The sequence below is a fragment of the Paenibacillus baimaensis genome (assembly GCF_025567575.1).
Window position 1 is genome coordinate 1 of sequence record NZ_JAOQIO010000103.1, and the last position, 57,671, is coordinate 57,671.

At 47.7% G+C, this 57,671-nt stretch carries 49 protein-coding genes, 2 pseudogenes and 1 riboswitch (1 of these 52 running past the window's edge); of the genes and pseudogenes, 45 read left to right on the top strand and 6 right to left on the bottom strand.

The window, feature by feature from the left end:
- Positions 1-1,734, top strand: a pseudogene (locus OB236_RS29395) (hypothetical protein); the annotation flags it as partial.
- Positions 1,735-1,747: 13 nt separating this feature from the next.
- Entirely contained in the window at positions 1,748-2,299 is a 552-nt protein-coding gene (locus tag OB236_RS29400) for a CvpA family protein (RefSeq protein ID WP_076236389.1), read from the top strand.
- Positions 2,300-2,412: 113 nt separating this feature from the next.
- Here the strand turns inward: OB236_RS29400 and OB236_RS29405 are convergent, their stop codons facing one another.
- Both OB236_RS29405 and OB236_RS29410 read right to left on the bottom strand, forming a co-directional pair.
- Positions 2,413-2,814, bottom strand: a complete 402-nt coding sequence (locus OB236_RS29405; protein WP_262687111.1) for a cupredoxin domain-containing protein — start codon at positions 2,812-2,814, stop codon at positions 2,413-2,415.
- A gap of 212 nt (positions 2,815-3,026) precedes the next feature.
- Positions 3,027-3,395 carry a phage holin family protein gene (locus OB236_RS29410; RefSeq protein WP_076236387.1) on the bottom strand — a complete coding sequence of 123 codons (369 nt, stop codon included), beginning with the start codon at positions 3,393-3,395 and terminating at the stop codon, positions 3,027-3,029.
- A 348-nt stretch (positions 3,396-3,743) separates the two neighbouring features.
- On the opposite strand from OB236_RS29410, the gene OB236_RS29415 reads away from it, so the two are divergent.
- From OB236_RS29415 to OB236_RS29465, 11 genes are all read left to right on the top strand, one after another.
- A complete protein-coding gene (locus OB236_RS29415; RefSeq protein WP_262687112.1) occupies positions 3,744-6,122 on the top strand; it encodes an endonuclease MutS2 in 2,379 nt (792 codons plus the stop codon).
- A gap of 126 nt (positions 6,123-6,248) precedes the next feature.
- Positions 6,249-6,926: a PspA/IM30 family protein gene (locus tag OB236_RS29420; RefSeq protein ID WP_076236385.1), complete on the top strand. Its 678-nt coding sequence runs from the start codon at positions 6,249-6,251 to the stop codon at positions 6,924-6,926.
- A gap of 123 nt (positions 6,927-7,049) precedes the next feature.
- On the top strand, positions 7,050-7,469 hold the full coding sequence (locus OB236_RS29425) for a DUF350 domain-containing protein (RefSeq protein ID WP_262687327.1): 420 nt from the start codon (positions 7,050-7,052) through the stop codon (positions 7,467-7,469).
- A gap of 142 nt (positions 7,470-7,611) precedes the next feature.
- The gene (locus tag OB236_RS29430) at positions 7,612-8,151 is read left to right on the top strand and encodes a hypothetical protein (protein WP_262687113.1); all 540 of its coding nucleotides are present in this window, start codon (positions 7,612-7,614) and stop codon (positions 8,149-8,151) included.
- Positions 8,152-8,284: 133 nt separating this feature from the next.
- On the top strand, positions 8,285-9,583 hold the full coding sequence (locus tag OB236_RS29435) for an MFS transporter (RefSeq protein ID WP_262687115.1): 1,299 nt from the start codon (positions 8,285-8,287) through the stop codon (positions 9,581-9,583).
- 256 nt (positions 9,584-9,839) lie between these two features.
- Positions 9,840-10,865: an alpha/beta hydrolase family protein gene (locus tag OB236_RS29440; RefSeq protein WP_262687117.1), complete on the top strand. Its 1,026-nt coding sequence runs from the start codon at positions 9,840-9,842 to the stop codon at positions 10,863-10,865.
- Between the two features lie 222 nt (positions 10,866-11,087).
- The gene (locus OB236_RS29445) at positions 11,088-11,945 is read left to right on the top strand and encodes an ABC transporter permease (RefSeq protein ID WP_262687329.1); all 858 of its coding nucleotides are present in this window, start codon (positions 11,088-11,090) and stop codon (positions 11,943-11,945) included.
- Positions 11,946-11,990: 45 nt separating this feature from the next.
- Positions 11,991-12,866: a carbohydrate ABC transporter permease gene (locus OB236_RS29450; protein WP_262687119.1), complete on the top strand. Its 876-nt coding sequence runs from the start codon at positions 11,991-11,993 to the stop codon at positions 12,864-12,866.
- A gap of 49 nt (positions 12,867-12,915) precedes the next feature.
- Positions 12,916-14,424 carry an extracellular solute-binding protein gene (locus OB236_RS29455; RefSeq protein ID WP_262687121.1) on the top strand — a complete coding sequence of 503 codons (1,509 nt, stop codon included), beginning with the start codon at positions 12,916-12,918 and terminating at the stop codon, positions 14,422-14,424.
- Between the two features lie 155 nt (positions 14,425-14,579).
- Positions 14,580-16,850 (top strand): helix-turn-helix domain-containing protein, encoded by a 2,271-nt coding sequence (locus OB236_RS29460; RefSeq protein WP_262687122.1) that lies wholly within the window; start codon positions 14,580-14,582, stop codon positions 16,848-16,850.
- A 5-nt stretch (positions 16,851-16,855) separates the two neighbouring features.
- Complete coding sequence (locus OB236_RS29465; RefSeq protein WP_262687123.1) at positions 16,856-21,958, top strand: chitobiase/beta-hexosaminidase C-terminal domain-containing protein; 5,103 nt, start codon at positions 16,856-16,858, stop codon at positions 21,956-21,958.
- A gap of 90 nt (positions 21,959-22,048) precedes the next feature.
- On the opposite strand, the pseudogene OB236_RS29470 reads toward OB236_RS29465, so the two are convergent.
- A pseudogene (locus tag OB236_RS29470) lies at positions 22,049-22,173 on the bottom strand (DinB family protein); the annotation flags it as partial.
- A 225-nt stretch (positions 22,174-22,398) separates the two neighbouring features.
- On the opposite strand from OB236_RS29470, the gene cysK reads away from it, so the two are divergent.
- The 18 genes from cysK (at position 22,399) to OB236_RS29560 (ending at position 39,911) form a co-directional block, all read left to right on the top strand.
- Positions 22,399-23,322 (top strand): cysteine synthase A, encoded by a 924-nt coding sequence (cysK, locus tag OB236_RS29475; RefSeq protein ID WP_076236378.1) that lies wholly within the window; start codon positions 22,399-22,401, stop codon positions 23,320-23,322.
- 139 nt (positions 23,323-23,461) lie between these two features.
- Positions 23,462-23,767: a hypothetical protein gene (locus OB236_RS29480; protein ID WP_262687126.1), complete on the top strand. Its 306-nt coding sequence runs from the start codon at positions 23,462-23,464 to the stop codon at positions 23,765-23,767.
- A gap of 294 nt (positions 23,768-24,061) precedes the next feature.
- Positions 24,062-24,553, top strand: a complete 492-nt coding sequence (locus OB236_RS29485; protein WP_076236376.1) for an Lrp/AsnC family transcriptional regulator — start codon at positions 24,062-24,064, stop codon at positions 24,551-24,553.
- Between the two features lie 13 nt (positions 24,554-24,566).
- Positions 24,567-25,766 carry an aminotransferase class I/II-fold pyridoxal phosphate-dependent enzyme gene (locus tag OB236_RS29490; protein WP_076236375.1) on the top strand — a complete coding sequence of 400 codons (1,200 nt, stop codon included), beginning with the start codon at positions 24,567-24,569 and terminating at the stop codon, positions 25,764-25,766.
- 104 nt (positions 25,767-25,870) lie between these two features.
- The gene (locus tag OB236_RS29495) at positions 25,871-26,137 is read left to right on the top strand and encodes an aspartyl-phosphate phosphatase Spo0E family protein (protein ID WP_262687128.1); all 267 of its coding nucleotides are present in this window, start codon (positions 25,871-25,873) and stop codon (positions 26,135-26,137) included.
- Positions 26,138-26,179: 42 nt separating this feature from the next.
- Complete coding sequence (locus tag OB236_RS29500) at positions 26,180-27,100, top strand: prenyltransferase (RefSeq protein WP_262687130.1); 921 nt, start codon at positions 26,180-26,182, stop codon at positions 27,098-27,100.
- Between the two features lie 27 nt (positions 27,101-27,127).
- The gene (locus OB236_RS29505) at positions 27,128-27,856 is read left to right on the top strand and encodes a DUF6081 family protein (RefSeq protein ID WP_262687132.1); all 729 of its coding nucleotides are present in this window, start codon (positions 27,128-27,130) and stop codon (positions 27,854-27,856) included.
- Between the two features lie 205 nt (positions 27,857-28,061).
- Positions 28,062-28,592 (top strand): hypothetical protein, encoded by a 531-nt coding sequence (locus tag OB236_RS29510; protein ID WP_076236371.1) that lies wholly within the window; start codon positions 28,062-28,064, stop codon positions 28,590-28,592.
- Between the two features lie 3 nt (positions 28,593-28,595).
- Positions 28,596-28,751, top strand: a riboswitch (cobalamin riboswitch).
- A 155-nt stretch (positions 28,752-28,906) separates the two neighbouring features.
- Positions 28,907-29,950, top strand: a complete 1,044-nt coding sequence (locus tag OB236_RS29515; protein ID WP_408638530.1) for an ABC transporter substrate-binding protein — start codon at positions 28,907-28,909, stop codon at positions 29,948-29,950.
- Positions 29,951-30,985 (top strand): FecCD family ABC transporter permease, encoded by a 1,035-nt coding sequence (locus tag OB236_RS29520; RefSeq protein ID WP_262687133.1) that lies wholly within the window; start codon positions 29,951-29,953, stop codon positions 30,983-30,985.
- A gap of 41 nt (positions 30,986-31,026) precedes the next feature.
- The gene (locus OB236_RS29525; RefSeq protein ID WP_408638531.1) at positions 31,027-31,857 is read left to right on the top strand and encodes an ABC transporter ATP-binding protein; all 831 of its coding nucleotides are present in this window, start codon (positions 31,027-31,029) and stop codon (positions 31,855-31,857) included.
- A gap of 2 nt (positions 31,858-31,859) precedes the next feature.
- The gene (cobT, locus tag OB236_RS29530) at positions 31,860-32,930 is read left to right on the top strand and encodes a nicotinate-nucleotide--dimethylbenzimidazole phosphoribosyltransferase (RefSeq protein ID WP_262687135.1); all 1,071 of its coding nucleotides are present in this window, start codon (positions 31,860-31,862) and stop codon (positions 32,928-32,930) included.
- Between the two features lie 17 nt (positions 32,931-32,947).
- Positions 32,948-33,529 (top strand): bifunctional adenosylcobinamide kinase/adenosylcobinamide-phosphate guanylyltransferase, encoded by a 582-nt coding sequence (gene cobU / locus OB236_RS29535; protein ID WP_262687138.1) that lies wholly within the window; start codon positions 32,948-32,950, stop codon positions 33,527-33,529.
- Between the two features lie 30 nt (positions 33,530-33,559).
- Complete coding sequence (gene cbiB / locus OB236_RS29540; protein ID WP_262687140.1) at positions 33,560-34,546, top strand: adenosylcobinamide-phosphate synthase CbiB; 987 nt, start codon at positions 33,560-33,562, stop codon at positions 34,544-34,546.
- Positions 34,519-35,376 carry an adenosylcobinamide-GDP ribazoletransferase gene (gene cobS / locus OB236_RS29545; RefSeq protein ID WP_262687142.1) on the top strand — a complete coding sequence of 286 codons (858 nt, stop codon included), beginning with the start codon at positions 34,519-34,521 and terminating at the stop codon, positions 35,374-35,376. The genes cbiB and cobS overlap by 28 nt, the downstream gene beginning before the upstream one ends.
- Positions 35,377-35,463: 87 nt before the next feature.
- Positions 35,464-38,256 (top strand): cobyric acid synthase, encoded by a 2,793-nt coding sequence (locus OB236_RS29550; protein WP_262687143.1) that lies wholly within the window; start codon positions 35,464-35,466, stop codon positions 38,254-38,256.
- A 78-nt stretch (positions 38,257-38,334) separates the two neighbouring features.
- A complete protein-coding gene (locus OB236_RS29555; RefSeq protein WP_262687145.1) occupies positions 38,335-38,901 on the top strand; it encodes a cob(I)yrinic acid a,c-diamide adenosyltransferase in 567 nt (188 codons plus the stop codon).
- The gene (locus OB236_RS29560) at positions 38,898-39,911 is read left to right on the top strand and encodes an RluA family pseudouridine synthase (protein WP_262687147.1); all 1,014 of its coding nucleotides are present in this window, start codon (positions 38,898-38,900) and stop codon (positions 39,909-39,911) included. Before OB236_RS29555 ends, OB236_RS29560 begins: the two co-directional genes overlap by 4 nt.
- Here OB236_RS29560 and OB236_RS29565 read toward each other — a convergent pair.
- Positions 39,908-40,291: a PilZ domain-containing protein gene (locus tag OB236_RS29565; RefSeq protein WP_076236362.1), complete on the bottom strand. Its 384-nt coding sequence runs from the start codon at positions 40,289-40,291 to the stop codon at positions 39,908-39,910. The genes OB236_RS29560 and OB236_RS29565 overlap by 4 nt on opposite strands.
- Before the next feature lie 439 nt (positions 40,292-40,730).
- On the opposite strand from OB236_RS29565, the gene OB236_RS29570 reads away from it, so the two are divergent.
- The 8 genes from OB236_RS29570 (at position 40,731) to OB236_RS29605 (ending at position 48,209) form a co-directional block, all read left to right on the top strand.
- Positions 40,731-41,102 (top strand): arsenate reductase family protein, encoded by a 372-nt coding sequence (locus OB236_RS29570; protein WP_262687148.1) that lies wholly within the window; start codon positions 40,731-40,733, stop codon positions 41,100-41,102.
- A 37-nt stretch (positions 41,103-41,139) separates the two neighbouring features.
- A complete protein-coding gene (locus OB236_RS29575; RefSeq protein ID WP_262687149.1) occupies positions 41,140-42,222 on the top strand; it encodes a site-2 protease family protein in 1,083 nt (360 codons plus the stop codon).
- Positions 42,223-42,258: 36 nt separating this feature from the next.
- Complete coding sequence (locus tag OB236_RS29580) at positions 42,259-43,452, top strand: aminotransferase class I/II-fold pyridoxal phosphate-dependent enzyme (RefSeq protein ID WP_262687151.1); 1,194 nt, start codon at positions 42,259-42,261, stop codon at positions 43,450-43,452.
- A gap of 114 nt (positions 43,453-43,566) precedes the next feature.
- Positions 43,567-44,649, top strand: a complete 1,083-nt coding sequence (locus OB236_RS29585) for a Gfo/Idh/MocA family protein (protein ID WP_262687153.1) — start codon at positions 43,567-43,569, stop codon at positions 44,647-44,649.
- A 27-nt stretch (positions 44,650-44,676) separates the two neighbouring features.
- Positions 44,677-45,693: a Gfo/Idh/MocA family protein gene (locus tag OB236_RS29590; protein ID WP_262687154.1), complete on the top strand. Its 1,017-nt coding sequence runs from the start codon at positions 44,677-44,679 to the stop codon at positions 45,691-45,693.
- 189 nt (positions 45,694-45,882) lie between these two features.
- Positions 45,883-46,821: an AraC family transcriptional regulator gene (locus tag OB236_RS29595; protein ID WP_408638532.1), complete on the top strand. Its 939-nt coding sequence runs from the start codon at positions 45,883-45,885 to the stop codon at positions 46,819-46,821.
- 52 nt (positions 46,822-46,873) lie between these two features.
- The gene (locus tag OB236_RS29600; protein WP_262687156.1) at positions 46,874-47,680 is read left to right on the top strand and encodes a ferric iron reductase; all 807 of its coding nucleotides are present in this window, start codon (positions 46,874-46,876) and stop codon (positions 47,678-47,680) included.
- Positions 47,681-47,891: 211 nt separating this feature from the next.
- On the top strand, positions 47,892-48,209 hold the full coding sequence (locus tag OB236_RS29605) for a cupin domain-containing protein (protein ID WP_076236355.1): 318 nt from the start codon (positions 47,892-47,894) through the stop codon (positions 48,207-48,209).
- A 63-nt stretch (positions 48,210-48,272) separates the two neighbouring features.
- On the opposite strand, the gene OB236_RS29610 is transcribed toward OB236_RS29605, so the two are convergent.
- Positions 48,273-48,569 (bottom strand): DUF3055 domain-containing protein, encoded by a 297-nt coding sequence (locus OB236_RS29610; protein ID WP_262687158.1) that lies wholly within the window; start codon positions 48,567-48,569, stop codon positions 48,273-48,275.
- A gap of 186 nt (positions 48,570-48,755) precedes the next feature.
- Here OB236_RS29610 and ilvD point away from each other — a divergent pair, with 186 nt between their 5' ends.
- The gene (ilvD, locus tag OB236_RS29615; protein WP_076236353.1) at positions 48,756-50,441 is read left to right on the top strand and encodes a dihydroxy-acid dehydratase; all 1,686 of its coding nucleotides are present in this window, start codon (positions 48,756-48,758) and stop codon (positions 50,439-50,441) included.
- Between the two features lie 115 nt (positions 50,442-50,556).
- On the opposite strand, the gene OB236_RS29620 is transcribed toward ilvD, so the two are convergent.
- Complete coding sequence (locus OB236_RS29620; protein ID WP_076236352.1) at positions 50,557-50,853, bottom strand: hypothetical protein; 297 nt, start codon at positions 50,851-50,853, stop codon at positions 50,557-50,559.
- 127 nt (positions 50,854-50,980) lie between these two features.
- Here OB236_RS29620 and OB236_RS29625 point away from each other — a divergent pair, with 127 nt between their 5' ends.
- From OB236_RS29625 to OB236_RS29645, 5 genes are all read left to right on the top strand, one after another.
- Positions 50,981-53,284, top strand: coding sequence for a helix-turn-helix domain-containing protein (locus OB236_RS29625; protein WP_262687162.1), 2,304 nt, complete (start codon positions 50,981-50,983; stop codon positions 53,282-53,284).
- A gap of 244 nt (positions 53,285-53,528) precedes the next feature.
- On the top strand, positions 53,529-54,500 hold the full coding sequence (locus tag OB236_RS29630; RefSeq protein ID WP_262687163.1) for an ABC transporter permease: 972 nt from the start codon (positions 53,529-53,531) through the stop codon (positions 54,498-54,500).
- 245 nt (positions 54,501-54,745) lie between these two features.
- A complete protein-coding gene (locus tag OB236_RS29635) occupies positions 54,746-55,621 on the top strand; it encodes a carbohydrate ABC transporter permease (protein ID WP_262687164.1) in 876 nt (291 codons plus the stop codon).
- Between the two features lie 70 nt (positions 55,622-55,691).
- Positions 55,692-57,263 carry an extracellular solute-binding protein gene (locus OB236_RS29640; RefSeq protein ID WP_262687165.1) on the top strand — a complete coding sequence of 524 codons (1,572 nt, stop codon included), beginning with the start codon at positions 55,692-55,694 and terminating at the stop codon, positions 57,261-57,263.
- Positions 57,264-57,277: 14 nt separating this feature from the next.
- On the top strand, positions 57,278-57,671 hold the start of the coding sequence (locus OB236_RS29645; RefSeq protein WP_262687166.1) for an oligogalacturonate lyase family protein. 800 nt of this gene lie beyond the right edge of the window; the window shows 394 of its 1,194 coding nt (coding positions 1-394); it begins with the start codon at positions 57,278-57,280; its stop codon lies beyond the right edge, outside the window.

Sequence of the window (57,671 nt, forward strand, 5' to 3'; positions counted from 1 at the left end):
GAGCAGCAGGAGTGGCACGAGACGGTGCTGCAAGAGCGAGAAGAGCAAAGCGCTGTAGCGATTCGTGAACGCGAAGCGGAGCTGGAGGCACAGAAAGCGCAAGCGCTGCGAGAGCAGCAGGAGCATCACGAAGCGGTGCTGCAAGAGCGAGAAGAGCAAAGCGCTGTAGCGATTCGTGAACGCGAAGCGGAGCTGGAAGCGCACAAAGCACAGGCGCTGAGAGCGCGTGAAGCGGAGCTGGAGGCACAGAAAGCGCAAGCGCTGCGAGAGCAGCAGGAGCATCACGAAGCGGTGCTGCAAGAGCGAGAAGAGCAAAGCGCTGTAGCGATTCGTGAACGTGAGGCGGAACTGGAGGCACAGAAATCTCAAGCGCTGCGTGAGCAGCAGGAGTGGCACGAAACGGTGCTGCAAGAGCGGGAAGAGCAAAGCGCTGTAGCGATTCGTGGGCGTGAAGCGGAACTGGAGGCACAGAAAGCTCAGACGTTGCGTGAGCAGCAGGAGTGGCATGAGACGGTGCTACAAGAGCGGGAAGAGCAAAGCGTTGTAGCGATTCGAGTGCGTGAGGCGGAACTGGAAGCGCAGAAAGCGCAGGCGTTGAGAGATCGTGAGGCCGAGCTGGAAGCGCAGAAAGCGCAGGCACTGAAAGAACGTGAAGCGGAGCTGGAAGCGCAGAAAGAACAGGCACTAAGAGACCGTGAAGCCGAGCTCGAGGCACAGAAAGCGCAAGCGCTGAGAGAGCAGCAGGAGTGGCACGAAGCAGTACTCCAAGAACGTGAAGCAGAGTTGGAAGCGCAGAAAGCACAAGCACTCAGAGAGCGTGAAGTGGAGCTAGAGGAACTTAAAGCACAATCGCTGAGCGAGCAGCAGAAGTACTACATACAAGCGCAGCGTGAGCTGCAAGCCAAATTTGAAGCAGAGCAAAGCCAACTTGAACAGCAACGGTCTCAGCAAATTGCGGAGTATCAGCAGCGAATGGAGCAGCTTCAAATTGAACAGCACAGCTTGAAGAAGCAATTCAACGAGCAGCAGGCTAATCAGCAGCAACTGGAAGAGCGTGCAGGCCAATGGGAGCAGCGGTGTGAAGAATTAACTGAGCAGTTGAATGAACAACGTAAGTCAGCGGCTGAACAGAAAGAAGAACTGGAGCTGCATGAAGAGCTATACAGCGAGCTTGAAGAACAGGTCGCAGCTTTGAAAGAGCGACTCAAGGATGAAAATGTTAGCAGTCGTGAGGCTATGGTGCAATTGGAGGAACGCGGTATTGCTCTTCAAGAACAGCTTCGGGGTAGAGCTGAGGCTGCAGCAGCGCTTGAAGCAGATCTCCAAAAAGGCAGGCAGCAGATGGCTGAGCTTGAAAAACATTATCAACAGCAGCTCGAACAGCAGCAGAAGCTTGAAGAATCATATCTGGAGCAGCAATCGCGTATTGCCGAGTTGGAGCAGCAAAGCCAGCATTGGCAGCACCTTTCAGAGGAATTTTCGGCTCAGACTGAGCAGACTAATCGCCATTTTGCTAGCCAGCAGGAAGAGCTCCGGCTGCAAGTCGAGTTATATAATGAGCTTCAGGAACAATACGACGAGCAATCCAGGGAACAGCTAGCCCTGCAAAATCAATATGACGAGCATAGAGAACGTGCAGAGCTTGTGTTCAGAGAGCTGGAGGAACTGAAGTCGGAATATGAAAAACTGCAGGTCGAATATAATGAATGGATTGAGCTGGTAGAGAAAGAATAAGCGGGGATTAGCTATGAACGGATTGGATTGGGCAGCCGTTGTGCTGATTCTGTCAGGGTTGATATTAGGTTATTACCGAGGTTTTGTTAGCCAATTGGTGTCTATCGTAGGACTTTTTATTGCTTATATGGTTGCATTTACATTTTATAAGGATGTGGCATTATGGCTTGTGGGATGGTTTGCTACACTGAACACCGAGGCCACCACCAAGTATGATTTTTTCATAAAAGGACTGCATTTGGATACATACGTGTCCAATGCAATTGCTTTTGGATTGCTGCTATTTGGTGTAAAAATTGTTTTGAGCATCGTAGGCAAAATTTTGCATTGGATTACATTGACACCAGGGATCAAAACCATCAATCAATTAGCAGGGGCAATACTCGGGCTGGCTGAGGCTGGAATCATTGTCGTGGTTGCCATTCAGGTGATGACGGTGATTCCCAATGATACAACACAGCGTCTGCTCAAAGATTCAACGACTGCCCCTTATTTCTTAAGTGCACTGCCATCCGTCAGTGATAAGCTTCAGGAGTTGTGGAACAGTAAACCCAAATCAACATAGTCACACACAAAGGCCAGCTATTAATCTTTGGTTGACCTTATAAAAGAAAGAGTCTGTCCCTAAGTAGCGTTTGCTACTAATGAGACAGACTCTTTCTTATCTATTGCAAGGTATTATTCTACAATTAACTTGGATTTCATTGTCATATGACCGGAACCGCAAGGAATGCTGCATACGATGTCATAAGTACCGGCTTTGTCTGGTTTGAAAGTTGCTGTTTTTGTAGTTCCATCCAGCTTCACTTTAAAAGCGTCAATAGATACACCGTGCAAGCCTTCTTTGTTTTCCAAAGTGACAGCAACGTCTTGTCCTGCTTTTACTTTGTATTCAGCTTGATCAAATTTAAAGTTGCTTGCTGTTAACTTGACTTGCTGTGCGCCTGAAGCAGCGGGAGCCGAAGCGCTTGGTGTAGAGCCTGTTGTTGCAGCCGGGGTTTTAGCAGCTTCTTTTTGACCGCATGCAGCCAGAGCAAAAATTAAACAAATGGACAATGCCAGTACAGTAATCTTTTTCATAAGAATCCCTCCAAAAAATAGTATAATGTTGTCTTCTGAGCTATCATACCTCATATAGAAAATTATTGCAGTGACGAAACCTTGACAAAGCCTTGTCAGAATCGTGATGATTTTGTATGTATGTTTCAAAATGTGATTCAAATCATAGAAAAGATCAGTCAGGGGCTTTCGCCTTCAAGACTGACCTTTCTATGTGGCTGGTTTCCAAAGTATTATCTACCTTTTTCACGTCCACTGAGACCTTGCTCAAATGGAGTTTTAACAGGAATAAACAAGTCGATAATACCGATAACCAAGGCTGCCAAGATGGCACCGATGATACTTGTTGTAACACCGCTGACGACGAATTGTGCTACCCAGATAATCAGTGCGCTTGTGATAAAACCTACGATCCCGCGGCCAAAGGGAGTGATGGTTTTACCAAATGCACCTTCAATCACCCAAGCAGCAACTGCGATAACCAGCGCTAAGAAAAATGCACTCCAGAAGCCGCCCACTTCAAAAGCCGGAACGATAAAGCTTACCACCATCAGCACCAAAGCAGATACAACGAATCTGACTAGATGTCCAAGCAAATGCATCGATCGTCACCTCCTAAGAGTTTTCGCAGAAAACTGACTACGTAAGCCACACTGAGTTTTCGCAGAAAACTGACTACGTAAGCAATACTGCTGAGTTTTCGCAGACAACTAACTACGTAAGCCACACTGAGTTTTCGAAGAAAACTTGATGCTGACTTCCTGCTCAAGCTTCTCGGTGCAAAACTTATTATTTTCTTTGCACACTCTGTTTATGAGCGGGATTATATGGGCAGCTGAAGGAGAAAGCAGGCAAGATTGGATATAGCTAAAAATTCGCTAATCATAATGGTTTTGGATATACTATAATTAGGAAGTGTATGTAAGGGGAAGGAAAGGCAGGAACACAGATTGAATACCAAAATTTTAAAAACATTGGATTTTTCAGCCATTATACATAAGTGTGCTAACCATGCAGCCACAAGTCTGGGCAAGGCACGATTGGAGGAACTGCTGCCAAGTGGTGACTTCGAAGTGGTCAAGCAGCGTTTGAAGGCAACGGACGAAGCAGTCAATGTGAATCGGCTCAAGGGCAGTGCGCCATTTGGCGGTATTCGCGACATTCATCAATCCGTGCATCGGGCGAGAATTGGTGGTACGCTGAACCCGGCAGAGCTGTTCGATGTGGCCAACACGATCTTTGGAGGGCGGCGCCTGAAGCGTTTTTTGGAGCAGGTACAGGAGGAATATTTGACTCCACTGCTGGTTGCATTAGCTGAAGGAATAGGCGAACTCAAATCAACAGAGGACCGGATCAAGCTCTGTATTGATGATAATGCCCAAGTGATGGATTCGGCGAGTCCAGAGCTTGCTCGTATCCGTCAAGAACTGAGAAGCAGCGAAACCCGTGCCCGTGATCGACTGGAGCAAATGGTTCGTACACCGTCCATCCAAAAAATGCTGCAGGAAAATTTGGTTACGATCCGTAATGATCGTTATGTCATCCCTGTCAAGCAGGAGTATAGAAGTCATTTTGGCGGTATGATTCACGATCAATCGGCGTCTGGAGCCACTTTGTTTATGGAGCCGGAAGCTGTGGTGCAGTTGAATAATCGCGTGCGTGAGCTTAAGCTGAAGGAAACGGCTGAAATTGAAAAGATTTTGCAAATATTGACGGCTCTAGTCGCGGAAGTAGCGGACGAATTGCTGGGCAGTCTGGATGTGCTTGCAGAGCTTGATTTTATTTTTGCCAAAGCAGGTTTGGCCCATGAAATGAAAGCGACACTGCCGATTCTCAATGACCGCGGCTTTATCAAGATCAAGCGTGGGCGTCATCCACTGATTACGGCGGATAAAGTAGTACCTTTGGATATCGAGCTAGGTAATCGCTATACGACCATCATCGTCACAGGGCCGAATACAGGAGGGAAGACCGTATCCCTCAAAACAATCGGACTGCTCTCATTAATGGCCATGTCGGGTCTATTCGTACCTGCGGAGGAAGGCAGCCAGCTATGTGTGTTTGATGCGATTTATGCAGATATCGGTGATGAGCAAAGCATTGAACAGAACCTGAGTACATTCTCCAGTCATATGACCAATATCATCCGTATTTTACGCGACATGACTCCGAAAAGCCTGGTGCTGCTCGATGAGCTGGGAGCTGGGACAGATCCTGCGGAAGGGTCCGCGCTTGCGATTTCACTGCTGGAATATATACATCGGATGGGCTGTCGTATCGTAGCCACAACGCATTATAGTGAATTGAAAGCCTATGCCTTTGATCGTCAGGGCATTATTAACGCGAGTATGGAGTTTGACATTCAGACCCTTAGCCCTACCTATCGACTATTGGTCGGTGTGCCGGGTCGCAGTAACGCATTTGCTATCGCTGAGCGATTGGGATTAGCCAAATCCATTATCGATCACGCCCGAGGGCAGGTGGGCGAAGAAGATCAGCGTGTTGAATCGATGATAGCCACGCTAGAGGAAAATCGGCTGATCACTGAGGCTGAAAAGCAAACCGCCGAGCAGCAGCGCCGCGAGGTTGCCGAGATTCGCGACAAGCTGGCAGCCCAGCAGCAGCGATTTGAAGAGCAGCGTGATAAAATGTTTGAGAAGGCTGAGCGTGAAGCGCAGGATGCAGTAGCCAAGGCCAGACGCGAAGCGGATGAAATCATTACTGAGCTTAGACGCATGCAGCGTGAAGCGGCGTCTGGAGTTAAGGATCATCATCTAAGCGACGCCAAGCGCAAGCTTGATCAAGCCGTTCCCGAGCTCAGGTCCAAGAAAGCGGCAGCACGAAGCGCTGCGAAGAAACCCGATAAGCTGGGAGCTGGCGATGAGGTTATGGTCGTTCATTTGCGCCAGAAGGGACAAATCGTCGAAGTCGTGAACGATCAGGAAGCGACGGTTCAACTGGGCATTATGAAGATGAAGGTGCAGCTTGCTGATCTGGAGCTGGTAAAGTCCGCCTCGAGCGGAGGTTCCGGTTCGCCCAAGCAGCATCAGTTAGCAGCCAGTCTGAAGCGCACGCGCGACGAAAATGTACGGATGGAGCTTGATCTGCGCGGCTCCAATTTGGAGGATGCAATTATTGAGGTTGACCGTTTTCTGGATGAATCCTATTTGGCGAATTTCGGAAATGTCTATATCATTCACGGCAAAGGCACCGGTGTTTTAAGAACTGGGATTTCTGAATTTTTGCGTAAGCATAAGCATGTCAAAAGCTACCGGATCGGAAATTACAACGAGGGCGGTACAGGAGTGACGGTAGCTGAGTTAAAATAGTATAATATTTTTGACAGCAAATGAAACGACTTTCCATTTAATCCGTATGTATAAGAGTGAGCAACAATGAATCTGAGTAACAGCTATACAATTATAAAGAAATGAAACTATGGGAGGAATTTACTAATGGGGATTTTTAAAAGATTTCGTGACATGACAATGGCTTCAATCAATGATTTGTTGGACAAAGCGGAAGACCCGGTTAAAATGCTTACCCAATTTTTGCGCGATATGGAACAGGATATTAATGAGGCCGAGGTTGCTGTAGCCAAGCAGATCGCGGTAGAAAAGAAATTCAAGCAGCAGGTTGAGGAAGCCGAAGAAATGGTAGCCAAACGTGATGCACAGGCAATGAGAGCTCTGGAGCAGGACAATGAGGATTTAGCTCGCCGCGCGCTGCAGGATAAGAAAGAACAGCAAATTCGTTATGACGAAATGAAAAAACAGTTTGACGTGTCTAAAGAAAATGCGGATCGTCTGCGCAGTCAGCTGAGTGAAATGAAAGATGAATTTAATAAAATGAAAAATAAGAAAGACCTGCTCATTGCTCGTGCAGAAGCAGCAAAAGCACAAAAACAAATCAATCAGGCGATGTCAGGTTTTGGTACAGACAATGCTTCCAGAGGTTTTGACCGGATGTCTGAGAAAGTATTGCAGATGGAGGCTGAAGCAGAGGCCAGCAATGAACTTCGCTCCGGTAATCGCAGCCTGGATGATGAACTGAACAAATTGGAAAAAAGCAGTGGTGTTGATGACGATCTCGCAGAATTAAGAGCGAGAATGCAGGCTAAGAAACAATCCTGATCATAGAAACTAAAAAGGAGACTGGGGCGTGTGGCCCCAGTCTCTTCAATGATGGTTAGATACGAGACTCCCTACCTTGCTTAAACCAAAAAGCTGTTCAAGAGGGTGAGGTATTATGTTATGATGAATGAAGAGGTGGATGTTATGTTATCGAATCCGTATATTGAAACGTTGGCTTTTTTTTCTGTGGCGGTTGTCGCCTTAATCGTATTTGTCGCTATATTTGAATTGGTTACCAGATACAACGATTGGGAAGAAATCAAAAAAGGCAATGTCTCTGTAGCGATGGCAACAGGGGGGAAAATATTCGGGATTTGCAATTTATTTCGATTTTCCATTCTCAATAATGACTCGGTGCTTCAATCGTTGATTTGGGCGGGGTACGGCTTTATTCTATTGATGGCTGCATACTTCATTTTTCAATTTTTAACGCCTTATTTTAAGATTGATGAGGAAATCAAGAAGGACAACAAGGCGGTCGGTCTGCTGTCTATGATCATTTCGATTGGAATTTCATATGTGATCGGTGCAAGTGTTTCTTAAGGGTAGGGTAAGGGTTCAGGAGGCTTGACATGAAATATTTATGGGGTACATTGCTTATATTGGCGCTTGTTTTCGTAGGAGCAGGCGTCTATTATTTTATTAATTTTGCTTAACAGCGCTAAGGAAATCGGAGGAATACACGTTGCAAACGCATGATCATATATGTCCGTGGTGCCAAACGGAGATCGTATGGGACCCTGAGATTGGTCCGGAGGAAGCTTGTCCGCACTGCTACAACGATTTGGGCGATTACCGCAGTCTGAAGTTGTCTGCCAGTCAGCCTGGACAAGAATCAGACCTCGAAGAAGACGATGAAGAAGATCACGATGAAGAGCATGATGTAGAAGATGAGGATACGGTAGAGGACACCGATCTGTTGGATGATTATGATGACGAAGAGCCTGAGGGTCCAGATGAATACGAAGAAGGCGTGCAGCGAGTGCTGGATACGCAAATCGAAGTACCTGAATGCTCAAACTGCCATAGCTTTATGCTATTTGCAGGAACTCGCACATTGGAATCAGGTTTCGTACCGGCAGTTCCTGTGGGTCTCAATGAGCCTTTGTTAAAGGCGGTGCACACATCCAAAATGTACGTATGTCCGTCATGCTTTAAAATTGAACATGTGCTGGATGATGAAGACCGTTTAGCGATGATTGAGTTACTAAAGAACAACAAATAAACAAACCGTTTAGCACAAGAGAGACGTCCTGCGCATTGGCTTGCCGCGCAGGACTGTCTTTTTTTTGAGTAAAGACAGCAGGATAGGGAAGAGTAGAAAGGACTTTCTATTCTTATCTTGCAGGTGATGAAACATGCGATCCGGTATTAAACCTTCGTGGGGCTTTACGAGCGATGAACCAACGAACCAATTGGCACCAAATGATGAACAATCGGGTAAATTAGGCAAACAAGTTCGATTGCTGCTGGCTGTTCACGGCTTATTTGCAGCAGGTACTGCGCTGTCAGGAACGTTCGTTAACGTTTATTTATGGAAAGCCAGTCATGATTATACGATAATTGGATGGTATGCCCTGATTAACTACATAGCCATGGCGATCGTATTTTGGGCTGCCGGTGTTTGGGTAAAGGAGCATAATAAAATGAACTGCCTTCGCCTTGGCGTGGCTGTTTCGGCAAGCTTTTATATGCTGGTGCTATGGCTGGGGGATAGGGCAGTCGATTATTATTGGGTGCTGGGAATCATTCTGGGAACCGCCTCTGGCTTATTCTGGCTGGCCTTCAATATCGTCTATTTTGAAGTGACGGATCCTTATAACCGTGACCGTTTTAATGGCTGGACCGGACTACTTGGCTCAGTTGCTGGGATGATCGCTCCGTGGATTGCCGGGTTTATAATCGTGCAAATGAGTCCAAGCAGCGGCTATCGGTTGATTTTTACCATTTCACTCGTTATTTTTTTGATGGGTGTTGTGGTCAGCTTTTTCTTGACTAAAAGAAAATCGGAAGGACATTACGAGTGGCTGTTGCCAGCTCGCTGTCTGTTGAAAAAAGGAACAGTATGGCGCACCGTATCACTTGCTTTAATTGCCCAGGGCATACGCGAAGGCGTATTCGGCTTCTTGATTGCACTTCTAGTTTACTCAAGCACAGGTAGTGAAATGATGCTTGGTAACTTTTCATTGATTACATCGGGAGTCGCCCTGATCAGCTTTATGGTAACGGGTAAGCTGCTTAAACACAAACACAGAGCAGCGGCTATGGGATGGGGAGCTCTGATGATGACCTTGGTCATTGTTCCTATGTTCTGGGGCGTCAACTATACGACACTGCTCATATTTGGCGTAGGAGTCGGCTTGTTTTTTCCGTTGTATTCGATTCCTATGACCTCTTCGGTGTTTGATTTAATCGGTGTTGATCCGGACTGTGTCAAAAAGCGGGAAGAATATATCATTTTCCGTGAGCTGTCATTAAATGTGGGTCGGATCGGTGGATTGGCTGTTTTTATTGGTGTCGTCAGTGTGACGGTCTCTCCGCTCGCGATGAATATTTTGCTGCTCACTATCGGCAGCTCACCGCTTATCGCTTGGCTGATGATGAGAAAAATATATGGATATCGTAAGGTACAACCAGCCGCTGAAGCCATTAAATGAAATTAACAAGTATCGTAAGTATAAATTAGCACTCTTTGTCAGGCAATCGCTTGAAAAGAGTGCTTTTTGCGTTACTCGGGCTAGTTATTCTTTAAACGCGGTAAAGATTATTCGACACTCGTTGAAGATTATCGCGCCGAGTTGCGGGGTGATGTGTAAAGTTCCCTCGCTGAGGATTGTAGACGGATATCTGCTTTTTCGATACGCTCGGAGTACTCGATGAGTGAGGATTGAACAAACAGAGGGAGGACATAACGTGGACTACGAGAGATATGAGGATCGGATCCGACCGGACAACGAGCAGGCAGTATTCCGGGGGAATCGTTACTCACCCTATTGTGACTTAATTTATTACACTTCTTCAAGAAACCCAGCCGTTCGTCTGGCTATGAGAGTGTTAAAGCCAGCCAAGCCTGCGCCCATGCTGGTGACCACCCACGGCTGGCATATGAGTATCCCGGAGTTCGTGTATATGGATGAACCGTATGGTGAAGGGAAATATGTGGTGGTCGAAGTGGATATGCGTGGAAGAGCCTTTTCCACAGGATCGCCGGACTGCAATGGCTGGGAGCTGCTCGATATTATCGATGCGGTCGCTTATGTACGCCAACATTATGAAGCCTGTTTGATAGAGCCGGACGTCGTGTATTTTGAAGCGGGCAGCGGTGGGGGAGGCAATGCTTACGCGCTTATTGGAAAGTTTCCTGATTTTTTTGCTGCAGCAACCGCGATGTGCGGAATAACCGACTATGCGGTCTGGTATGAGCAGGACGAGATCGGCGAGTTTAGGGATGAATTGGATATCTGGATCGGCTGTTCGCCTGATGATGATGCGATGGCTTACCGTTCACGAAGTGGGTTGGAGGTTCTACCCAATTTGCTGACGCCGCTGTTTATCGCTCACGGGCAAACCGATATTCGCGTTCCTGTGGAGCATGCAAGAATGTATAGGGAGCGCGCCCGGATGCTGGGTCTGGAGGAGAAGATCAGCTACCTGGAGCTGGAAGGAGTGGGAACCCGTGAGCATTGGGGTGGAGCGACGCACGAACAGATGCGGGCGATGGCCGAACTGAGCGAACAAAATCGTCAGCGCTTTCATAGTCCGATTACGATTCCTGAGCAAGGTTCGTTCATCGTGGCCGGTTATCTGATGACAAAACGATTCTCAGTCGTGCTGGATTCATTGGATCGAGTAGCAGTGATCGAATATGATCTTCCAGGTAATACGTTTCGCTTGCGCTCGGAGCCCAATTGCGGGTATACGATAACGCGACGTGACTAAAATGCAGCGAACAATAAAGGGAATAGTGGGTATGCGGAAAATCGGATATAACAAGCTGATCAGGGATGCCTTTATATGACTGAATTTTTAACAGAAAGGGGAAATGCTCGCACCATGAATGAGAAACCGATTACTGCCGGTCGTATTTATCCATCCACAGGAAAGTCTGCTACTGGCTCTGACAGATGGAAGCTGGCGCTTCGCGACCGATGGCTTTATGTAATGCTGTTACCCGGGATCCTCTACTTTATTTTATTTAAATATTTGCCGATGTGGGGAGTATTGATCGCCTTCCAGAATTACCAACCGTTCCGAGGCTTCCTGTATAGCGATTGGGTGGGAACGAGACATTTTATACGTTTTTTTAGTGAGCCTGCGTTCTGGATGTTGTTTCGCAATACAGTCATGCTGGCGCTGTACAATCTCATATTTTTTTTCCCGCTGCCCATCGTCATCGCTCTGATGCTTAATGAAATTCGCAAGGAAGTGTTCAAGCGTTTTGTACAGACGATGGTGTATATTCCGCATTTTTTCTCATGGGTAGTCGTAGTTGGTGTTGTCTACATCCTGTTCACCGTAGAAGGGGGAGTTATCAATGAACTGATCATCAGAGCGGGCGGTGAGCCGATCAACTTCCTGATCAGCGGGGAATGGTTCCGTACGATGATTATGGCAGAGGTCATCTGGAAGGAAACCGGTTGGGGGACGATTATTTTTCTTGCCGCCCTGGCAGGGGTCGATCCGCAGCTGTATGAAGCTGCCAAAATGGACGGAGCGGGGCGTGCGCGGCAAATTTGGCATATAACACTGCCTGCGATCCGCAGCACGATTGTTATCCTGTTTATTTTGCGGCTAGGGCATTTCCTTGACACAGGCTTCGAGCAGATCATTCTGATGCTGAACGCGATGAACCGTGAGGTTGGCGAGGTGTTCGATACGTATGTGTATTCGGTTGGTATTAACCAGGCGCAGTTCAGCTACAGTACTGCAGTCGGGCTGTTCAAATCGTTCGTCGGGTTGATCCTGGTACTGTCGGCGAATGCTATTTCCAAGAAATTTGGCGAGGAAGGTATTTATTAAAAGAGATATTCGCTGACTGCGTAAAAAGAAGGAAGGATGTACACGATGAAAGATCGCTCGGTCGGAAGCCGTCTGTTCGATACCGTAAATTATTCGCTTTTATTCGTATTTGCAATGCTGACGGTGTTACCGTTTCTTTATATGATTCTAGGTTCTTTTGCTTCGCCGGAGGAGTTTGCGAAACAAGGTCTTGTATTGATTCCAAGCCAGTTTTCGCTATCGGCGTATGCTTATATATTTTCGGCGGACACGATCATGCGAAGTCTGCTGAATACCGTAATCATCACTTTGGCGGGTACAGCGATCAATATCGTATTTACGGCGCTGATGGCATATCCACTATCGCGAAGGGAACTGCAGGGGCGGAGAACGATTATGCTGATGGTGATTTTCTCCATGCTGTTTAGCGGTGGGATGATCCCGACATTTTTGATCGTCAAGGCGCTTGGCATGACCAATACGCTGTGGTCTTTATTAATTCCAGGAGCGATTAGTGCCTTCAATCTAATTATTCTGAAAAATTTCTTCCAGCAGATGCCGGAAGGCATTGAGGAATCGGCCAAAATCGACGGCTGCAATGATCTTGGCATTCTGGTCCGTATTGTGCTGCCGCTGTCCATGCCTGCTATTGCGACCTTTTCGCTCTTTTATTCGGTGGGGCATTGGAATTCCTTTTTCTCTGCAATCTTGTATATTAATGATACGACCAAGTGGCCGGTACAGGTTATTCTCAGGCAGGTTGTCATTATGGCTGAAGGGGGAATTGGTGATTCCAGTCAAATGAACGAGGCTTTCGCGATTCCGCCGCAGTCGATCAAAATGGCGGTAATTGTTGTCTCGACCCTGCCGATTCTTATCGTATATCCGTTTTTGCAAAAGCATTTCGCCAAAGGCGTGCTGCTCGGTTCGGTGAAAGGCTAACGAGAAGGACTTACAATAAGGACTTACAATAAGGGAGGATTACTTCACGATGAAAACGAACATGATCAAAAACAAGCTTGGCTGTAAACAGGCATTGCTGCTCACACTAACTTGCGTCATCTTATTGTCCGGCTGCGCGAGCAATCCGCAAGTGAAGCCGGAGAAAGCTGATGAGATTCCGAAGCTGACAATGATGAATATGTACTATTCGGCTGAGCCGCCCAAAGCGGATAATGAAGTGATCAGAATCATTGAGGATTATACGGGTAGCAAGCTCGAAATGATGTGGGTGCCCAACTCAGCCTATAACGATAAGGTCAACGCAACGATCGCCGCGGGAGAACTTCCGCAGATTATGATGATCGGCAGCAATAAGAGTCAGGGCATTATCAACGCCGTCCAATCCGGTATGTTCTGGGAGGTCGGGCCTTATTTGAAGGATTATCCGAACCTCGCCAAGCTCAATCCGATGGTGATGAACAATATCGCAGTCGATGGTAAAATCTATGGTATTTACCGCAGTCGTCCGGTTGCGCGTGAAGGCATCATTTTACGAAAGGATTGGTTGGAGGCGGTGGGTTTACCTGAACCGAAAACGATAGACGACGTGTTCAATGTTATCAAGGCATTCGGCAAGAAGGATCCAGACCAGAACGGCAAAGAGGATACGTTCGGCATGTACGAGGGACGCGGAATGAACGGTTTCCAGACCATTCTGGGCTGGTACGGGGGAGCAAACCTATATGCAGTCGAGAATGGCAGGATCATCCCGGATTTTATGACCAAGCCTTATCTAGAAGCGCTTAAGTTTTATAAAAGACTGTACGATGAAAAGCTGATCAATCAAGACTTCGCGGTCGTACCGGGCACCAAAAGGCAGGAGGCGGTCAATCAGGGGAAAACCGGTCTGATTATCTCGACACTTGATGATGTTAACGCGGGTTTTAATGATTTGGCGAAAGCGAATCCGAAAGCTGTTCTGGATGTCGTCAGCCGTATACAAGGACCTCAGGGAGAAAGATTGATGCTGTTTAACGGAGGGTATTTCGGGGCTTATATGTTTCCCAAGACCAGCGTGAAAACGGAGCAGGAGCTCAAGCAGATTCTTGGTGTAATCGATAAGCTAATGGATAAGAAAATTCAAAACCTTTTTGAATGGGGGGTTGAAGGCAAACACTACAAGATCGAGAACGGCAAGCCGGTTAGAACCGACGGTAAAGCTTACGAGAGCGATATTAATGCCGTAAACCAGATCCGGTTGGATGACGGAGGTCTTGCAGATGCAGGTGAGGATGCACCGATCGTCAAGAAGTACAAGCAAATGTTCAAGGATAATGCCGCTATAGCAATTGCCAATCGAGCCGAGCCTTATCAGTCGGCGACACTTGCCGAGAAGGGCTCGGAGATCACCAAAATCATTCAGGATGCCAGGGTTAAATTTATTATGGGCAATATCGATGAAAATGGCTGGAATCAAGCGGTGGAGCAGTGGCGCAAAAGCGGCGGCGATCAAGTGATCGAAGAATACAGCGCGCAGTATAACAAGCAAAAAAAATAGGATAACCTAAGCGGCGCAGCTCCGAATTCAAATGATGCTGGTCTCCTTATGCATGCTGGGTTACACTAGGATTTGCAGAAAATCCGCTTATGCAAGGACACATATGCACAGCGGATTCCTTGTGAAATCCAGCGTAGGATGGAAGGAGTCCCGTTATGAAAATCCGCCAACCCAAATTTCTAGTCAAACTGTTCATATTCAGCGCTCTCTCGGGGACCTTGCCTGTGCTTCTTCTAGGACTGTTTTCTTATAATAAATCGTCTGATATTATCCAGGACAAAGTGGCCAAGGGCAATCAGCTCAACCTGGAGCAGACCCAGCAGCGTGTCGAGCAGATTCTGAAGACGGCGGATAAATCGGTCACACAGTTTATTGCAGCCCCATTGGCCAATTCAGCCATTAATAAGCCATTGACCCCCGAACACTTCGATACGGTCAACGGTCTTCTGCAAGGGCTTCAGCAGCTCCAGAGCTTCGAGCTGGGCATTCATGATATTATGCTGGTCAGCCTGAATCGGGGGTGGGCGCTGAACAATAGCACGGAAGTGTTGTCGTTGGAAGGGTTGCCTCAGAAGGAACTGCTGAGAAGCTATGCGCAAAATATCCGTACTAGCTTCTGGAAGCAAACCGCCGGAGGACTGCTGATCCACCTGGTCAAGAAGCTGCCACTGCATACGCTGAATCCGTCAGGACTGATTGTGGTGGAATTCAATGGTAAGGAGTTGAGCAAGCTGCTGGCAAGCAATCAGGAGCTGGGTGAAGCTATGATTCTGGATGAAGATTATAACGTGTTAGCCCACACTGATCCGTCCAAAATCGGCAGCAGCATGCGCAGTATGGAGGAGCTTCAGCCGATTCAGGCACCCAAGGCATCGCCTGTTGGATTGTATTACAGCTCTGCGGGTACATCCGATGTAGGAATTACGTACAGGAGGTCTTCCTATAACGGCTGGATGTATGTATCTGTTTCAGCTGTAAATGTGATTACGCGCGATTCCAAGGCAATCGCATGGTACACTTTTACCGCTTGCCTGCTCATTTTAATGGTTACGCTGATTTTGTCCTGGCTGGCTTCCAAGAAAATGTACAATCCGATTGGCCGCCTGGTGCGATCACTACAGGCCGAGCCGGAGCTTCCGAAGCAGGTGGAAACCGACGAAATTCAATTTATCGGAAGTCATGTTCAGGGGATTTTGCATGACAAGCAGCGCTTGAGCGGTATCATTGAGGGACAGCGTCAGCAGTTGGAGGAGTTTTTTATGATAAAGCTGCTGCAGGGAGAGGTGCGTACCCGCGATATTTGCGAAAAGCTGGAAGGGTTTGGTTATGACAAAGCGTGGGAACGTATCTGCGTCGCAGCGATTCAGATCGATACGATTGAAGGTACGCGATTTGAGGAAATCGACGAGGACTTGCTGCTATTCGCGATTAATAATATAGTGACGGAAATTATTCCCCAGCCGCTTCGCCTGCCCCCGATGGTCATTGGCCGCACACAGGTAACCCTGCTCGGCTGCCCGGCTCAAACCGATGCGGCGGCGTTCAGGAAAACAGTTGATGAGCTGGCGGCTGAGATCGGACAGATGGTGGAGCGTTTTCTGGAAATTAAGGTCAGTCTGGGGATTAGTCGATTTTACAGCTCTATGATAAACGCCCACAACGCTTATCTGGATGCTACGGAAGCTTTGAAATATACGATCCGTACGGGTCATCGCTCTGTCATTTATATTGAGGATGTGGAACCGGAAGGGACCATTCTGTCGCTCATACCCGACAAGTTGGAGCAAGAGCTGCTGGATGCGGTGAAGTTGGCCGATTTTGAGCGTGCGGACGCGCTGCTGGCCGAATTTCTGCATAGTATTTTTCAGGAAAAGCTCAGCCACCGCGAATATTTCGTGCCGTTGACGGGGTTACTGCTCGACTTGATGAGAATGGCGCAAAGCTCTGGCGAGTCGATCGAGGTCATGTACGGCGGAGAAAAATCGCTGATTGATCAGCTATATAAGCTAAAGTCTGTTTTGGAGATCGAGCAGTGGTTTCGTCAGTCGTTAATGAACCCGCTAATGCAGCGGCTGGAAGGCAAGCGCAAGCACCAATATGCGCGGATATCGGATCAAATGCTAGCTATTATTCATCAGGAGGCCGAGACTGATTTGAATCTGGAGATATGTGCATCCAGGCTCGGCTATCATCCGGATTATATCCGAGGTGTATTCCGTAAAGAAACGGGTGTTAATTTCAGCGATTATTTGTCCAATTACAGATTGCAAAAAGCGAGAGTACTGCTGGTGGAGACAGGCTTAAAAATCTCCGAAATCGCAGAACGGTTGCAGTATAACAACTCACAAAATTTTATTCGTTACTTTCGCAAACAGGAAGGGATGACACCAGGTCAATTTCGTGAAAAGCATATCAAAGGAGAGTGAATATTATGGGAAAGCCAGATGTCTTATCATATAGGAGGACGCACAGGAAACTGCGCGGTGCCGTTTCACGTATGGCGCTGACGGCACTTCTGGGGTCTTGGATAACGGGGGCAGTCTTTCCAGAAGGGTTGTACGCTCAAGAGACTGAGACGACTCACGAAATCAAAGCTCAGGAAGTGAAGGCGGAACAAATCCGCGAGGTAAAGTCGGTTCAAATGGCCAGTAATCCGGCTGTCATCCGCGAGGGTGCGGCATACTTGCTGAACTTTGAAGCAGGAACGCTGCAAAATGGGATTTATAATGACGGCAGCAGCAATGCTTTGAGATTCTCTGGCAATACCGAAAATGTGACGCTTAACAGCGGTCAACTGTCTGTTGGACCAGTAACCGCTTCCACGGTAGGTGCATTCGATTATGGTTTTACGGCTAATCCGACAAGAAAGTTTGAGAATTTCGAAGTATCCTTTGATTTGACCGTGACCCAACGTGAAGCGAGTAAGCAGATGGGCATTCAGTTCCAGAAAAATGCCTGGAACGATGGCTGGGACGCCCAGTTGAAGGCGCACGTTACGTATGACGGAAAGCTGAACCTTTTTGAAGGCCCGGCTTCGATTGCTAATACGGACGGTGGCAAATACCGCGGTATTAAGGAATACGGGGTTCCAGGTCTGAACCGTGACGTCCTGCCCTGGGAGACGTTCCGAATCAAGCTCGTCGCTGATGGACAAAGAGTCCGGATCTATCTCAATGGAGCTTCAAATCCCGTGGTCGATGTCCAGCGAACGGCCGAAGTCAATCCGGGCTTTGTCGGAGTCTTCGCTAACGCGGGAACCGGCTTTAAGATGGATAATCTGCTGTTCAATTCATTGAAGCCCGCAGCAGAACGGGACGATTTCGGATTAACGGGAGATACCGACGGATTTTACGTGTATGTTCCTACAATTATTGAAAGCGTTTACAAATATAATATCAGGTATCAGAATGTGACGGATGGGACCTACGGGCAGCTCCATCCATATACGGGTCTGGCGGATAAATATGTTCATATCAGCGGTTTAACGGCAGGCAAGGATTACCGCGTCGAGTTGTATCCGGTATATACAAGCGACAGGACGCATGTCGATACCGAAATGACGATGTTCAAAAGCAAAACAGTTCATGTCGGGCAGCCGCTTCAAGCCCAGCTAACGCTTACGGAGGGAGGATCGTTTTATACGGCAGCGAAAACCGTAGACCTGTCCGTTATAGGGGCAGACCGCATCCGCTATACGCTGGACGGGAGTGAGCCCGGGCTATCGCACGGAACGGAAATATCCGGCGATTTTATATTCGGCGACTCGATTACGATTCAGCAGTCGGCGACTCTGAAAGCGGCGGCCATTCTGAACGGAAGTGTCGTATCGCGCAGCGAAGCTGTGTACACGGCGGGAGTAAGCCCGGTAACATTGACTGCTTCACGTGTATTTCGTGCCAGCCAGTCCGTGACGATGGGCTCCATTTATGCGGATGCGCTGGTTTATACAACCGATGGCTCGGACCCGGTGTATCAGGCCTCCTCGAATACAGCTGCCAACGGAACGATGGTGAATGGTGCGACGGCTTCATTAAGTGTAACGCAATCGACCTATCTTAAGGCGCTTGCTGTCAGAAGCGGTGTGGCGGGCGCGATAGCCTCTGCCCGATACACCAGAGTTGCGCTCAACAGTAGCCTGATTACCTCATGGGATTTCACCCATGACGGCCTGCTGCACGCTGAGGAGCAGGATGAGCTGTACGGTAAAACTTCGGCCCCTTGGTCGAATCTGCTTGGCTGGGATGTTAATGCGGATAAAGGCGTTTGGGCCAATCATATTGTGACGGCCAACGTTTACAGGGATTTAGAAGGCGTCCATATGTTCACGACTCCCGAGCCGATCCAGGCTGCAACCTCCAATCCGAATGTGTATTTGGATACGTATGATGCCGGACTGCAGCCGATTCCTTCCGAATATCGTTATGTCAGCATCTGGATGAAGGTCAATCATACGGCTAATGCGGCGATATATTACGCTACGGATACCGAGGCCGACACGAATCAGCTGAGCGAGGTACGAAAGGTAGCTTTCCGCAATACGGCCAATGAAACGCCTGAATTTCAGCATTATATTGTGGATATGGGCAGCAGCCCGGGGTGGACCGGCAATATTACCAAGCTGAGAATCGATCCGATGGCAACCTATCCTTCGATGAAGGATGGCATTGAAATGGCGATCCGGGAAATATCACTACTGCGCAAGCAGGATCTTCCTGCCGAGGTGCGACTGACGAAATTTGAGACTTCCGACAAGGAGATTGTTAGACCTGGAGATACGTTCGAGATTCGTGCCGAACTGGAAAATATCGGCCACGATACGGGAACGCTTGCTCTTGAATTACAGGTACCTGATTTTATCGAGCTTACGCCTGTCAGCAGTACATTAAGTGGGGCTATGTCAACCGGTCAAAAAGCGGTAGTTACTTATCATGCGCTAGTTAGGGGGACAGGAGCAGGAGGTATCTCCTTGAGCATAAACAGTGGCGGTATTCCGGCTGTACATGGTCTGTCGCGTATCTTTAGCGTACATGCTTCGCTGCCGGCAAGCGGCCAGCCGGATGATGTGATCATCGGCACAGCCGGTATACGGATCGTATTCCCCGCCCCTGCTCATACTGGTCTGCCCGGTTATGGATTCGGCTGGCTTGAAGCGGACAAAGCTGGCAGTTGGCAGAGGATTGCGGTAATGCCTTCATTGGGAAGTGTCCAGCAGATCGTCTACGGGAAAACGATCCAGATAAAGGAGCTTTATGCCAATGCTCCTGCGCTTGCTACCCCTTCGTCCTTTATGATCGGCTATCAGGACCCGGATGGAGGGGAGTGGACTGGCAGTGTTACGGTTGCTGACAACGTCTACGGCAATCTTGAAATGACACATGCTCTTAGTGCGGACAGGAGGCGCAGCATAGCGGCAATCGCTGGACCTACGCTGCTGGCGGGAGAAGCGGGTATACCTTCTTTGGACCCGCAGCAGAAGGTCATTACCGCCAATTCAAACCCCGCTAATGGTTATATCGATGAGGCACTGTTTCCCGGTCTGGAATGGCTTGACGCGAAACCGCTTAATAACCGATCCTCAGATACGGATGCGGTCATCCAGAATCCGGATGGTTATAGGTACGTACCTCACCCGAGAAAAATTACGGTTCCGCTTATGGCAATGCGCAAAGGAGATACTTTGTTCGGCATGATGTGGGATGCCCGCAAGCCATGGAGCGGCAATCACGATCAGCCCTCCGCTTTCTTCGGTCTCCCGAATCGCCTGGAGCGTGGCGAGGGAACTGTATCTGCCAAGATGAGCCTATTCATTCCCTCCGTGCTGGATGGTGTTAATGAAAATGCTACTTTTGCAACGGGAGTCCCGTCTTTCTTTGCGAATATTTCGGCCAACTCAAATAACGAGAATCCGGTTAGACAGGCCTATGAGCTGCAGTCGGGCGAGGAGATTGAATTGAACTCGCGTATTTTTGTGCGGCAGGGAACGGAACTTTCTCTGTTGATCGATGCGTGGGTTCAGGAATACGGTTTGCCTCAGCCGCTTGAATACGCTCATGGTACGATTGAGCAGGAAAGCGAGGCGATTCTGACCAGCTTTGAAAATCTCTGGCTTCCCGAGCAGGGAAAATGGATGAACCGCATCGGGCCGTCGGCTTCACCGATCATCACCTCCGCTTTTGTGATGCCCTACGCGCTTCTTGGCCCTCACGGAAGCAGGAGTTTTCAAACGTTGGCCGAACAGCGTATTCAAACTGCAAAGCAGGGAATCGGTACGAACTATTCGACTTATGGATATATACTGCCTTTTTATATGGATGGAATTGCCGCTCAAACCATGGAGGCCTTGCAACAGACGAATGTGGATTCTCTGACGGCTATCGCCAAGCGTGTCAACCCGCTAAGTGTAACGGCAGGGGTATATTGGGATTATCAGACCTTTATTGCCCGCAAAGGTTTTCCGACAAGTCCCTACATGGGTCAGTTAACCGATGTGACCGCAGGATCTAATGTGGAGATTCTGTACAAAATGCTGCGGCATGCCCGACTGACCGGAAATACCTCTGCCAGAACGTACGGGCTCGCTGGAATTGATTATATCAACGCGAATTATAAGATGCCGCGCGGCTCGCAATCATGGGAGCTACGTAATATGATACCGGAGTTGGAAACCGCTTCTATGGCCGTGCGGGCCAATGTTGAAGCTTATGCCATAACAGGAAGCACCGGATACTTGGTGCAGGCGAAGCTGTGGGCTAGCAGAGGCATGCCATTCGTATATTTGTGGGATGATGGCAGCTACGGAATCGACAAATCCAATGGCCGCGGGGACTTCTTCGGCAGTCATACCTTTATGCGTTATGGTGCGATTGCCGCTTTCGGGCAATCCATTTACCGGACGGATGGCAAGCCGCTTCCGGGTACGTGGTTTGGACGCCCTGTCCAGTGGTCCGGACATGATTATGGCATTGCTCTTATGGAGCTTGCGTCCGCACTTCAGCGGGAATCCTTATGGGAGCAGCACTTGCTCGCAGGAGGAACAGATTATCTGACGATCGCAAAAGGCTTGTCCGTCAGCGGTTCTCGTCAGACGACATCAGCGGACAACCGTTATCCAACTCACCTGTATGATGCGGCCAGTTTGATCAAATGGGAGACTTCGGACTATCTGCTGCCCAATTATCAAGGCGCAGAGCTGCTCGGAGATCTACTGGGTTCGCTAGCCAATCCGATTACGAAGAAGGTGGAGATTGGTACGAAAGAGGTCCGGATCAGCGCTCCAGCTGAATTCGAGGTAGTCAGTGCACAGTCTACGCATATCAAGCTGCTTGCAAGCTTTAACGGACCAGGCGAATATACGGTTCTCCTGCAGGGTGTGAGCGGGATGAGTAATGTAATAATAGGCAGCCTTGATAATCAGGCAATAAAGATTTCTCACCAGATTCGTCCGACTAGCGGGTTAGCCGAAGTCCATTTGAAGGTAACGGGTGAGGGTACTGTAGAAACGGAGGTCGAGTTCACCGATGTTGTTCTGCAATAACGAGTAACAAAAAAATAAGCTGCGTCCGTGTTTACTGAGGATGCGGCTTATTTTTCAATGTGTAGGGAATATTAACAAATCATGCAGCCGTCAGATCATAGGAGATTCCATGCCCATCTGGGACCATTCTTCGCTAGTAGGCCCGAATACACCGGAACACGAAGTCCGGCCTGGCGGGTTAACACGGTCATTTGACCCCGATGATGAACCTCTTGACCAATTAAATCTGCAGCGCTTGCCCGTGGGTCCACAATTCGCCGTACATATTCACTTTTGTGAGTAAGGTAGCTTGATAATAAGTGGCCGTTCCTTCTGCGAGATAAGGATTCAAATGATTTGCATCTTGACAAAATAATTGTCAGCTATAAAATTAGGTCGGTGGAGTTACATAGCTATGGGGAGCAGGGAGCGTAAGCTATCTTGCAGGAAGGGGTACTACAATGACATCAAGCCGAATGGTAAATAACGTTACAGAGCTTATTGGGGATACGCCGGCTGTACGAATTCGCAGACTCGTGGGTGAACACGATGCAGAGGTTTATGTAAAGCTTGAATACATGAATCCGAGTGGGAGTGTAAAGGATCGGGCAGCTTATAATCTGATTCTGCAGGCAGAGTTGGACGGCTCGCTAAAACCGGGAGCTACGATTATTGAACCGACAAGCGGCAATACCGGTATTGGACTGGCGATGAACGCAGCGGCCAAGGGCTATAAGGCCATTTTAATTATGCCTGATAATATGACTAAGGAACGAATTAATATATTAAAGGCCTACGGTGCGCAGGTGGTCTTAACACCAGCAGCAGAAAGAATGCCGGGCGCCATCCGTAAGGCATTAGAGTTAAGGGATCAAATTAAGGACAGCTTCATTCCGCAGCAATTTGAAAATAAGGCAAATCCTGATATACATCGGACTACAACGGCTGTGGAAATATTAGAGCAAATGGAAGGCAGGCTGGACGCCTTCGTTGCTACCTCAGGGACTGGAGGTACCATTACCGGAACGGGTGAGGTGCTGCGCGAGAAGCTCCCAGCCATCCAAATATACGTAGTCGAACCGAAGGGCTCCCCTGTATTGTCAGGTGGAGAGCCAGGTCCACATAAGCTGGTGGGGACAAGTCCCGGCTTCATTCCAGCAATCTTAAATACGGACGTTTATGATGAGATCGTTCAGGTATCCGATGAAGATGCACTGAATACAACCCGCCAGTTAGCCATTCAGGAGGGAATCCTTGTTGGTCCTTCTGCAGGTGCCTCGGTTTGGACCGCTCTCCAGGTGGCCAAAAAGCTCGGTAAGGGCAAACGGATATTGTGTATTGCACCGGATACGGGAGAACGGTACCTGAGTATGGATATATTTTAAGACAGCTCCTTTCTGAGTAAGAGTTACAGAGTTGATGAAGCACCTCGGAAGAGGTGTTTTTATTTTTTTATATTTGCATAAAAATTCATTTAAATGTATAATTATAATATAAGAATAACAGAAAGGCGGCGTTAGAAAAGTGGCCAATCAAGGGATACAAATCAAATTGGATAATGAGTGCCCGCTGCAAAGTGATTATCAGGATCTGCTTGCTTCGATATTGGAAGAAGACCATGACGCCAATGTCTTACAATATGAAACCTTTTGCCAAAGCTTTAACATTATTGCAGCCTACGATCAAGGCAAACTGGTCGGGCTTGGCAGAGCTGTTGAGCAAACTGACGGCAGTAAGTCAGGGAGTCCAGCCTGTGAACTTACCGTTCTGCAGCAGTACCGTAACCGGGAAGTCGACAGCTATATGCGTAAGCTGCTATCCGTTCGCTAAGTAAGTAAACACTATTCCTCCTGCATCGTTTGCTTTCATAGGTGGACGATCTCCACGAAGCCTCATGTGCGGCAGCCTTTGGGGCTTTTTGCTATGAGCCAAGCCCGGTTAATTTTGTTTTGCAAAAAAGTTGCTGTTGGGTGTAAAATGAAGGAATAAGTTTTTTTAAGCTTACGAAGTGAGTTTTTTCTGAAAACTAGGTTTATGCTTGCGAAGTCAGTTTTGCTTCGCAAAACTAAGTGGAAGCTTACGAAGTAAGTTTTCTTGTGAAAACTATTAGGAGGGTCACCGACAATGGAGCAATTTAAAATTCGCATTATCGAACTGTTGAAGGAAGACGCGAGAAGGTCATCTGCCTTAATAGCGACTATGCTCGGAGCCTCGGAGGCGGAAGTTTCCGTAGCCATTCGTGAGCTGGAGGAAGCGAATGTCATCGTGAAGTACGCGACAGTCGTGAATTGGTCCAAGGTAGATGACGATAAAGTAACAGCTTTAATTGAAGTGCAAATTACTCCGGAACGTGGCCGCGGCTTTGATGCGATTGCGGAACGTATTTATTTATATCCAGAAGTGAAGTCCGTTTATTTGATGTCTGGCGCCTATGATCTGCTTGTTGAAATTGAAGGTAAGACGCTGAAGGAAGTGGCATCATTCGTTTCCAATAAGCTCTCGCCGATTGATCGTGTATTATCAACCAAAACCCATTTTATATTAAAAAAATACAAACAGGACGGCATCATCTTCGAAGATAAGGAAGAGGACCCCCGCCTGCTAATCTCCCCGTGAAGGACGATGAGCTATGATTAAGAATAATGAAATACCTTCAACTTCCGTAAAATCCATGTCAGGGTATTTGGCTCCATTGGTGCGGGATATTCCGCCTTCTGGTATCCGGAAGTTTTTTGATTTGGTTAGCGCTAGCAAAGATATTATTTCACTGGGTGTCGGCGAGCCCGATTTTAGTACACCGTGGCATATAAGAGAAGCTGCTGTGTATTCTCTGGAGCGGGGAAATACGAAGTATACGCCGAACGCTGGTTTATATGAATTAAGAGAAGCTATCTCCGAGTATTTATACGATTCCTTTCAGGTACCCTATGAGCCAAGCGACGAGGTGCTGGTGACGGTTGGTGGCAGTGAGGCTATCGACTTAGCGCTTCGGGCTTTGGTTGTTCCAGGTGATGAAATCCTGATTGCCGAGCCGAGCTATATTTCCTATTCACCGATCGTACGGATCAGCGGAGGCGTCCCGATAGGTATTGAAACCTTTGCCAAAGATGATTTTAAATTAAAGCCGGAAGCGGTAAAAGCTCGCATTACGCCCAAAACCAAAATTTTGATTGTTAGCTATCCCAGCAACCCGACTGGCGGCATCATGAGCTATGAGGATTGGGTGCCGATTGCCAAAATCGCTGAAGAGCATGACTTGATCGTCATATCCGACGAAATTTATGCTGAGCTGACCTTCGAACAAAATCACGTGAGCTTTGCCTCCCTGCCAGGGATGCGGGACCGGACGATTCTGGTTAGCGGATTTTCAAAAGCTTTTGCCATGACGGGCTGGCGTATGGGCTATGCTTGTGGCCATTCCGATATCATCAAGGCTATGCTTAAGATCCATCAGTATACCGTCATGTGCGCTCCAGCAATGGGCCAGGTAGCTGCACTTGAAGCACTGCGCAATGGTATGGAAGAAAAGGATCGGATGGTAGAATCGTATAATCAAAGACGGCGTTTGGTCGTTCATAGCTTTCGGGAAATCGGGGTGCAGTGTCATGAGCCTCAAGGTGCATTTTATGCCTTTCCTTCCATCAGTTCTACAGGCCTAAGTTCGGACGAATTTGCCCAAAGATTGCTGCATGAGGCCAAGGTTGCGGTAGTTCCCGGTGACGTATTCGGGCTGGGTGGAGAAGGCTTTATACGTTGTTCCTATGCCTATTCGGTAAATCAACTGATCGAAGCTATTGATCGTATAGGTAATTTTGTTAGAAAATTATAGTTTCGTCAAAAAATGACAAAATAAGCCCGTTTCCTTCCATCTCAAAAGCTGTTATCTTTATAGTATAGTAGTTTTTGAGAGATGCTAAGGAGGGAGGAATTGACGTGGCTTTTCCAGAGTATCAGCTTGGGCAATATTTCCACATCGGTTGGATACGGGAAAAAGATCAGCGACCAAAGTGGTTATTAAAGACCAAGAAGCATGGCTCTGATTTATTGACGTTAGAAGAAGAAATTAGCAGCTTACGTCAACAGTTGGAGATCCTGGTTATTCTAAGGAAAAGCATGTCATCTCCTGAGGTTGTTGCTTTCAGTACGATTCTTGACGAAAAAATTAATCAGTATATGAACCAGAACAAAAAGGACCGATAGCATTCGGTTCTTTTTATCTTGTAATAGAAAGGAATTGATGAAATGGACAAACTGAAATTATTTATGAAGGCATCCAGATTCCAAGTCATTCCTGTTATGATGATTCCGATTATTCTAGGTGCTTTAGGGGCATATGCGTGGAAGGGTATATTTCATCCGCTGCTTTTTGTTATAACCTTAATTGGCGCCGGAGCTGCCCATCTATTTTCCAATATGATTAACGATTTATGGGACTATCGGAACGGTGTCGATGTTGCTGCAGCAATAAACTCGGGTACGATCTCCACAAATTCGGGATTTTTGGCAAATGGCACGTTATCGGAGAAAACCTTTGCTTTCTTAACCTGGTCCTTATTCTCTGTTGCCCTGATATGCGGTTTGGTGCTTGGGTTGTATGCAGGCTGGTGGGTATTGATCTTCGGCGGTCTGGGAGGCTTGATTGCTTATTTCTATGTGGCACCACCGCTCAAGTTTGGCTATAGAGGTAAAGGCTACAGTGAACTGGCTATTTTGTTGTCCTTCGGGATTTTACCGATTATGGGCAGCTACTTTGTTCAGACGATGGAGCTTGATTATCGCGCACTGCTATTATCGCTGCCGATCGGCCTGTTAACCACATTGATTTTGTTTAATCATCATTTTTTGCATTGGCAATCGGATAAACAAGCGGGTAAACATACTTTAGTCGTGGTATGGGGTGAACAAAGAGCTATTCAGTTTTCACGTTTCCTGCTATTTCTGGCATTCCTTTCGTTATTGGTGTGTGTCATTTTCAACGTGCTGCCTTATTATTCATTGATTGCTTTGGTTACTGTTATTCCTATATACAAGGTATATGGTATGCTGAAGTCAGAGAATCCTTCGGTCGCTTACCTGCCCTTGATGGGAGCTTCACTACGTGTTACAGTCCGCTGTGGGTCGATCATGATTCTGACGCTGCTGGCACATGGGATTTTTCAGTAAATTCAACCAGAGAAAGAGGCGGCTTGGATGAGCAGAGAGCACATATTAGGAGATTTTCATAACATTTTGTCTGGCAAGGATGTCTGGAAAATTGGCGGATTTCCGCTGCAGGACGGTTCCTTCTGGAATTATCGGGAGCCAAACGCTGTAGTTATCGTTCGTAATGGAATTTTATATGTACGAGCACCGCTCAGCCGCAAGCATGATCATGTGCAGTTCCTGGACAATGCGAAGCATATGTATTATTCAGTGGATGCTGTTCAGGTGCCGGAAGCAGGCGAGGTCAGCTTTGAGCTGCAAATCCGTTCGAGAACAACGGGGACAGCGGCCCACGATTTGTATGATGGTTTTGTTTCACTGAATTTGCTGGATTTTACTACAGGCGCAGCGCTTGATTTTTTTGTGGGAAATGATACTTATGCTAGCGTCTATGGAATTCTTCCTTTTCCTGGCGTCGAGGTTCCTGAGTCGGACAAAACCAGATTCTTTTGTATTTTCAAGGAAGAGACGGATTTTCAGCCGCGAGAGTTCAATACGTATCGAATTACGTATCATCGTGGAAATGACGAGGTTATTTTTGCGGTTAATGGTGTCGAAGTTCGGCGAGAACGGCAGGTGCCAATCAAGTTGAATCAATTCACGGTTGCGCTTGGAATTATGACGGAAAAGGATTTGACCCCTGAGGGCAGCGTATCGGTCCATGGCCAGACGGTTATTGCCGAGTGGACGCCAATTAAAGTGACGTATCAGGATTAAAGGCTGCTGCTTTCCTGAAGTTGCCGAAGTATTGTAATGATGTGTTTGTGTATGAGGTTGGATTCGAGATAACCCTTTGAGCCTGAACGGCTTGGAGGGTGTTTGTCATACGCATTAGTTTTTGTGGAATGATGGCTTTTGTGATAAGATGTGAGGTGAGATTTCAGTACGGACGGCTGGTTGGTTGGTCTGGGAGGAGAGACAGATGAAGGCGAAATTTGCATGTTTAGGGTTGATTTTATTGCTGATTTTGACAGGCTGTGGGGGGCCGAAGGCGGATGTGCCGATATTTATGATGTCGAGCAGTGGCATCCCAAGTGAAGTGGGCGATAAGCTGGAGGCTAGTCTGGTAGAAAAGCTTGGACAAGCACCAACGGTTAAAATACAAACAACGCCTATTTTTTCCATGGAAAAGCTGATCGTTGAAATTGCCGCTGGCGATAACGGAATCATTGTCGTACCTAAGGAGCAGTTCAAGGCGCTCGGTCAGCAGGGCGGTTATGTCAGTCTGGATGCGGTAGCCAAAGCCGAGGATTTCCCTGATGGTGTGATGGAGATCCCCGTGGATGGAAAATCCGGAGGCGTCGAGAAGCATCTCTATGGTATACCTCTGGAACAAACGAAGTGGTTGACAGATTTAAAGCTCAATGGTAAAGATCTGATTGCGTTTGTACCGGCTAATGCGAAGAAGCAGGATTTGGTCATGCAGGTTTTAAAAGTAATTGCCCAAAAATAACAACTTAATAAAGTTTGAACAGGTGCCTGTAAGCTGTCGCTTATCGGGTTAAAAGGGAAGCTGGTGCAAATCCGGCGCGGTCCCGCCACTGTAAAGGAGAAATCGTCAATCGGTTACAAACTCTCAAGTCAGGAAACCTGCCTGTTCACTGCAAAGACTGTCCCTTTCGAGGAAAAAGGAGCGTCGCGTTTGAATGATCGCAGGCTCTTCGAGCTTGGTGTAATCGTTTATTTAGCGCATGCCCCTCTTGTTTCTTTGTGAAAAGAAGCGAGAGGTTTTTCTTTTGTTGGGGGAAGCGAGGAAGGAGCTTTAAGATGAAGCTAGGGAATATAAGCAAGATGCAGCGCTACGGTTCGAAGCTGGTTGTGCTGATTGGTATGATTGTGCTGCTGATCATAGCAGGCTGCGGGAACTTAAGCGTATCACCAGGCAAGGGAGAGCTTGTTGAACCACCGAAGACGGGTACTGGCCAGGGTTTGCCTAATGGGGAGACAGCAGCAGCCCCAGCTGCTAAAGCGACAGTCTATCCGCTCAAAGTGAAGGACGCGACAGGGAAGGAATTTATTTTTGACAAAGCGCCTGCCAGACTGGTATCGATTTCTCCAAGTGAGACGGAGACGCTGTTCGCGCTCGGCTTGGGTGAGCAGGTTTATGGAGTATCGGATTTTTGCGATTATCCGGCAGAGGCTTTGAAGAAGCCGAAGATGGGCAGCATCGTCAAGCCTAATGAGGAAGCGCTGCTGGCATCGAATGCGGATCTGATTGTTACAGGCGTGTCGATGAAAATACCAGCCGTGGAGCAGCTGCGTTCGCTGAAATTGAATGTGTTCAAGGTAGATCCGAAAACTGTCGACGATGTGTTGAATAATACGCTGGTGTTCGGTCAAATTTTCAATAAGCAGGAACAGGCGGAGAAGCTGGTTGCCGAGATGAAGGCAGATCGCCAAAAGGTGACGGATGCCGTCAAGAACCTGCAACCGGAGCAGAAAAAACGCGTATTGCTTGAATTCTCACCAGGCTGGACAGTTGGTAAAGGCGAATTCATGGACGAGCTGATTACGTTATCCGGGGGTATCAATATTTATGGAGAAATGGCCGGCTATTCGCAGCTGAATGAAGAAAAGGTGATCGCCGCCAATCCGCAGATTATTTTGTACCCGAGCAATTTGATCGACGACAAATCCAAAAAAACTTTAGATCAAATTATTAAAGAACGCAGCGGCTGGGAAAAAATCGATGCCGTGAAAAACAATCGGATCGTGGGTGTCGACAAAGACTGGATCAGTCGTCCGGGGCCACGGATCACACAAGGTCTTGTTGATATTGCCAAGGGCATATACCCGGAATTGGTGAAATAAATGAAGCAAAAGCTGTTGATTTGGGGAGGGGCAGGCATGCTGCTCCTTCTTCTTGCCATTACGCTATCCTTATCGATTGGGACGGTCCAGCTCCCTCTACTGCAGGTTTGGGGGATCGTGGCTCACCAGCTTCCATGGATAGGCGACCATATATCGGTGAATTGGGAAGCTTCCTCTGAGCAGATCGTTTGGCGGGTACGGTTTCCGAGGGTGGTGCTTGGTGTATTGGTAGGTGCTTCGCTTGGAGTTGCTGGTGCGGCTTTCCAAGGGGTGCTGCGCAACCCACTGGCTGATCCATATACGTTAGGTGTTTCCTCGGGGGCCGCTGTGGGTGCTTCCTTCCTGATCTTATTCGGACTTCAGTTTTCTTTATTGGGCATTTGGACGATACCAGCCGTAGCATTCGGCACAGGCATGGCGTCGCTCTTGACGGTACTGCTGCTAGCCCGTATGGACGGGAAGCTGCAGATCGAAACTGTTATTTTATCCGGTGTTGTGATGCAAGCGTTTTTGGGTGCTTTTGTAGCCTTGATGGTGTCGATGTCGAAGCAGGTTGTCAACGAGATCGTGTTCTGGCTGATGGGCAGCTTGACACTGCGGGGTTGGTCCTATTCTTTGATTTTACTGCCGTATTTGGTGCTTGGTGCTTTGCTGCTGCTGTTGTTTGGACGCGCGATGAATCTACTCTCCCTGGGAGAAGCCCAAGCCGCGCATATGGGGGTTAACGTCGAACGCACCAAGCTGACGGTATTGATCGCAGCTACCTTGGTAACCGCAGCTGCTGTATCTGTATCGGGCGTCGTTGCGTTTGTTGGATTGATTGTCCCCCATTTGCTGCGTCTGTTGGTTGGACCGGATTATCGGCTGCTGCTGCCGCTATCATTGATTGGAGGCGCCCTCTATGTGCTGAGTGCCGATACGCTGGGCAGGATGCTGCTAAGTCCCACGGAAATTCCACTTGGCGTGGTGACCGCATTTCTCGGTGCGCCGTTTTTTGTTTATTTGCTGCGCAAAAGCAGGCGACGAGCGCGATAGAAAAATATGGTGTAGAAGGCCAGTGAGATGGGGTGAATTCAATGCCTGAAATTGGCGAAATGGCGATCATTCAAGTGGATAATGTCAGTAAAGCATATAGAACGCAAACTGTGTTGGAGCAGGTCAGCTTCACCGTAAAGCCTGGAGAATGCTTCGGTATTATCGGCCCGAATGGCAGCGGTAAATCATCGCTGTTAAAGCTGTTATCCGGTATAGACAAGCCAGATACTGGTCGTGTACTGCTGGAAGGCCGAATAGCTCATTCGTATCCTCGAAAGCAGTTGGCGCAATGGATGGCTGTGCTGGAGCAGGACTCGCTGCCTCCGCTTGGTTTCACGGTGCGGGAGATGGTTGCCATGGGCCGCTATCCCTTTCAGAATTGGTTGGGTGATGAATCGGCTGCAGATGTTGAACCACTGATTGAACATATCCTGCAGCGGCTGCAGCTTGAAGTGCTGGCAGATCGTACAGTGGACCGATTAAGTGGAGGGGAACGGCAGCGTGTTGCGCTTGGCAAGCTGATGGCGCAGCAGCCACGTTTGCTGTTGTTGGATGAGCCAACGACTTATCTGGATATTGGCTATCAGCTGCAGATGATGGAGTGGATTCGCGACTGGCAGCAGAAAGAGCCGCTAACTGTTATTGCTGTACTCCATGATTTGAATCTGGCAGCACAATATTGCGACAGGCTGCTGCTCATGGAGGCTGGCAGGATCGTAACCATCGGTCGGCCCAGGGAAGTCATACATAGCGAGCTATTGGAGCCGGTGTACCATACCCGTCCTATTGTGCTGGAGCACCCGGTATATGAGGTTCCACAAATTTTGCTTCATGCAGACAGAAAAAATAGCCGTATAAAAGGGGAAGATTGAGGATGCCTACATCGCTGGAAACGATGATTTCAGCTATTCAACCGATAAATTTGGATGCTGTTCAAGCTGCTTCGGATCATTTGGATCAGTTAACGAAACCGCCGGGAAGTCTCGGCAAGCTTGAGGAGATAGCCAAGCAGCTGGCAGGTATTACAGGGATAACGGTTCCAAAGATCGGTAAAAAGGCAGTCATTGTCATGGCAGCCGACCATGGCGTGTGTGAGGAGGGAATTAGCGCATTTCCATCCGAGGTTACTCAGCAAATGGTACTGAATTTCTGCAGCGGTGGGGCTGCTGTGAATGTATTGGCTCGTCATGCCAATGCCGATGTGGTCTGTGTTGATATCGGAGTGAATGCTCCATTGGAGCATCCTTTGCTGTATTCACGCAAGGTGCGCTTTGGAACTGCCAATATGGCCAAAGGGCCTGCGATGACAGAGCAGGAAGCGCACCAAGCAATCCAGGTCGGTATTCAACTGGTTGAAGAGCTGGCAGCACAGGGATATACGTTGTTTGCAACTGGCGAGATGGGTATCGGTAACACGACTGCAAGCTCTGCAATATTAGCTGTATTAACGGAGGAAGAGATTAAGCACACGGTAGGACGCGGGACGGGTATCGACGATGAGCGATTGCAGCATAAGCAAGCTGTTATTGCGCGCGCCATCGAGCTCAATCAGCCGGATAAGGATAATGCTCTGGACGTTCTTGCCAAGCTGGGAGGGCTGGAAATCGCAGGGCTAACCGGGGTAATTCTTGGTGCGGCATTGCATCGTTGTCCGATTGTGATAGATGGTTTTATTTCCTCAGCTGCGGCACTTGTAGCAAGTCGAATTGCGCCGCTAAGCGTTTCTTATATGATTGCTTCCCATCAGTCGCAGGAGAAAGGGCATGAACGCTTGCTGAAAGCCATCGGATTGTCTCCAATGCTGCATATGGATATGAGGCTTGGTGAAGGTACAGGAGCTGTGCTGGCATTCCCGATTATAGAAGCAGCACTCAAGATTATGATGGAAATGGCTACATTCGCAAGTGCTGGTGTTTCACAAACGGATAATCAAACAGACTCTTAACAACTGGAGGGGCTTCCATGCTCGTATTGGTGACAGGTGGCGCGCGCAGCGGCAAAAGCTCTTTTGCCGAGGCCTATACCGCTAAGCTTGGTGACCGGGGACTATACATCGCTACAGCACAAGCTTATGACGATGAAATGAAGGAGAGAATTGGGCTGCACCGTCAGCAGCGAGAAGAAACGGGTTTTGAATGGACGACTTTAGAAGAACCTCTGCTTCTGACAGAAGCCTTGCAGTCATTCAAGAACAAGAATGTAAAAAAGGAAACCGATGAAGCTGTTATTTTGGTTGACTGCCTGACCTTATGGCTAAGTAACTGGCTGTTGAAGGTCGAGCATATGCCAGATATGGAGCAGCTTTTGCGAGCAAAGCTGGATGAATTGGTTGCTGTTTGTCAATCCGTTGCCAGCCAAGGAAAACATTTGATTCTTGTTACGAATGAAGTGGGCTATGGTCTCGTTCCAGAGTACAAGCTGGGTAGGCAATTCCGGGACCTGTCCGGTACGATGAACCGATTGTTGGCCAACGAGGCAGATCAGGTGTTTCTGGTTACGTCCGGGATTCCGGTGGAGCTGACAAGCTTACGCTACAACTTGTAGCATCAAACAGGAGATGGCAGGTGGACATAGGTGTTGTTGTATTCTTGGCAGGAAACGGCGATCATGCTATTGGCTGCCATTATGATTGATTGGTTGATTGGAGATCCACGTTGGCCAACACATCCTGTGATTCGCATAGGACAGTGGATCAGCTGGCTGGAATCGAAGCTGCATCGGGAGAATGCCACGGCTGTATCCAGGCAGGCACAACGGCTGAAGGGGATTGTACTGCTGGTCTCGACGCTTATGTTTACATTTCTCGTGATGTATATGCTGCTGCTTGTGGCACGTTGGATTCATCCATGGCTCGGTTACGCGGTGAATGTCTGGTTCATTTCGACAACGATTGCAATTAAAGGTCTCAAAGATGCGGCTATGCAGGTGTATCGTCCTCTCCAGCTTGATCAGATGGAGGAAGCAAGAAAGTACGTCGGTTATATCGTTGGTAGAAATACCTCTGAGCTGGACGAACCTGAGATTACGAGAGCAACGGTTGAGACTGTAGCGGAAAATATCGTTGATGCTGTTGTTTCCCCGTTGTTTTTTGCCCTACTGGGCGGTGCGCCTTTGGCGATGCTGTATCGTGCCGCAAACACGCTAGATTCGATGGTTGGTTATCGAAACGATAAATATCTGTATTTCGGCTGGGCATCGGCGAGATGGGATGATGTGATGAACTGGCTGCCTGCTCGTGTCACCGGCTGCTTGCTGGTAATGGCCGCAGCTGTCCAAAGAGGCTGCTCCGCTGTTAGGGCAGCCCGATCGATCGTACATTTTGCGAGACTGCATCCAAGTCCCAACAGCGGAATTCCTGAATCGGCAGTGGCGGGTGCACTCGGTATCGAGCTTGGAGGCGTGAACGTCTATCATGGGAGGACAAGTGAGCGGGCTCGGATGGGCTGGCCGCTGCGTGAACGAGGTCGATCCGATATTATTCATACAATCCAATTGTTATATGTAGTTAGTTATTTGATTGCGGGAGGGTTGATATGCGCACTATGCTGGGCTTGGTGGTAAAGGTGCTGGCGGCCTGTGCAGCAGCCTTTCAATTTTTGACTAGACTCCCGGTTCCGATTCAGCTGCAATATGACAATGCTTTATTTCGCAGAAGTGTGATCTTTTATCCGCTTGTAGGTGCGGTTCTTGGACTGCTGCTCAGTTTGGCGGGATTGCTGCTGCAAGGTTATGGACTGCCTGACGGATGGTTATCGGGCGGTATTGGGTCCAGCGGTGTTGTTGCCGCACTCCTGCTCGTATTATGGGTGGCCATGACAGGAGCCCTTCATTTGGATGGGCTGATGGATACTGCAGATGGCATCTTCAGCCATCGTTCACGCGAGCAGATGCTGGAAATTATGAAGGACAGTCGAGTCGGCGCCATGGGCGTGGTTGGCTGTATGCTGCTGCTGCTCTGCAAGTGGACGCTGCTTCAGCAGTGGCTGACGCTTCCCGTTGGAACCTTTGCTTATTTGCTGCCACTCTCCGCTCTTTGGAGCCGCTGGTATATGGTGGTGGCGATTGCTTGTTGGCCATACGCAAGGAATGAGGAAACGAAACAGGGATTGGGTTCTTTTTTTCGCGGAATTGGTTGGAAGCACTTATCGATACATACGGCTTTGGCTATAGCTTTGTCCCTTCTGCTCGCTGGCTGGCATGAAGGTGAATGGATCTCTAGTCAGGCGCTTATGGCAACGGGTGTGGCGCTGCTGAGCACACTGCTGATCGGTGTAGGCACGAGTATGTACTTAAACCGTAAGCTTGGTGGGCTGACTGGAGATACCTATGGTGCAATGAATGAAATTGTGGAAACAGCACTGCTGCTGATCATCTATCTGGTTGTTCGTTAACAGAAGCATGCTCAGGCTAAAAGGAAAGAATGTCCGTTAATGCGAAAGTAAACCGATTGTATGTATCAGGATTGGGAGGATGGCATCATGTTAGAAAAGTATGGTCATGGTGGCGATTTATGGACGGCAGCAGAAACTTTCAGCAAAACCAAGGATCAATTTCTTGATTACAGCTCGAATATGAACCCGTTGGGTCCACCTGCTGTCGTGGAGCAGATTCTGCGGGATCATTGGCGCGATATGGCTGCATACCCTGATCCGGCTGTAAGGGAACTGCGCGGCAAGCTGGCCGAGAGATATAAGATACCCGTCGAGTCGATCCTTGTAGGTAATGGGGCGGCCGAGCTGATTGATCTGGCTGTAAGAGTGCTTCAGCCTGCCGTGATGGCAGTAGCAAGACCTTCATTCTCGGAGTATGAGGAAGCTGTGGAAAAGATCGGCGGCCGCATTTTGAATGTACCTCTGCATGCACATAACGATTTTGAGCTGCAGCTGTCCGATGCAGAGTATGCGCGTGCCGCTTCGGATTTGTTGTTTCTGGGGTCTCCTAATAATCCGACAGGAAGGCTGTTATCTGATCAGGTGAGAGCATGCTTAGCGAAGCCCGGTAAGCCGGTCATTCTCGACGAGGCATTTATCGATTTTTGCCCTGAGGAAGAGCAATTGACCATGATACGAATTGCAGCACAATCCAGTCATCTGATGGTCATCCGCTCGATGACGAAGTTTTATTCCATCCCAGGATTGCGGCTCGGCTTTATTGTGGCGCAACCGGAGCAAATTCGCCGGCTGCAGCGGCTGCAGGTGCAGTGGAGTGTCAACATGCTCGCTCAGCTTGTTGGCATCGGTGTGATGAAGGATCACGATTATGAACAAAGCACGCATAGCTGGTTAGCCAAAGAACGTCCATGGATGGTCGGTCAGCTGCAGCAGCTGGGTCTCCAGGTAACGCGGAGCGATACGAATTATATTTTATTTTCGCTGAGTGATCTTGGGTTGAAGGCGAAGGAACTGCAGCAGGAAATGGGACAGCGCGGCATATTAATAAGGGATGCATCCCGGTTCAACGGGTTGGATAAGACTTATGTGCGTGTCGCTATTCGTTTGCGAGAGCACAATGAGCGATTGATCGCAGCGCTGCGGGATTCACTTGAAGCGTTGGCAGCACAGCAGTCGATAATGGAACGTAATTGGATAAAGTCCGATGCTGTTGACCAAGGTGATATCGTGCATACGCCAAGCAATGAAGCAAAAGCACATATCTTGAAAATGCCAAGAGAAGCAGCCGGACTTCCGCTGAAGCTGCAGCAGGCACCGACGCTGATGGTTCAAGGGACTTCCTCAGATGCGGGTAAAAGTCTGATTACGACCGCCTTTTGCCGTATTTTTCTGCAGGACGGTTACCTGGTTGCTCCATTTAAATCGCAAAACATGTCGCTCAATTCATATGTCACATTGGATGGCAAGGAAATTGGACGCGCACAGGGGATGCAAGCGGATGCCTGCCGGATTGCGGCAACAACCGATATGAACCCGATTTTGCTCAAACCGAAAAAAGATATGGTCGCTCAGGTCGTAGTTCACGGCAAACCTTACCGTGACTTTGATGCACGAACGTATCGGGAAAAGTATTTGCCGGAAGCGGAGCTGATCGTCAAGGATTCCTTGCAGCGGCTGCGTGAGACTTATGATGTTGTTGTGATTGAAGGAGCCGGAAGTCCTGCTGAGGTTAATCTCAAGGACCGTGATATCGTCAACATGCGGCTGGCTGGCTGGGCAGATGCTCCTGTTGTGCTGGTTGCGGATATAGACAGGGGTGGAGTCTTTGCATCACTGCTCGGTACGATGGAGATATTTACACCTGAGGAACGAGATCGTGTGAAAGGCTTTATTATCAATAAGTTCCGCGGTGATGTAACGCTGTTGAAGCCAGGCCTGGATTGGCTGGAGGCGCGCACAGGCAAGCCGGTGCTTGGCGTAATTCCCTTTTTGCCGGATCTTGAGCTGGAGGATGAGGATTCTGCATCCCTGGATCGGAAGCTGTCTGCCGGAGGGCTGCAAAGCCACTCTAAAGAAACCGATGGTTATGCAGATGGTACAGAGCATCCGAAGCTTGATATTGCGGTCATCAGGCTTCCACGCTTGTCCAACTTTACAGATGTGGACCCGCTTCTCTATGAGCAGGATGTGCAGGTGCGTTATATTAGCTCACCACAGGAGCTTGGAGCTGCGGATGCGATAATGATTCCAGGCAGCAAAAACACGGTCGATGACCTGCTTTTTTTAAGAGAGACCGGATTAGAAAAAGCACTGCTTGAGCACGCGCGGCAAGGCGGGCATATCGTCGGCATATGCGCAGGGTATCAAATGCTGGGTGAACGGCTGCTCGATCCGCTGCATTCCGAGTCTGACCGTCCCGAGACCGAGGGCATGGGTCTACTGCCGCTCGAGACGACTTTTGCAGCAGACAAACGTACAGTCCGTACCTCTGGCACGACCCGCCTGTTTGCTGCTGAGGACGAGGTGCTTACGATAAGCGGCTATGAAATTCATATGGGACAGACACGTTTCTTGCGACCGGTCGTGCATCCTTTTCAACTTCAAGAAGAGCAGGGGGAACTGGCACCGCATCCGGATGGAGCGATTACGGACAACGGCAAAGTATGGGGGACATATGTACATGGGATTCTGCATAATGATGCATTTCGCAGAGCCTGGCTGAATGAGCTGCGAAGCAGTAAGGGCTGGGAGCCCAAAGGAATTGAGCTTGCTTTTCAAGCACGCAGGGAAACGGCGTTCGATCGGCTGGCCGATCATGTCAGAAGTCATTTGGATATGGCACGTTTATATGAGATGATAGGCGTAGATACGCAAGGCTAATTACATGCACTTATACAAGTTATAGAACTTGTTTCAAAAGAAGAAGATATTGATCTTATTCATAGAGGAGGCTGAACGATGAAAATTTATACACGAACTGGTGATGCCGGGCAGACCGGAGTTATTGGGGGCAGAGTGGATAAGGATGATGTGCGTGTGGAAGCGTACGGAACTGTGGATGAATTAAAATGCTTTGTCGGGCAAGCGATGGGTTTTCTGGACAAGGACAAATTTGAGGATTTGCTCAATGATTTGCTGGAAATACAGCATGAGCTGTTTGATTGCGGCTCGGATCTGGCACTGCTCAAGCAGGAGCTTCGCCCTTACAAGGTAACCGCTGAAATGGTAGACCGGCTGGAAGCATGGATTGATAAGTACGACGCGGAAACACCGGATATTACGAAGTTTATTTTACCAGGGGGTAGTCTTGCTTCTTCGACGCTGCATGTATGCCGGACCGTGTGCCGCCGGGCTGAGCGCCGTGTCGTGACACTGGCTCGCACACAACCGATCAATGAGCAGGTGCGCCGTTATTTGAACCGCTTATCCGATTTCTTTTTTACCGTTGCCCGTTTGGCCAACAGCCGCATCGATGTGAAAGATATTGAATATGCGCGCAGCGCTAACGTGTTTCGACGCAAATGAGCAGCTATTACGAGCCTTTAACGTACACGGTTTCAGTGGAAGAAGACGGCTTTTATCTGAAAACGATTTTGCAAAATCGAATGTATGTGTCCCGCAAGCTGTTGTCCCGATTGAAGCTTACCGAGCAGGGGATTTTACTTAATGGGCAGCGTGAATACATCAGCGTCCGCGTTCATACCGGAGATGTGATTGAGGTCCGCATGGAACAGGAGGAGTCCGAGGACATCCTGCCGCAGGAGCTGCCGCTTGATATACTTTTTGAGGATGAGCATCTATTGATCGTCAACAAAGCGGCTGGGATGATCGTGCATCCAACTCATGGTCATTATGTCAACACGCTGGCCAACGGGGTTGTCCATTATTGGCAGCAGCAGGGTAAGAGCTACCGCTTTCGCCCGATTCATCGCTTGGATCAGGAGACGTCCGGTACACTGGCTATAGCCAAAAACCCGTTTGTGCAGCAGCAGGTGTCGGAGCAAATGAAAGCCAATCTGGTGAAAAAGGAATACGTAGCGCTGCTGTACGGCGTTATGGAGCAGGATGAGGGTACCGTGAACGCGCCTATTGACCGAGACCCTGAGCAGCCTCATATTCGAATCGTGACGGAGTCCGGTTATCCAGCGGTAACGCATTATAAAGTGGAGCAGCGCTTCGAGGAAGTGACACTGGTGCGTCTATGGCTGGAAACCGGACGTACCCATCAAATCCGCGTGCATATGCAGCATCTTGGACATCCGCTGGTTGGCGATAAGCTCTATAAAAGGCAGCAGGCAGAGCTGAACGAACAGACAGCTGCGGACTTGGTTGAAACCGATCTAAAGGATTCTTTGACAGGGGCAGCACTCGATGAACCTTCAATATCGGATAAACATGCAATGCTTGTCCTGGAACGGCATGCCTTACATGCCATTAAGCTTGGATTTAACCACCCTGCTACCAAGCAGTGGATTGAGTTTCATGCCCCATTGCCCTTTGATATCGAGAGCTATATGGCACAGCTGCAAGGTTAACTGACCTTGGGTGAGTTACTTGAAGCTTTAGTATAAACTTTCAACTCCTCGATAATAGTCGCGCTGAGGCCACTGTTTTTTTCGAAAAGCACACCGTAGCTATGGTAGCTTAGAGAAGATTGCTGCCATCTCAAATAACCGACGACGGAGATATCCTTATCGGTAAAGTTAAACCCGATCTGTATTTTAATGCGATTGGCTTTGCAATTCAGATTTAGCTTACTTTCGATTCTGCAGCCATTTCTGCTTAAATCTATCAGCTTGGCATATACGATTTTGCTCGTTAGGACAGAACCATTAATCTCCGTAATTTCAAATGAACAGTCTACAGGTTTAGTGAAAATATAACGGAAGGGTTCTTTTCTCCGACTTGTAAACATGAATAGACCTCCAATATGTATCAAATTCTATATACTATTCTATACAAATTGTATCATCGGGGCTGTCCAATATCCATGAGAGGTTATGTAGGGTCGTGTCGAAAGCAATGAGAGCTATTGAAGGGTTTTGTCGCATGCAGGGAGGGATGACAGGTGAACTCTTATAAGAGCCTGTTATACGCAGGATTGACAGCAATAGGAATTATCATGATTACGTATTACGTAGGTTGTTTATTAGGGCTATGGCGCTGTTAAAAGTAAATTAGACCTACAGTGGTTTAAGCTGTAAGTCCAATTCGCTATATATAAAGATAAGGGATGTTTATAATATAACGGATAGATATGAATCTTATATGAGAAAGTGATTAAATTTACATTAATTTTTATATGATAGATGAATCCTGTATAATAAACACTAGTAGATGGAAGGATGATCAGCTTGACTGCTCCCAAAAAAGTTCTTATATATCATTATCCTAAGTGTGGCACTTGCCGGAATGCGTTGAAATCCTTACAGCAAAAAGGTGTGGAGGTTGAGAAAATCGATTTGTTCGAAACCCCACCTGAGCGAGAGCAGCTGAAAAAGATGATTGAACAAAGCGGCCTTGAGATTAAAAAGTGGTTTAATACCTCTGGCGAGGTTTATAAAGAGCAAGGTCTCAAGGATAAGCTGTCGCAAATGACAGATGAGCAAAAAATTGACCTGCTGGCTTCCAATGGACGTTTGATCAAGCGGCCTATCGCCACCGATGGCACCCATGTAACCGTCGGTTATAAAGAAGAGCAATATGAACAGGAATGGGGCAAATAACAGTGCCACCAGAGTAAGTAATAGAGGAGCGTGACCGTTGTTGCAGCGTAAGAAAAAAAATAAGAAAAATCCCTTCTGGTTGCTCGGATCAGGGTTGGTTTTTATATTGGCGCAAGGCAAATGGTTAATTGGATTATTAAAGGTCGGTAAGTTCGGCGGCGCATTTTTATCCATGCTGATTTCCATTGGTGCTTATGCATTGCTGTTTCCCTGGAGCTTTGCTATCGGATTCGTACTCTTGATTTTTGTGCATGAAATGGGGCACGTGATTGCTGCGAAGCAAAAAGGTTTACCCGTTTCGGCGCCTATGTTCATTCCGTTCCTGGGGGCCATGATCAGCATGAAGCGCCACCCGAGGGATGCGGTTACGGAAGCGTATGTGGGGATTGGTGGACCCGTACTGGGTACAGTGGGGGCATTGGTCGTGTTTGGCCTGGGCTATTATTTAAATAGTCCATTCCTGTATAGCCTGGCGCAGGCTGGCTTTCTGATCAATTTGTTTAATTTAATCCCGATTCATCCGCTGGATGGAGGAAGAATTGTAACAGCTGTCTCCAGATGGCTGTGGCTGGTTGGTTTGATCGGGGGGCTTGTGCTGATCATTTACAACTTTAATATTATTTTGTTAATTATTTGGGCGCTGTTCGCTTACGATTTGTATAACAAATATGTCAAGCATCGGAAAACAGGCAGTGAACCTCGAGCTATTGCAGCGAGCTTTTTGATTCCGGCAGAGCCGTTGATTGAGCAGGGCTACCTGATTCCAGGTGAGGAGCATAAGCGCGAGCTGCCATTCCTGACCTACTCGGATCTGGAAGGACAGCAATTTGTAGAGGTCAACTGGGAAGGCTTGAATTTTCACGGAACTATTGCGCTCGGAAGACAAGCTTTGATCCGCCGCACACACGTAGTTCGATTGGAACGATTGAAGAAAGAGGATGGTCTCTATTTGATGGTTCATATTCAGGTAGATTACGAGCCATTTGAAAATGATAAATATTATGAAGTGCCAACAGCATCCCGTTGGAAATTTGGAATCGCCTATCTGGCGCTTGCCGGATTTTTATATGGCATGATGACGTTCGTGCAAAAGCTGAGTCACGCTTCATCAGGGTTGTAAGGTTATAAGAGTTACTTAAGCTTATGGGAGGCATATATGAAACGATTTCAATCACAGCGGTTATCCTTATTGGGTTCCGCTATTTTTTCTGAAATGGCACAGTGGAAGGAAGAGGTTATTGCAAGTGGCCTTGATGTGATTGACCTGGGTATCGGCAGTCCGGACCAGCCGCCTTCAGAGCGGGTCATGCAAGCAATGGAGCAGGCTGTACGCAAGCCTGAGAATTATGGATACCCTACCTCTGAGGGAAGCTTGGCTTTTCGCGAGACGGTAGCGCGTTGGTATCAATACCGGTTTGGTGTACAACTGGATGCAGCGACAGACATTATCACATTGATGGGCTCGCAGGATGGTCTGGCACATTTGGCTATGGCGGTTACCGATCCTGGTGATGTGGTTCTGCTCCCGGACCCCGGTTATCCGATCTATGCGGGAAGTCTAGTGCTGGCTGGCGTGACTCCCTTTTTCCTGCCGCTTAGAGAGGATCATGATTATTTGCCTAAGCTTGAGGACATCCCAGAAGAAATAGCTCGTCAAGCCAAATTTATATTGCTTAATTATCCGAGCAATCCTTTATCGGCGGTTGCGCCGCGACATTTTTTTGAACGGCTGGTCGCTTATGCGAAGCAATACGAGCTGTTGATTGTGCATGATCTTGCTTACTCGGAGCTAGCATTTGATGATTTTCAGCCTATTAGCATTTTGGAGATAGAAGGCGCAAAGGATGTTGCTGTCGAGTTTCATTCTTTGTCCAAAAGCTTTAATATGGCTGGCTGCCGAATCGCCTTTATGGTAGGTCAGCCCGATGCCGTCCACGCGCTTCGTCTACTGAAATCCAACATCGATTATGGGGTGTTTAAGGCTGTGCAGGAAGCAGGTATTGCCGCTTTGGAGGAGGATATGGAGCAGGAGCATTCGGTTGCTGCCCTGTATGAGAAACGTCGCGATATCGTGATTGACGGACTTGCTGCTGTTGGCTGGAACATACCAAAGCCCCGAGCAACGATGTTTATCTGGGCGCGTATCCCTGAGGGCTGGACTTCTCGACAAATTTCCCGGGAAATGCTGTATGCGGTTGGTGTTGTGGTCATTCCCGGAGATGCGTTCGGTTCAGAAGGTGAAGGCTATGTTCGTATTGCGCTGGTGCAGGATGAAGACAAGCTGAACGAGGCTGTAAGGCGTATAGGTAAATTTTTACGGGAACGACCTGTGTACAATTTTATTCAATAGATACTTAAAGATGTCATAAAATCATACTTTTAGTTGTCATTAAATTGCAATTCAAACTTCGATCTAAACATGCTACTATGTAACCAAGTCATTATTTTATAGGAGGATACATACGTGTCGAATGTAGTAAAAGTAGGAATAATCGGTTGTGGAGGCATTGCCAACGGTAAGCATCTACCAAGCTTGTCCAAGCTGGGAACAGTTGAACTTGTCGCTTTTTGTGACATTGTTGTGGAGAAAGCCCATGAAGCGGCTAAACAATATGGTGTCGCAGGAGCTAAGGTTTATGAAGACTATACCGAGCTATTAAAAGATGGTTCTATTGATGTCATCCATGTGTGTACACCGAATGATTCGCATGCTGAAATTTCCATCGCAGCCTTGGAGTCAGGCAAGCATGTTATGTGTGAAAAGCCGATGGCTAAGACGGCAGCTGACGCTCGTCGTATGGTGGAGGTTGCCAAACGTACAGGCAAGAAGCTGACAGTTGGGTACAATAATCGTTTCCGTCCGGACAGTCTGTATTTGAAGCAGGTTGCTTCGAATGGTGATTTGGGAGATATTTATTTTGCCAAGGCCCATGCGATTCGTCGTCGCGCTGTACCTACATGGGGTGTGTTTCTTGATGAAGAAAAGCAAGGCGGAGGTCCGCTGATTGATATAGGTACACATGCCCTGGATTTGACGCTTTGGGTGATGGACAATTATGAGCCGAAGGCTGTTCTCGGTACTACTTTTCACAAATTGTCGCAAAAAGAGAACGCTGCCAACGCATGGGGCTCATGGGATCCGAAAAAATTCACGGTTGAAGATTCGGCCTTTGGTATGATTACGATGAAAAATGGTGCTACCATCATTCTCGAATCCAGCTGGGCATTGAATACGCTGGATGTGAAGGAAGCCAAATGTACCTTGAGTGGAACTGAAGGCGGAGCAGATATGGAAGACGGCTTGCGCCTGAATGGCGAAAAGCATAGCCGCCTGTATAAGAATCAAATCGAGCTGGGCACAAAAGGCGTGGATTTCTATGACGGCAAGCAAGAAAGCATGCAGGATACCGAGCTTCGTCTGTGGATTGATGCGGTCATCAATGATACGCAGCCGATTGTAACGCCTGAGCAAGCGTGCGTCGTTTCGGAAATTTTGGAAGCTATTTATGAATCCGCGAAAACTGGCAAAGCCGTTTACTTTGAATAATAAAGCAAGCTAGAGGAGGAAGCAGTCTTGATCAACGTTGCTATATTAAGTTTCTGGCATGTCCATGCCAAAGACTATACACGTGATGCTACCGAGCATCCGGATACGCAGGTTGTCGCATTGTGGGACGAAGATGCTGAACGTGGACGTAAGGAAGCGGCAGAACGCGGCTTCAAATTTTATGAGAATTTGGATGAATTGCTGGCACAGCCGGACATTCAGGGCGTTGTCGTGGTAACGCCTACGAACGTGCATCGCGATGTTATCATTGCGGCAGCCAAAGCAGGCAAACATATTTTCACAGAAAAGGTCGTTGCTACAACGCTTCATGAGTGCAATGAGATTCTCGCGGCTATCGAGGAAACGGATGTCAAGCTGACAGTGTCGCTACCGCGCTTGAACGAGTACTATACACGGGCTGTACAGGATATTTTAAACCAGGGGCTGCTTGGTGATGTGACGTTGGTTCGTACCCGACTTTCTCATAACGGAGCCATACCTTCGGAGCGGGCAGCGAACGGTTGGCTTCCTGAACGCTTCTTTAATCGGGAGCAGTGCGGCGGTGGAGCCATGATCGATTTGGGCTGCCATCCGATGTATTTGGCTCGTTTGTTCCTTGGACTTCCCGAGAGCATCAGCGCCAATTATGGTTATGTGACAGGCAAGGAAGTTGAGGATAATGCGGTTTCTGTACTGCGTTACGCGAATGGTGCTTTAGCCGTCGTTGAAGCGGGCTTCGTTAATGCGTTCTCGCCTTTTGTCATTGAAGTACATGGTACTGAGGGAAGTCTGCTGTATTCTACGCACGATAACAAGCTGCTGGTTCGCAGTACGAAGCAAGGACCGGATGTGAAGGAGTGGCAGGTTCAAACCGAGCTTCCAGAAAGCAGCCCTATAGCATTCGCCCAATGGGTCAGTCATATTCAAAATGGAACAACAGCTGATGAAAATATTCAGCTTGCTCTGGACCTGACACGTTTGATGGAGGCTTCGAATCGATCTTCCCAATCGGGAGCTGCATTCAAGTTGAGTGATTTGGCTTAGTAATCAGACTCATATGCGTGAATGAACCCTTTGTATATTACAAAAAGAAAGGCTTGTGAGTAACTGGTGAATCAGCCAGAGTCGCGCGGCCTTTTCCCATTTATGGTTGCTCAGATGGCAGGAAATGAGGAGGTAAGTAGTTTGGAGATACATGGAAGATCGACCCCCAAGCCATACCCTTACGAGCTTATGCTGGAGCAGGGACATGCACTGGATCGCCTGGATGTAGAGTTCCGCTGGGGCCATTATGGAATTCGTATGCTGAGATTTCATCATACGACCTTTAGTCCAGGCAAAATAGTATCCTTCCATAAGCATTCCGAATTTGAATTCCACTACATTCCCCGGGGCAAAGGCAAGGTCATTCTCGGAGAGGTTCCTTATGCGCTGCAGGAAGGCATGCTCTATCTGACCGGTCCCAATCTGGTGCATTACCAGGAAGCAGATGCTCTTGAAGCGATGGATGAGCTGTGCCTGCATATCGATATTGTCAAGCTGGACCATGATGAAGCTCCAAGAGAAGAAGGCTCTGAAAGTGAACCGTCCTGCGATTGGGGTCGCCGTTCGGAAATTGCCGAAGCCGAAGCTTGCATCCAGCAGCTCAAGCTCCTGCCTGCGAAACCGGTGCTCGATCAATATCGGGCCATGGAATGTTTTCTGAACGCCTATCGCGCGTGGTACGAGAATCAGCCTGGGCTGTTTACCGTAATCAAGCAGTCGATTATTCAGATTCTTTTGCGTACAACGCGCGCTTATGCATCTGGACCACAAACGGATATTCCATCGCGTAATATGAAGCAATACCGCTATAAGCTGGCTGTACAGTTTATCAAGGATAATTACATGGAGCCGCTGACACTGGAGGTTGTAGCGGAACGTGTGCAGATTAGCCCGCGCCAGCTGCAGCGGATTTTTCGTGACCATACCGGAGGAACATTCAGCGAATATATCGAGCACGTACGACTTACACATATTTGCAATGAGCTGAGCCTAAGCGACCAAACCATTGATCAGATTGCATTCCAGAACGGGTTTTCAAGCGCCAATTATTTGCATTATGTGTTCAAAAGAAAGCTGGGATCGACTCCGATGAAGTACAGGGATCAACACCGAAGATTGACAACATAAATGAGAACTATTATCATTTATTCAATGCTTTATTTGAATGGGGTGCTTGATAATGGGGAAGATCGATTTTGATTATTTGGAAAAGCATATGTATTTTGTGAAAACAGAGGTGCCTGAAGCTCTTTTTCGGCTTGAGCTTGCTGATTTACAGGATAAAGGCAATGCCGAGCGGTTAATTGCACAATACGGACCTGTGCTAAAAGCGATGAAGCCAGAGGTTGCGGCCACTTATTTTTCGTTATGGTTCGCCTGGGCATGCGCGGCGCTTCAGTATACGATCTCCCATCATGATGCTGCATATAACATGTCACTGCATAATCTGAGCGGGCAAGTGCATTTGTTCAATAATCGGCCACGCTGGGCATTTCATCTCCATGATTCCGACAGCTTGTCTGTTCCTGGTATGGATAGAAATGATTGGAGGAAGCGGGTGCTGAGCTCCTTTTATACGAATGAAGTAGCTCCGCTGATGGCGTCGATTGCGGCTGCTGTTGGAATTAATGTTGGTCAGCTCTGGGGTCAGCTCGCTACGCGTCTTCATTACGCTTATGATGCCTGGCAGAAAGAGGCCGAAACTGATCAGCTGCGACATACAATCGAGGAGGATTTTACATTTCTCCGATACGGGCTAGCTGCAGAAATATTCGGCAGGAAAAAGAATCCGTTTGACATCCAGTTTCGTCATATTGATAACCCACGGATCCCGGGAGAAACGATGCGGATCAAGGCCTCATGCTGTCTTGCCTATTTAACAGATACAGGCCATGGCTATTGTTATTCCTGTCCGCGTATGGGGGAAGAAGAGCGTATGGAGCAGCGTATGAAGATTGAAGCAACCTTGATGGCGTCTGGCAAATAGTTAGGTTATAAACAGCGAAGCTCTTAGGTTAAATTGTATGGGATTAATGATATAGAATTTGTACAAGTGAATATAAAAAAATCCAGCACAATCGCGATTGAGATATGTTACCATAGAATATGGACACGCTTACGAAATCAGTTTTCTTCGAAAACTCTGAAGTTAATGCTTACGAAGATAGTTTTCTACGAAAACTTTTAGGAGGTTCACAATGAGCAATATTGGAGTATGGGAAAATGCGGAGCCTGGAGTCAAAAGAAAGATTTTTGAGCCGGGCCAAACGATCATGATGATGGAAGTTCATTTCGAGGAAAATGCCGAGGGCTACGAGCACAGCCATCCGCATGAGCAATTTTCTTACTGTATCAAGGGCAAGCTTGAGTTCACTATTGATGGACAAAAGCATGTCATTGGGCAAGGTGAAACGATCTACATCCCGAGCAACGCCAAGCATGGCGCCAAAGCGATTGAGCCGAGTATTCTGCTCGATACGTTCACGCCGGTGCGTGAAGATCTGGTAAAACGCTAAATCATCATAGCAAGATCATAAAAGAGCCCGCGGAGGGCTCTTTTTGCAACGTCTACTTGATTTCTAGAGATCCGTGAAGTTGATTGTGCCTACGACCATCGACAGGAAGTTTGCCAGCTCAGCCGCTTCTTCCTCAGTCAGTTTATATACATGCTCCAGATAGCCTTCTTCATCCAGATCGTCAGGCCCGATGACAGCGGTGCGTCCTGATTGCAGATCGGTAATCAGCTTTTTTCCATAAAAGCGATTCGTTGATGTGATTGCCAGGTCAAAACGGTGCATGGAAAGATCACCAACAAAACAAACAAAGCGTGTACGTGTATCCTCTTGAGAATCGTATAATAAATCAAATTCTGCCATTACTGCGGGTCACTCCGTTCTTGTAACTGCCATTGTACAATCGATTATACATGAAGAAGCAGATACGGGCAAAAGATGATTAAGGGATTTTGGCACATATCGTTTTCATTTGCCTCCAAACATGATAGAATTTATAGAATGCTAAAAAATTCGCACCTGATTATATACTAGGAGGTTTCACATCCAATGTCCAAACCAAAAATGAGAAGCGATATGATTAAAAAAGGCTTCGACCGCGCACCGCACCGCAGCTTATTGCGTGCAGCTGGTGTTAAAGAAGAAGATTTCGATAAGCCGTTTATTGCGGTATGTAATTCCTACATCGATATCGTTCCAGGTCACGTTCATCTTCAGGAATTCGGTAAAATCGTCAAGGAAGCTATCCGTGAGGCGGGCGGTGTTCCTTTTGAATTTAACACCATTGGTGTAGATGACGGGATTGCGATGGGTCATATCGGTATGCGTTATTCTTTGCCAAGCCGTGAAATTATTGCGGATTCCCTTGAAACTGTAGTTGCAGCACACTGGTTTGACGGTATGGTCTGTATTCCGAACTGTGATAAAATTACACCGGGTATGATGATGGGCGCTTTGCGTGTGAATATCCCGACGATTTTCGTCAGCGGTGGCCCGATGAAAGCCGGTAAAGATAAAAACGGTAAATCGATCTCGCTTTCCAATGTATTTGAAGGCGTAGGAGCGCATCAAGCTGGTAAAATTGACGATCAAAGTCTGCTTGAGCTTGAGCAATACGGATGTCCGACCTGCGGTTCATGTTCGGGTATGTTTACTGCTAACTCGATGAACTGTCTGGCTGAAGGCTTGGGTCTGGCCCTGCCAGGTAACGGTACGATTCTGGCAGTTGCTGAAGAGCGCAAAGATTTCGTTAGACAATCCGCGAAGCAGTTGATGGAAATTATTAAATTGGACATTAAGCCTCGTGATATTGTAACCATCGAAGCTATCGATAACGCATTTGCACTCGATATGGCAATGGGCGGTTCGACAAACACTGTACTTCATACATTGGCTTTGGCGCATGAAGCGGGTTTTGAATATCCGATCGAGCGCATCAACGAAGTAGCTAACCGTGTACCGCATTTGGCCAAAATTGCTCCAGCTTCTGATTATCACATCGAAGATGTGCATAACGCAGGTGGTGTGAGTGCAATCATCAACGAGCTGCTCAAGAAACCGGGTGCTCTGAACGGCGACTGTATTACCGTATCAGGTAAAACACTGCGTGAGAATGTAGCTGGCTGTGAAATCATCAACAAGGATGTTATTCATCCATTGGATAATCCTCATTCCGAGCGCGGCGGCTTGGCAGTGCTGTTCGGTAATTTGGCTCCAGATGGCGGAATTATTAAAGTTGGTGCGGTTGATAAAGAAGTGGGCGGCAAGCATGTGGGTCCTGCTATTTGCTTCGATTCCCAGGAAGAAGCTTTGTCTGGTATCGCTAACGGAAAAGTCAAAGAAGGCCACGTAGTAGTCATTCGTTATGAAGGCCCTAAGGGTGGTCCGGGAATGCCGGAAATGCTGGCACCTACTTCACAAATTGTTGGAATGGGTCTTGGAGCAAAGGTTGGTTTGATCACGGATGGTCGTTTCTCAGGAGCTTCCCGCGGGATCAGCATTGGTCATATTTCGCCGGAAGCGGCTGAAGGTGGTCCGATTGCTTTCGTTGAAGACGGAGACATCATCGAGCTGGATTTGATCGAACGCCGTATTGAGTTGAAAATTTCCGATGAGGAAATGCATCGTCGCAAGTCCAACTGGAAAGGCTTTGAGCTGAAAGTGAAAACAGGCTACTTGGCCCGTTATTCGAAGCTGGTTACTTCCGCAAGTACTGGCGGCGTCATGAAGATTTAATTTGATAGCACTCGTATATATAGCATCATAGCAAACATCTGAAAACGGCAGCAGAGAATGTCCATGACACTCTCTCTGTCGTTTTTGTTTTTCGGATCATCTGAATCTATTGGAATCAAGACTCGATTTGCCCGTCATCTTCCACATCATGTGTAGGATGATCACCAGGATAATCGCGGGACAGACCTGCGTGCAGCTCGCGATTTTCATAGGTGAAACGGTTCGGCGGGCGTTGGTCTCTGCGCCATGGACTGCTTTTGCCGAGAGATTCTGTTAGATGTGTTGATCCATAGGGTCCTTCCGGGAATTCCTCGGCGGTGAGATCGTTTCTTTGGGATTCGACAGTTTTGAAATCCGTATATCGATTCCGATCCTCCTCAATAAAACCCTCTTGATTCGTTTCTATACCCATCATGGTTCCCCCCAATTGTCCAAAGTATCGTTTTAGGATGACCACCTCTGTATAAAAAAATTCTTGAGTTACAAATACAATTTATGTCATGATAGTACAACGACTTACATAAAGAGGTGAGGGTGATTTGTTAAAAGGGAGATTTTTTCGCAACAGCCTCATATTGATTTTATTAATTTCTAGTATTCCAGGTGTTATTGTGGGTTTTATTATTTATTGGATGGGCGGGGACCGTCTGGAGAATGAAATGCTGCAGCTGCATAAGAGTCAAATATTACAAAGAGCGGCTAATGTCGATGACCAGTTCTCCTATCTGGAAAATTCGCTTGCCCACTGGGCATTTGATCCCAAATTTAATAGCAGCCTGAAGGATGTTAATTTTTATACGGAGTTTGAAATTGCCCGTGATGTGACGAAGACACTGGGTGTTATGCAGGGCTCAAGTCCGCTTGCTAAGCAGGTGGAGCTATTCCTCAATGGCGTGCAGCCGATTCGCTTTTATCCCGAGTATGATGTGATACAGAACAGAACGTTCATGGATAGTTATATCGAAATGCTTTCTCAAGGAAAACTGGTTTTTTGGTCCGACCTCCCAGCCGATCCGGGTAAAGCGGATGCAACCGATTTGACGTTAGTTCATAAATTGCCAGGTATTAATTTTGAACCTTTTGGCGCCCTGCTGGTTCGTGTGGACAAAGAGAAAGCATCCAACCTGTTGAAAACGCTAACACCGTACAACGTAGGTGAAACCTTCATCATGCAAAATGATGGAAATGTGCTTCTATCCAGCGCAGGAACAGCAAATTCACTCGGCTTTGACGAGGTTCTGAGGAACGAGGTGATGAAGGAAGGAGCCAAAACCGGTTCCTTCTTATATGACTGGAAAAACACGACCTATACGGTATCCTATGGCACATTTTCGCGGGTTGGCTCGGATTGGATCTATGTCTCGGCTTCACCGATTAATGCGATTACGCAACCGGTTGTGTTCATTTCCAAGCTGATTCTCTCCGTCAGCTGCACCGCCCTGCTGCTGGCATTCATCCTGTCGTGGCTGGCATCCCGCAAAATTTATTCACCGATAGATCGATTGATCCGCATGCTTGCGGCCAACAAGCTGTTTGTGGGCAGTGCGAACGAACAGACGGATGAATTTAAAATGATCGAAAAGGAATGGCTGCATTTAAGCAGAGAAAGCATTACCCTGCAAAACAAGCTGGAGCAGCAGTTGCCTCATGTGAAGGAAGGCTTCCTGCTTCAATTGGTGCAAGGTTTTCTGTACGCCTATTCAGAAGAAGATTTGAAGAAGCGGATGAGGAACTTTGACTGGATCGTGGATGATCAGCAATTTCTGGTGATGCATATTCAATTGACTGGCTTTGAAAATTTAGAGGGCAGGTTTTCATTGGGTGACGAGGGTCTGGTTACGTTTGCTGCCGCGAACATTATTGAAGAGCTGGCGGCGAATCGTTTGGAACAGGCCAGTACTATCAACTTCCACGATTTATCGATCGGTGTGCTTTTCATTGTCCCTCCAGATCGGCCGTTTACAGACAAGCTGCAGGCGTTTAGCGAGGAATTGATGCATACGATCAATCATATTTTAAAGCTGCAGGTTTCCATAGCTATCGGGAAAACGACTCCCTTGATTGCCCAGATCCCTTTTCGTTATGAGGAAGCCAAGCAAGCCTTGAGCTATCGCAATTTTGAAAATGAAAATCAGATGCTGGATCTGGAGACGCTTGAAATGAGTGAAGAAATGAATGAGCTGCGTTACCCATTCGTACTGGAGCGTGAAATTATACAAATGCTGCGTACAGGTCAGCAGCAGGAGGCTGAGCACACGATTGTACTGTTTCTGGAGGAGCTGTTGGAACGAAGGGCCAAGGAAATTGATATTCAGCAGGGAATGCTTCAGCTTCTGGGCAGCATCCTGCATGCCATCCGTCACTCCGGTATGGACCCGAGCCGGGTGTATAAATCAGCCAATCTGTATGAACAACTGACCCAGATCCGTGAGCCGCAGAAGATGTTGAATTGGTTTAATGCCAAGGTCATACACCCTTTTGTGAGGGAGCTGGAGGCTCGTTCCGATGTGCAGGTCAAGAAGGTTGTGGAGTCGGCAATGATCTATTTGCAAAATGAGTATATGAATGAAATTTCATTGGACAGCTGTGCAGAGCATACCGGGATGAACGCCGTCTCACTCAGCAAATCATTCAAGCAGGTAAATGGGAAAAACTTCATTGATTACTTGACCGAGCTGCGAATAGGGAAGGCCAAAGAGCTTCTCCGTGATACAGAGCTGAAAATAAACGATGTTGCCGTGCAGGTCGGGTATCAGCATAGTTATTTTAACCGAATTTTTAAAAAGCAGGAAGGTATAACACCGAGCCATTATCGGGAGATGAGCCGGAATACATACATATAATCCAAGCTAGAAAACCGTCACAGCCGAGTCTGTTCGACGGTTTTTTGGCGTATCTCTGCAAAAAAGTCTTAAAAAATAAGAAAAGTGCAAGGACTCCGAAGCTGTTCAGCTCTCAGTGAACTAAAAAATCTAAAATTGGAAAAAATGTGCTGATCTGCAATGAGGTCATTTCAAAAAAATCTGATTGTTGGAAAATTATGCTGCGACTAAGCTAAGTGGTATAGCGATTGAAAGGAGTAAACACATGGCCAAAACAACCCGGTCCGATTCGCTTGCAGCCCAAGGACAAGCTGCGGTGAAGGTTCCTTCAAAAAGTCCGCTGTTGGCAAAGCTCAGCAGAGATAAATATTTGCTCCTGCTTTGTGTGCCGGGACTACTGTACTTTTTTATTTTCAAATATGTTCCGATGTGGGGCGTGCTGCTTGCCTTCAAAAACTATCAGCCTTTCATTGGTTTCTTTGATAGTGAATGGGTCGGCTTCGCTAATTTCCAGCAGTTTTTTCAGGACCCGATTTTTTTCAAGCTGGTGAGGAATACGCTGCTGCTGGGGTTATACGATCTTGTTTTCTTTTTTCCGGCACCCATTTTATTGTCATTATTGTTAAATGAGGTTCGGATCTCTTTGTATAAAAGGTTCATACAAACGATTATTTATGTACCGCATTTTATTTCGATGGTTATTTTGGCCAGTATTTCCTATTTGCTGCTCACGACAGAGGGTGGTGCTGTCAATGAAATGGTGTTCAGCCTTACAGGGTACAGAATTGATTTTCTGACCAGTGAGAATTGGTTCCGACCGCTCATTATTACGCAGAACCTGTGGAAGGAAGTCGGATGGGGAACGATTATTTTTCTCGCGGCATTGGCGGGAGTTGATCAGGAGCAGTATGAAGCCGCTATTGTGGATGGAGCTAATCGCTTTCGTCAAGTATGGCATATTACGCTGCCAGCCATTCGCGGGACGATCATTGTGCTGCTGATTCTGCGTATGGGCAATTTCCTTGATCGGGGCTTTGAACAAGTGCTGTTGATGAGCAACGCACTGAATCGGCCGGTGGCTGAGGTATTCGATACTTATGTGTACACGCTCGGGATTACGCAGGGAGCCTTCAGCTACAGTACGGCGGTTGGATTGTTTAAAGCTATTATTGGTATTATTTTGGTCTTCACGTCCAACTATTTGGCTAAGCGTTCTGGTCATTCGGGGATATTTTGAGGAGTAATGATTAGGTTCGCTGCACGACCAGAGTGTTCCTACGATTGCTGTTGTTCACGAATTTCTTTCATTGAATAAGGAATTTAGAGGTAGAAATAAGCGAACAAAGGCACCGCTTCGCTATCTCCAGCACACTCCGGTCGCTCCGCTCATTAATCATAACTAAAATGTTTTAAGTTGCAAAAACTTGAAGGTTAACGCTAACGAAGATAGTTTTCTAAGAAAACGCTAAGGAGGTTGCAACTATGCGGCATAGCAGCTTGGGCGGCAAATGGTTCGATATCGCCAACTATTCGTTTCTGGCATTGGTGGCACTCTGCATGATGCTGCCCATTATGTATATTGTGGCAGGCTCATTTGCATCGGAAATCGAAATCGGCAGTCGGTCGTTTTTTCTGATTCCGCAGAACATCACGTTTAATGCTTATGAGTACGTGTTCAAGGATCATACCTTGCCGCGCAGTTTATTGGTATCCGTATTTATTACGGTAGCGGGTACTCTCGTTAATTTGTTCTTCACCTTTACCTTCGCCTACGGTTTATCGCGCAGGAACATGCTGGGTCGAAATGTGATGATGAATATGATTATTTTCTCGATGGTATTCAGTGGCGGGATGATTCCAACTTATTTGGTCGTAAAAAACATGGGGCTGCTCAACTCCTACTGGGCCGTGATGCTTCCTGTAGCGATCAACGCATTTAATCTGATCGTCATCAAGTCTTTTTTTCAGGAAATCCCGAATGAGCTGATCGAATCCGCACGGATGGATGGCTGCAACGATTTGGGTGTGCTATGGCGGGTTGTACTGCCTTTATCGAAGCCGGTTATTGCTACGTTTGGCCTGTTTTATGCAGTGAGTCACTGGAACGATTTTTTCAATGCGCTGCTGTACTTAAGTGATTCGAAGATGTGGCCGATGCAGGTTCTGCTCCGACAGATGATTTTGCTGGCTTCTGGCTCACTCGATATGTCGACCATGGATCTGACTTATGTGAAGCCTCCTGATCAATCGATCAAGATGGCCGTCGTCGTTGTCGGCACAGTTCCTATTTTATTGGTTTATCCGTTTATTCAGAAGCATTTTGCCAAGGGTGTCCTGTTGGGTGCTGTCAAAGGTTAAGGCTTCGGATAGATGATCCTCATAGCTCAGCATGCAAATCCAGTTTGATCCAAAAGGGAGGAAATATCGTATGAAATGGGTTCAAAAACCAACACGTTCATTGTTTGCTTTGACCAGTATGGCTGTAACCGTAAGTGTTATCGCAGGCTGCAGCAGCTCTCCCGCCGCACCTCCGGCCAGTGCTCCGGCTACCCCAACGGCATCAACTGCCAAGCCGGGTGACGCCCCCAAGACGGCAGAGCCGCCTTTCAAGCTCAGCATGATGCTGAAAAGCTATTCCAATGATAACGCTTCTGCGGAAAGTAAAGTGTGGAAGCAAGTAGAGGAATATACGAACACCAAGCTGGATCTGCAGTTTGTACCTGATGCCTCCTACCTGGATAAGATGAACATTACGTTGGCATCCGGTTCCATGCCTGCCGCTATCTTTGTGGTGAATGTGAAGCTTCCATCAGTTGCCAATGCGATTAAAGGCGGCGCCTTCTGGGAAGTGGGCCCGTATCTGAAGGACTATCCGAATTTGAGCAAGGCCAATCCGACGATATTGAACAACACCTCGGTGAATGGCAAGTATTATGGTCTGTATACGACCCGTCCAATTGGACGCATGGGTATATCCTACCGCAAGGACTGGCTGGATAATCTGGGAATGGCCGAACCCAAAACGATTGATGACTTTTACAATATGCTGAAGGCGTTTACTACCAAGGACCCGGACAAAAATGGCAAGGATGACACCTACGGCATGGTAGTGACCAAATATTCCGGCCCATGGGATATTATGCAGACCTGGTTTGGGGCGCCTAATAAGTGGGGTGTGAAGGACGGTAAGCTGGTTCCTGCTCATCTGACCACCGAGTATATGGATGCACTTAAATTTTACAAAAAATTGTATGATGAAAAGCTGATCAATCAGGATTTTGCCGTATATGATTCTGCCAAATGGAACGATCCAATTGTGAACGGAAAGGCCGGAGTAGCTGTTGATGTGGCGGACCGTTCCTATCAAATCGACGAGAAGCTGAAGACGGTTGATCCCAAGGGAGCGATAGATATCATTGGCGCTGTGAGCGGTCCAACAGGGCTTCACAATCAACCGACGACCGGTTATGCAGGTGTATTCCTCATATCCAAATCTGCTGTCAAGACTGAGGCTGAGCTGAAGAAAGTTTTGCAGTTCTTTGACAAGTCGAACGATAAGGAGATGCAGGCTCTACTTGGTTACGGTATTGAAGGCACGCATTACAAAATGGACAACGGCAAGCTGGCTCCACTCTTAACGATTAATGACAATATGGCTCCCGATATTAATAACAAAAACTTGAATCAAATTTCCTTGCAGATTCCTTATATTATCCCTGAATTGTTTCCACCAGCTACGCCTCTTCGCATTAAGGCAAACAACGTGATGAAAGAAAATGAGAAAATCATTGTGTCCAACCCTGGAGAACCGCTGACTTCGGCCACCTTCACCCAGAAGGGAGCTCAGCTGGACCAGATTGTAGAGGATGCTCGTATCAAATATATTGTCGGCAAGGTAGATGAAGCTGGCTTTAAATCGGATATGGAGCTGTGGAAAAAAAGCGGCGGTGATGATTACACGAAGGAAATGAATGAAGCTTATACCGTAATTAAAAAATAAAGGGGGAGATCCGATTGATTGTCACTAGTGGAGCTAAAGGAACAATATGGCCTTCGGAACGGCGCAGTTTTCAGGACCAGTTAACCGGGGTAACCGTGACCCAATTGACAGATTATCGTTCTCACAGCTTTCATATTTATTTTACGAATAACGGTTTTTACGGGGAAGGCAAGCTGCTCTTTGGTTCGGACCGCGGGAACGTCACAAATCTGTTCAGTATGAATCTGCACACTGGCGAAATGACCCAATTGACCGATCTGCAGCGTGGTTTGGCTTCACGGATTCAGGGGACGTTTCTCAACCCGGCTCGTTCTGAGGCTTATTATTATTATAACCGGACGATTGTAGCCATTGATTTGCAAACGCTGGAGGAGCGTACGCTGTACACGGTTCCGGATGGATATACGT

Coding starts and splice junctions, on each gene's coding strand:
- OB236_RS29400 (WP_076236389.1), top strand. CDS start 1,748: ATGAACGGATTGGATTGGGCAGCCGTTGTGCTGATTCTGTCAGGGTTG.
- OB236_RS29405 (WP_262687111.1), bottom strand. CDS start 2,814: ATGAAAAAGATTACTGTACTGGCATTGTCCATTTGTTTAATTTTTGCT.
- OB236_RS29410 (WP_076236387.1), bottom strand. CDS start 3,395: ATGCATTTGCTTGGACATCTAGTCAGATTCGTTGTATCTGCTTTGGTG.
- OB236_RS29420 (WP_076236385.1), top strand. CDS start 6,249: ATGGGGATTTTTAAAAGATTTCGTGACATGACAATGGCTTCAATCAAT.
- OB236_RS29425 (WP_262687327.1), top strand. CDS start 7,050: ATGAATGAAGAGGTGGATGTTATGTTATCGAATCCGTATATTGAAACG.
- OB236_RS29435 (WP_262687115.1), top strand. CDS start 8,285: ATGCGATCCGGTATTAAACCTTCGTGGGGCTTTACGAGCGATGAACCA.
- OB236_RS29445 (WP_262687329.1), top strand. CDS start 11,088: ATGCTGTTACCCGGGATCCTCTACTTTATTTTATTTAAATATTTGCCG.
- OB236_RS29450 (WP_262687119.1), top strand. CDS start 11,991: ATGAAAGATCGCTCGGTCGGAAGCCGTCTGTTCGATACCGTAAATTAT.
- OB236_RS29455 (WP_262687121.1), top strand. CDS start 12,916: ATGAAAACGAACATGATCAAAAACAAGCTTGGCTGTAAACAGGCATTG.
- OB236_RS29460 (WP_262687122.1), top strand. CDS start 14,580: ATGAAAATCCGCCAACCCAAATTTCTAGTCAAACTGTTCATATTCAGC.
- OB236_RS29465 (WP_262687123.1), top strand. CDS start 16,856: ATGGGAAAGCCAGATGTCTTATCATATAGGAGGACGCACAGGAAACTG.
- cysK (WP_076236378.1), top strand. CDS start 22,399: ATGACATCAAGCCGAATGGTAAATAACGTTACAGAGCTTATTGGGGAT.
- OB236_RS29485 (WP_076236376.1), top strand. CDS start 24,062: ATGGAGCAATTTAAAATTCGCATTATCGAACTGTTGAAGGAAGACGCG.
- OB236_RS29490 (WP_076236375.1), top strand. CDS start 24,567: ATGATTAAGAATAATGAAATACCTTCAACTTCCGTAAAATCCATGTCA.
- OB236_RS29500 (WP_262687130.1), top strand. CDS start 26,180: ATGGACAAACTGAAATTATTTATGAAGGCATCCAGATTCCAAGTCATT.
- OB236_RS29505 (WP_262687132.1), top strand. CDS start 27,128: ATGAGCAGAGAGCACATATTAGGAGATTTTCATAACATTTTGTCTGGC.
- OB236_RS29510 (WP_076236371.1), top strand. CDS start 28,062: ATGAAGGCGAAATTTGCATGTTTAGGGTTGATTTTATTGCTGATTTTG.
- OB236_RS29515 (WP_408638530.1), top strand. CDS start 28,907: ATGAAGCTAGGGAATATAAGCAAGATGCAGCGCTACGGTTCGAAGCTG.
- OB236_RS29520 (WP_262687133.1), top strand. CDS start 29,951: ATGAAGCAAAAGCTGTTGATTTGGGGAGGGGCAGGCATGCTGCTCCTT.
- OB236_RS29525 (WP_408638531.1), top strand. CDS start 31,027: ATGCCTGAAATTGGCGAAATGGCGATCATTCAAGTGGATAATGTCAGT.
- cobT (WP_262687135.1), top strand. CDS start 31,860: ATGCCTACATCGCTGGAAACGATGATTTCAGCTATTCAACCGATAAAT.
- cobU (WP_262687138.1), top strand. CDS start 32,948: ATGCTCGTATTGGTGACAGGTGGCGCGCGCAGCGGCAAAAGCTCTTTT.
- cobS (WP_262687142.1), top strand. CDS start 34,519: ATGCGCACTATGCTGGGCTTGGTGGTAAAGGTGCTGGCGGCCTGTGCA.
- OB236_RS29550 (WP_262687143.1), top strand. CDS start 35,464: ATGTTAGAAAAGTATGGTCATGGTGGCGATTTATGGACGGCAGCAGAA.
- OB236_RS29555 (WP_262687145.1), top strand. CDS start 38,335: ATGAAAATTTATACACGAACTGGTGATGCCGGGCAGACCGGAGTTATT.
- OB236_RS29560 (WP_262687147.1), top strand. CDS start 38,898: ATGAGCAGCTATTACGAGCCTTTAACGTACACGGTTTCAGTGGAAGAA.
- OB236_RS29565 (WP_076236362.1), bottom strand. CDS start 40,291: ATGTTTACAAGTCGGAGAAAAGAACCCTTCCGTTATATTTTCACTAAA.
- OB236_RS29580 (WP_262687151.1), top strand. CDS start 42,259: ATGAAACGATTTCAATCACAGCGGTTATCCTTATTGGGTTCCGCTATT.
- OB236_RS29595 (WP_408638532.1), top strand. CDS start 45,883: ATGCTGGAGCAGGGACATGCACTGGATCGCCTGGATGTAGAGTTCCGC.
- OB236_RS29600 (WP_262687156.1), top strand. CDS start 46,874: ATGGGGAAGATCGATTTTGATTATTTGGAAAAGCATATGTATTTTGTG.
- OB236_RS29605 (WP_076236355.1), top strand. CDS start 47,892: ATGAGCAATATTGGAGTATGGGAAAATGCGGAGCCTGGAGTCAAAAGA.
- OB236_RS29610 (WP_262687158.1), bottom strand. CDS start 48,569: ATGGCAGAATTTGATTTATTATACGATTCTCAAGAGGATACACGTACA.
- ilvD (WP_076236353.1), top strand. CDS start 48,756: ATGTCCAAACCAAAAATGAGAAGCGATATGATTAAAAAAGGCTTCGAC.
- OB236_RS29620 (WP_076236352.1), bottom strand. CDS start 50,853: ATGGGTATAGAAACGAATCAAGAGGGTTTTATTGAGGAGGATCGGAAT.
- OB236_RS29630 (WP_262687163.1), top strand. CDS start 53,529: ATGGCCAAAACAACCCGGTCCGATTCGCTTGCAGCCCAAGGACAAGCT.
- OB236_RS29635 (WP_262687164.1), top strand. CDS start 54,746: ATGCGGCATAGCAGCTTGGGCGGCAAATGGTTCGATATCGCCAACTAT.
- OB236_RS29640 (WP_262687165.1), top strand. CDS start 55,692: ATGAAATGGGTTCAAAAACCAACACGTTCATTGTTTGCTTTGACCAGT.